This is a genomic window from Streptomyces sp. NPDC030838, from assembly GCF_055572035.1.
In genome coordinates this window covers 1413841-1470747 of the sequence record NZ_JBVIED010000001.1, presented here as the reverse complement: position 1 = coordinate 1470747, position 56907 = coordinate 1413841, and the positions used below count along the sequence as shown (strand labels likewise).

The 56907-nt window shown below is 72.4% G+C and carries 50 protein-coding genes (1 of these 50 only partly in view); 28 read left to right on the top strand and 22 right to left on the bottom strand.

The window, feature by feature from the left end; translation table 11 throughout:
• Positions 1 to 69 precede the first annotated feature (69 nt).
• The 3 genes from ACZ42A_RS06595 to ACZ42A_RS06585 are packed head-to-tail and all read left to right on the top strand — an operon-like array spanning position 70 to position 3414.
• Positions 70 to 1482 (top strand): phytoene desaturase family protein, encoded by a 1413-nt coding sequence (locus tag ACZ42A_RS06595; RefSeq protein ID WP_468526014.1) that lies wholly within the window; start codon positions 70 to 72, stop codon positions 1480 to 1482.
• A complete protein-coding gene (locus ACZ42A_RS06590) occupies positions 1479 to 1988 on the top strand; it encodes an O-acetyl-ADP-ribose deacetylase (protein WP_468526013.1) in 510 nt (169 codons plus the stop codon). Before ACZ42A_RS06595 ends, ACZ42A_RS06590 begins: the two co-directional genes overlap by 4 nt.
• 49 nt (positions 1989 to 2037) lie before the next feature.
• A complete protein-coding gene (locus ACZ42A_RS06585) occupies positions 2038 to 3414 on the top strand; it encodes an SMI1/KNR4 family protein (protein ID WP_468526012.1) in 1377 nt (458 codons plus the stop codon).
• Positions 3415 to 3433: 19 nt separating this feature from the next.
• Here the strand turns inward: ACZ42A_RS06585 and ACZ42A_RS06580 are convergent, their stop codons facing one another.
• From ACZ42A_RS06580 to ACZ42A_RS06565, 4 genes are all read right to left on the bottom strand, one after another.
• Complete coding sequence (locus ACZ42A_RS06580) at positions 3434 to 4393, bottom strand: LysR family transcriptional regulator (RefSeq protein ID WP_468526011.1); 960 nt, start codon at positions 4391 to 4393, stop codon at positions 3434 to 3436.
• Complete coding sequence (locus ACZ42A_RS06575; protein ID WP_468526010.1) at positions 4383 to 4517, bottom strand: hypothetical protein; 135 nt, start codon at positions 4515 to 4517, stop codon at positions 4383 to 4385. The genes ACZ42A_RS06580 and ACZ42A_RS06575 overlap by 11 nt, the downstream gene beginning before the upstream one ends.
• A gap of 259 nt (positions 4518 to 4776) precedes the next feature.
• Positions 4777 to 5472: a type 1 glutamine amidotransferase domain-containing protein gene (locus tag ACZ42A_RS06570; protein WP_468526009.1), complete on the bottom strand. Its 696-nt coding sequence runs from the start codon at positions 5470 to 5472 to the stop codon at positions 4777 to 4779.
• Positions 5473 to 5599: 127 nt separating this feature from the next.
• The gene (locus ACZ42A_RS06565) at positions 5600 to 6346 is read right to left on the bottom strand and encodes a DUF4142 domain-containing protein (RefSeq protein ID WP_468526008.1); all 747 of its coding nucleotides are present in this window, start codon (positions 6344 to 6346) and stop codon (positions 5600 to 5602) included.
• 273 nt (positions 6347 to 6619) lie between these two features.
• Here ACZ42A_RS06565 and ACZ42A_RS06560 point away from each other — a divergent pair, with 273 nt between their 5' ends.
• Positions 6620 to 10543 (top strand): glycoside hydrolase family 2 TIM barrel-domain containing protein, encoded by a 3924-nt coding sequence (locus ACZ42A_RS06560; protein ID WP_468526007.1) that lies wholly within the window; start codon positions 6620 to 6622, stop codon positions 10541 to 10543.
• A gap of 4 nt (positions 10544 to 10547) precedes the next feature.
• On the opposite strand, the gene ACZ42A_RS06555 is transcribed toward ACZ42A_RS06560, so the two are convergent.
• Positions 10548 to 11651, bottom strand: coding sequence for a CapA family protein (locus tag ACZ42A_RS06555; RefSeq protein ID WP_468526006.1), 1104 nt, complete (start codon positions 11649 to 11651; stop codon positions 10548 to 10550).
• 85 nt (positions 11652 to 11736) lie between these two features.
• Between ACZ42A_RS06555 and ACZ42A_RS06550 the strand changes: the two genes are divergently transcribed.
• From ACZ42A_RS06550 to ACZ42A_RS06525, 6 genes are all read left to right on the top strand, one after another.
• Entirely contained in the window at positions 11737 to 12258 is a 522-nt protein-coding gene (locus tag ACZ42A_RS06550; protein ID WP_468526005.1) for an Hsp20/alpha crystallin family protein, read from the top strand.
• Positions 12255 to 12902 (top strand): phosphoribosyltransferase, encoded by a 648-nt coding sequence (locus ACZ42A_RS06545; protein WP_468526004.1) that lies wholly within the window; start codon positions 12255 to 12257, stop codon positions 12900 to 12902. The genes ACZ42A_RS06550 and ACZ42A_RS06545 overlap by 4 nt, the downstream gene beginning before the upstream one ends.
• Positions 12903 to 12913: 11 nt before the next feature.
• Entirely contained in the window at positions 12914 to 13339 is a 426-nt protein-coding gene (locus ACZ42A_RS06540; protein ID WP_468526003.1) for a CBS domain-containing protein, read from the top strand.
• Positions 13340 to 13352: 13 nt separating this feature from the next.
• Entirely contained in the window at positions 13353 to 13646 is a 294-nt protein-coding gene (locus ACZ42A_RS06535; RefSeq protein WP_468526002.1) for a DUF6343 family protein, read from the top strand.
• A gap of 96 nt (positions 13647 to 13742) precedes the next feature.
• On the top strand, positions 13743 to 15155 hold the full coding sequence (gene lpdA, locus ACZ42A_RS06530; protein ID WP_468526001.1) for a dihydrolipoyl dehydrogenase: 1413 nt from the start codon (positions 13743 to 13745) through the stop codon (positions 15153 to 15155).
• 76 nt (positions 15156 to 15231) lie between these two features.
• Complete coding sequence (locus ACZ42A_RS06525) at positions 15232 to 15747, top strand: DUF7144 family membrane protein (RefSeq protein ID WP_468526000.1); 516 nt, start codon at positions 15232 to 15234, stop codon at positions 15745 to 15747.
• Here the strand turns inward: ACZ42A_RS06525 and ACZ42A_RS06520 are convergent.
• A complete protein-coding gene (locus ACZ42A_RS06520; RefSeq protein ID WP_468525999.1) occupies positions 15728 to 16090 on the bottom strand; it encodes an ArsR/SmtB family transcription factor in 363 nt (120 codons plus the stop codon). The genes ACZ42A_RS06525 and ACZ42A_RS06520 overlap by 20 nt on opposite strands.
• A gap of 57 nt (positions 16091 to 16147) precedes the next feature.
• Between ACZ42A_RS06520 and ACZ42A_RS06515 the strand changes: the two genes are divergently transcribed.
• The 3 genes from ACZ42A_RS06515 to ACZ42A_RS06505 are packed head-to-tail and all read left to right on the top strand — an operon-like array spanning position 16148 to position 20204.
• Positions 16148 to 18139 (top strand): heavy metal translocating P-type ATPase, encoded by a 1992-nt coding sequence (locus ACZ42A_RS06515; protein ID WP_468526153.1) that lies wholly within the window; start codon positions 16148 to 16150, stop codon positions 18137 to 18139.
• 49 nt (positions 18140 to 18188) lie between these two features.
• Complete coding sequence (locus ACZ42A_RS06510; protein WP_468525998.1) at positions 18189 to 19712, top strand: AlkA N-terminal domain-containing protein; 1524 nt, start codon at positions 18189 to 18191, stop codon at positions 19710 to 19712.
• 9 nt (positions 19713 to 19721) lie between these two features.
• Complete coding sequence (locus ACZ42A_RS06505; protein ID WP_468525997.1) at positions 19722 to 20204, top strand: methylated-DNA--[protein]-cysteine S-methyltransferase; 483 nt, start codon at positions 19722 to 19724, stop codon at positions 20202 to 20204.
• A 13-nt stretch (positions 20205 to 20217) separates the two neighbouring features.
• Here the strand turns inward: ACZ42A_RS06505 and ACZ42A_RS06500 are convergent, their stop codons facing one another.
• Both ACZ42A_RS06500 and ACZ42A_RS06495 read right to left on the bottom strand, forming a co-directional pair.
• Positions 20218 to 20532 carry a hypothetical protein gene (locus ACZ42A_RS06500; protein ID WP_468525996.1) on the bottom strand — a complete coding sequence of 105 codons (315 nt, stop codon included), beginning with the start codon at positions 20530 to 20532 and terminating at the stop codon, positions 20218 to 20220.
• Positions 20529 to 21275, bottom strand: a complete 747-nt coding sequence (locus ACZ42A_RS06495) for an SIR2 family NAD-dependent protein deacylase (RefSeq protein WP_468525995.1) — start codon at positions 21273 to 21275, stop codon at positions 20529 to 20531. Before ACZ42A_RS06495 ends, ACZ42A_RS06500 begins: the two co-directional genes overlap by 4 nt.
• A gap of 77 nt (positions 21276 to 21352) precedes the next feature.
• Here ACZ42A_RS06495 and ACZ42A_RS06490 point away from each other — a divergent pair, with 77 nt between their 5' ends.
• Positions 21353 to 21550, top strand: coding sequence for a type II toxin-antitoxin system VapB family antitoxin (locus tag ACZ42A_RS06490; RefSeq protein ID WP_468525994.1), 198 nt, complete (start codon positions 21353 to 21355; stop codon positions 21548 to 21550).
• 92 nt (positions 21551 to 21642) lie between these two features.
• Here ACZ42A_RS06490 and ACZ42A_RS06485 read toward each other — a convergent pair whose 3' ends face one another.
• Together ACZ42A_RS06485 and ACZ42A_RS06480 are read right to left on the bottom strand one after the other, a co-directional pair.
• Positions 21643 to 22143 carry an NUDIX domain-containing protein gene (locus tag ACZ42A_RS06485; RefSeq protein WP_468525993.1) on the bottom strand — a complete coding sequence of 167 codons (501 nt, stop codon included), beginning with the start codon at positions 22141 to 22143 and terminating at the stop codon, positions 21643 to 21645.
• A gap of 65 nt (positions 22144 to 22208) precedes the next feature.
• On the bottom strand, positions 22209 to 23306 hold the full coding sequence (locus tag ACZ42A_RS06480) for an ADP-ribosylglycohydrolase family protein (protein ID WP_468525992.1): 1098 nt from the start codon (positions 23304 to 23306) through the stop codon (positions 22209 to 22211).
• A gap of 176 nt (positions 23307 to 23482) precedes the next feature.
• Here ACZ42A_RS06480 and ACZ42A_RS06475 point away from each other — a divergent pair, with 176 nt between their 5' ends.
• Entirely contained in the window at positions 23483 to 24625 is a 1143-nt protein-coding gene (locus ACZ42A_RS06475; protein WP_468526152.1) for a glycerate kinase, read from the top strand.
• Positions 24626 to 24818: 193 nt separating this feature from the next.
• Here the strand turns inward: ACZ42A_RS06475 and pssA are convergent, their stop codons facing one another.
• From pssA to ACZ42A_RS06430, 9 genes are all read right to left on the bottom strand, one after another.
• Positions 24819 to 25670, bottom strand: coding sequence for a CDP-diacylglycerol--serine O-phosphatidyltransferase (gene pssA / locus ACZ42A_RS06470; RefSeq protein ID WP_468525991.1), 852 nt, complete (start codon positions 25668 to 25670; stop codon positions 24819 to 24821).
• Entirely contained in the window at positions 25657 to 26313 is a 657-nt protein-coding gene (locus ACZ42A_RS06465; RefSeq protein ID WP_468525990.1) for a phosphatidylserine decarboxylase, read from the bottom strand. The genes pssA and ACZ42A_RS06465 overlap by 14 nt, the downstream gene beginning before the upstream one ends.
• A gap of 170 nt (positions 26314 to 26483) precedes the next feature.
• Positions 26484 to 27689, bottom strand: coding sequence for an acyl-CoA dehydrogenase family protein (locus ACZ42A_RS06460; RefSeq protein ID WP_468525989.1), 1206 nt, complete (start codon positions 27687 to 27689; stop codon positions 26484 to 26486).
• 2 nt (positions 27690 to 27691) lie between these two features.
• Positions 27692 to 28204, bottom strand: a complete 513-nt coding sequence (locus tag ACZ42A_RS06455; RefSeq protein ID WP_468525988.1) for a MaoC family dehydratase — start codon at positions 28202 to 28204, stop codon at positions 27692 to 27694.
• Positions 28205 to 28209: 5 nt separating this feature from the next.
• On the bottom strand, positions 28210 to 29169 hold the full coding sequence (locus tag ACZ42A_RS06450; RefSeq protein WP_468525987.1) for an HpcH/HpaI aldolase/citrate lyase family protein: 960 nt from the start codon (positions 29167 to 29169) through the stop codon (positions 28210 to 28212).
• Positions 29166 to 31193, bottom strand: coding sequence for a protein meaA (locus tag ACZ42A_RS06445; protein ID WP_468525986.1), 2028 nt, complete (start codon positions 31191 to 31193; stop codon positions 29166 to 29168). The genes ACZ42A_RS06450 and ACZ42A_RS06445 overlap by 4 nt, the downstream gene beginning before the upstream one ends.
• Before the next feature lie 9 nt (positions 31194 to 31202).
• Positions 31203 to 32540 carry a crotonyl-CoA carboxylase/reductase gene (ccrA, locus tag ACZ42A_RS06440; RefSeq protein ID WP_468526151.1) on the bottom strand — a complete coding sequence of 446 codons (1338 nt, stop codon included), beginning with the start codon at positions 32538 to 32540 and terminating at the stop codon, positions 31203 to 31205.
• 444 nt (positions 32541 to 32984) lie between these two features.
• Entirely contained in the window at positions 32985 to 33794 is an 810-nt protein-coding gene (locus tag ACZ42A_RS06435) for a TetR family transcriptional regulator (RefSeq protein ID WP_468525985.1), read from the bottom strand.
• Positions 33795 to 33954: 160 nt separating this feature from the next.
• Positions 33955 to 35760 (bottom strand): 3-hydroxyacyl-CoA dehydrogenase family protein, encoded by a 1806-nt coding sequence (locus tag ACZ42A_RS06430; protein WP_468525984.1) that lies wholly within the window; start codon positions 35758 to 35760, stop codon positions 33955 to 33957.
• A 387-nt stretch (positions 35761 to 36147) separates the two neighbouring features.
• On the opposite strand from ACZ42A_RS06430, the gene ACZ42A_RS06425 reads away from it, so the two are divergent.
• Positions 36148 to 36732 carry an adenylosuccinate lyase gene (locus ACZ42A_RS06425; protein WP_468525983.1) on the top strand — a complete coding sequence of 195 codons (585 nt, stop codon included), beginning with the start codon at positions 36148 to 36150 and terminating at the stop codon, positions 36730 to 36732.
• A gap of 30 nt (positions 36733 to 36762) precedes the next feature.
• Here ACZ42A_RS06425 and ACZ42A_RS06420 read toward each other — a convergent pair whose 3' ends face one another.
• The 3 genes from ACZ42A_RS06420 to ACZ42A_RS06410 form a co-directional block, all read right to left on the bottom strand.
• Positions 36763 to 37161, bottom strand: coding sequence for a RidA family protein (locus tag ACZ42A_RS06420; RefSeq protein ID WP_468525982.1), 399 nt, complete (start codon positions 37159 to 37161; stop codon positions 36763 to 36765).
• Positions 37162 to 37220: 59 nt separating this feature from the next.
• On the bottom strand, positions 37221 to 38804 hold the full coding sequence (locus ACZ42A_RS06415) for an alpha/beta hydrolase (protein ID WP_468525981.1): 1584 nt from the start codon (positions 38802 to 38804) through the stop codon (positions 37221 to 37223).
• Between the two features lie 135 nt (positions 38805 to 38939).
• Entirely contained in the window at positions 38940 to 39980 is a 1041-nt protein-coding gene (locus ACZ42A_RS06410) for an Rv2578c family radical SAM protein (RefSeq protein WP_468525980.1), read from the bottom strand.
• 146 nt (positions 39981 to 40126) lie between these two features.
• Between ACZ42A_RS06410 and ACZ42A_RS06405 the strand changes: the two genes are divergently transcribed.
• The 12 genes from ACZ42A_RS06405 to ACZ42A_RS06350 all read left to right on the top strand — a co-directional run.
• Positions 40127 to 40570: an SRPBCC family protein gene (locus tag ACZ42A_RS06405; protein WP_468525979.1), complete on the top strand. Its 444-nt coding sequence runs from the start codon at positions 40127 to 40129 to the stop codon at positions 40568 to 40570.
• 161 nt (positions 40571 to 40731) lie between these two features.
• Positions 40732 to 43137 carry an MFS transporter gene (locus ACZ42A_RS06400; protein ID WP_468525978.1) on the top strand — a complete coding sequence of 802 codons (2406 nt, stop codon included), beginning with the start codon at positions 40732 to 40734 and terminating at the stop codon, positions 43135 to 43137.
• 156 nt (positions 43138 to 43293) lie between these two features.
• Positions 43294 to 45768 carry an ATP-binding SpoIIE family protein phosphatase gene (locus ACZ42A_RS06395; protein ID WP_468525977.1) on the top strand — a complete coding sequence of 825 codons (2475 nt, stop codon included), beginning with the start codon at positions 43294 to 43296 and terminating at the stop codon, positions 45766 to 45768.
• A 141-nt stretch (positions 45769 to 45909) separates the two neighbouring features.
• Entirely contained in the window at positions 45910 to 46635 is a 726-nt protein-coding gene (locus tag ACZ42A_RS06390) for a class I SAM-dependent methyltransferase (protein ID WP_468525976.1), read from the top strand.
• Positions 46636 to 46752: 117 nt separating this feature from the next.
• Entirely contained in the window at positions 46753 to 47658 is a 906-nt protein-coding gene (locus tag ACZ42A_RS06385; protein WP_468526150.1) for a M55 family metallopeptidase, read from the top strand.
• Entirely contained in the window at positions 47651 to 48955 is a 1305-nt protein-coding gene (locus tag ACZ42A_RS06380) for a M20/M25/M40 family metallo-hydrolase (protein ID WP_468525975.1), read from the top strand. Before ACZ42A_RS06385 ends, ACZ42A_RS06380 begins: the two co-directional genes overlap by 8 nt.
• 18 nt (positions 48956 to 48973) lie before the next feature.
• Positions 48974 to 50929, top strand: a complete 1956-nt coding sequence (locus ACZ42A_RS06375; protein ID WP_468525974.1) for a dipeptidyl-peptidase 5 — start codon at positions 48974 to 48976, stop codon at positions 50927 to 50929.
• A complete protein-coding gene (locus ACZ42A_RS06370) occupies positions 50926 to 51849 on the top strand; it encodes a S66 peptidase family protein (RefSeq protein WP_468525973.1) in 924 nt (307 codons plus the stop codon). Before ACZ42A_RS06375 ends, ACZ42A_RS06370 begins: the two co-directional genes overlap by 4 nt.
• Positions 51850 to 51980: 131 nt before the next feature.
• A complete protein-coding gene (locus tag ACZ42A_RS06365; protein WP_468525972.1) occupies positions 51981 to 53759 on the top strand; it encodes a CocE/NonD family hydrolase in 1779 nt (592 codons plus the stop codon).
• Between the two features lie 101 nt (positions 53760 to 53860).
• On the top strand, positions 53861 to 54424 hold the full coding sequence (locus ACZ42A_RS06360; RefSeq protein ID WP_468525971.1) for a GNAT family N-acetyltransferase: 564 nt from the start codon (positions 53861 to 53863) through the stop codon (positions 54422 to 54424).
• A gap of 51 nt (positions 54425 to 54475) precedes the next feature.
• Positions 54476 to 55381, top strand: a complete 906-nt coding sequence (locus ACZ42A_RS06355) for an arginase family protein (RefSeq protein WP_468525970.1) — start codon at positions 54476 to 54478, stop codon at positions 55379 to 55381.
• Positions 55382 to 55421: 40 nt separating this feature from the next.
• Positions 55422 to 56907: the 5' portion of a DUF5107 domain-containing protein gene (locus tag ACZ42A_RS06350; protein WP_468525969.1), read on the top strand. Its footprint extends 461 nt past the window's final position; 1486 of the gene's 1947 nt are visible here — the first part of the coding sequence; the start codon lies at positions 55422 to 55424; the stop codon falls past the right edge of the window.

The window sequence follows — 56907 nt, the reverse complement described above, 5'->3', positions numbered from 1 at the left end:
TGTCAGTCCCCCGGCATATCCTGAAGTCCAGTGGCCATCGGCTGACGAAGGAGTCCGAAGGTGCCGTCGATGTTCGATGCGGTCGTGGTGGGGGCGGGGCCGAACGGACTGACGGCTGCCGTGGAGCTGGCCCGCCGCGGCTTCTCCGTGGCCCTCTTCGAGGCACGGGACACCGTCGGCGGGGGCGCCCGCACCGAAGAGCTGACCCTCCCCGGCTTCCGCCACGACCCCTGCTCCGCCGCCCACCCGCTCGGCATCAACTCGCCCGCCTTCCGCGCCCTGCCCCTGGAGCGGTACGGCCTGCGCTGGCTCCAGCCCGAGCTGCCCATGGCCCACCCCTTCCCGGACGGCACCGCGGCCGTGCTCTCCCGCTCGGTGGCGGAGACGGCCGCGTCCTTCGGCCCGCGCGACGCGGGCACGTATCGCAGACTGATCGCGCCCTTCCTGCCCCGATGGGACACCCTCGCCCGGGACTTCATGTCCCTGCCGCTCACCGCGCTCCCGCGCGACCCGGTGACCCTCGCCCGCTTCGGCCTGGTCGGCCTGCCCCCGTCGACCTGGCTGACCCGCCGCTTCCACGACGAGCCCGCCAAGACCCTCTTCGCCGGACTCGTCGCCCACGTCATGGCCCCCCTCACCGGCCTGGCCACCGGCGCCATCGGCCTGGTCTTCGCCCTCGCCGCGCACGCCCGCGGCTGGCCGGTGGCGCAAGGCGGGTCCCAGTCCATCTCCGACGCGCTCGCCGCGTATCTCGAGGACCTCGGCGGCACCATCCACACCGACTACGAGGTCAAGCGCCTCGACGACCTGCCGCCCGCCCGCGCCTATGTCTTCGACACCTCGCCCACCGCCCTGGCCAGGATCGCGGGCTTCGGCCGCCTCTACGACAACTACCGGTACGGCCCCGGAGTCTTCAAGATCGACTACGCGCTGGACGGCCCGGTCCCGTGGACCGCCCCCGAGGCGCGCACCGCCGGCACGGTCCAGATCGGCGCGGACAGCGCGGAGATCGGCGCGGCCCTCCGCGCGGCCTCCCGCGAGGGCCGCGCACCCGACCGCCCCTTCATGATCACCGTGCAGCCGAGCGTCGTGGACCCCACCCGCGCCCCCGAGGGCCGGCACGTCTTCTGGGCGTACGGCCACGTCCCGCACGGCTGGACCGGCGACCTCACCGACGCCATCGAACGCCAACTGGAGCGCTACGCACCCGGCTTCCGCGACCGCGTCCTCGCCCGCGCCACGGCCGGACCGCCCGAACTGGCCGCCCGCAACGCGAACTACATCGGCGGCGACATCGCCTCCGGCGCGGTCTCCGGACTCCAGGTCCTGCTGCGCCCCCGCCTCTCGCTGTTCCCGTACAGCACCCCGCACCCGGCGGTCTTCATCTGCTCGTCGGCCACCCCGCCGGGCCCCGGCGTCCACGGCATGTCGGGCCACAACGCGGCGAAGGCCGTCTGGAGAAAGCTGAGACAGACGCCATGACCACCCTCACGCTCGTCCAGGGCGACATCACCCGCGAGACCGCCGACGCCATCGTCAACGCGGCCAACTCCTCACTGCTCGGCGGCGGAGGCGTCGACGGCGCCATCCACCGCCGCGGCGGCCCCGCGATCCTCGAGGACTGCCGCAGACTCCGCGCCTCCCGGTACGGCAAGGGCCTCCCCACCGGCCAGGCGGTCGCCACCACCGCCGGCGAGCTGGACGCCCGCTGGGTCATCCACACCGTCGGACCGGTGCACAGCACGACCGAGGACCGCTCGGACCTGCTCGCCTCCTGCTACCGCGAGTCGCTCCGCGTGGCCGACGAGCTGGGCGCCCGCACGGTCGCCTTCCCGGCCATCTCGACGGGCGTCTACCGGTGGCCCATGGAGGACGCGGCACGTATCGCCGTGGAGACGGTACGGAACACACCCACAGCGGTCGAAGAGGTCCGGTTCGTCCTCTTCGACGACCGGGCGTACGCGGCGTTCGCCGCGCAGGTCGGCTGACGCGGCTCCCCGCATCCACACCAACCAACACATCTACAGGAGGCCTCAGTTGACCTCGATCCATGACGTCGCGACGTGGGAGCCGCTGCTGCGGCTGCTGCGGTCCCAGGCCGCGGACGAGTTCGCCGCTCCGGGTGGGCGGGTGGCGGGCCGGATCGGCCGGTACGGGTGGAGTCTGCCGCTGCGGCGGCCGATGCCGCTGCCCGGGCGCGCCATGCAGGTCGAGGACATGCAGGACGAGTTCGACGCGGTGGAACGGGTGCAGAGCGCGCTCGAGGGCGACGACGACATCGCCTTCTCGGTGGAGTTCGCGCCGGACGGGAGGTTCGTCCTGCATCTGCTCGGCTCCAGCCCCGCCGTGGAGCCGGGCATAGGCACCGCGCGCCCGGGCTCGCTCATCCTCGTCGAGGACGCCGTCCCGGCGCCCTGGCGGCGGCTGCCGGATCCGGTGCCCGGCGCGCGGCCCGCCCCGTCGGCGGACCCGGAGCTGCTGGAGCGGACGCTGCGGGAGCGGATGCCCGACGCGATCGGCGCCACCGAGGAGGAGATCGCCGCCGCGGAGGCGCGTCTCGGCCTCGCCCTGCCCGAGGAGCTGAAGGCGCTCTACCGGGTGACGCGGGCGCGCTGGCAGGACCTGGGCGACGACTACGAGGACGCGATACGCCACGCCAAGGCCGTCCGCTGTGAGCTGTTCGACCTCGACGGGCTGTACATCTCGGACGCCTCCGCCCGCCCGTCCCTCTGGCAGTTCGCGGCCACGGAGGCGGCCGTCACCGGGCCCGACGCCGCGGTGCAGTACGTGGTCGGTTCCCCCGGCTGGATCGTCTTCGGCGACAACGGCGGCGGCGACCGGATCGCGGTCGACCTGACGCCCGGCCCGCGCGGGCACCTCGGACAGGTCGTCATCCTCAGCCACGAGGAGCGGGTCGGCGCCGCGCTGCTCGCCGACTCCGTCACCGACTTCCTCCTGGACCGGCCTCCGTCCGCCTCCGGCGACGCGCGCCCGGACGCCCCCCACGCCGTCGCCCACGTCAACACCGGCAGCCTGCCCAGCGTCGAGGCCGCCGCCCACCCCGCGCTGGAGGTGCTGTGCATCGGCGTGTGGGAGGACGAGCCGGTGAGCCTCGCCCCGGTCGTCGGGCTGCCCCGGCTGCGGACCCTCACCGCCTACCCCGGTACGCTCGCCGACCCGCTGGAGATCACCAAGCTGACCGGCCTGGAGTACCTGGAGCTGGGGCCGAAGGAGTGGCGGGTCCTCCTCGACGCCGACGCCGTGCCGCGCGGGCTGTCCGCCGCCGGCATCGAGGTGCACGGCAACCAGGACACGCTGCCGATCGTGGAGCTCGCCAACGAGATCCTCGCCCTCTGGGACCGTCCCCAGATCCCGCGGACGGTCCTGGAAGGGCGCCTCGACCCCGTGCGGTGAGCCGATCCGGCCGTGCGGGTCACCAGGTGCGGCCCGCCTCCAGGAGGAGATCGCGGACCCGGATCACGTCCGGGTTGTCGGGGCGGCCGGGGCGCTGGACGAGGTAGCCGGTGTTGATGGGCGGGTCCTCCGGTTCGAGCAGCGGCACCAGCGCCCCGGAGGCCAGCTCGTCCAGGCACAGATAGCGCGGCAGCACGGTGAACCCGGCTCCCGCGACGACCGCGGCGAGCACCCCGCGCAGGTCCGGGACGGTGACGGCGGCGGGCCTGGAGAGCCGGGTGCCGAAGACATGGCGCCAGTAGCGGCGGGCGATCGGCACGTCCTCCGCGTAGCTCACGAGCGGGACGGCGCGCAGCGCGTCGGGGTCGTCGGCGGCGAGCCGGTCCGCCAGGCGGTCGGCCCAGACGGGCGCGGCGACCAGCACGAACTCCTCGTCCATCAGCGGCATCGCGGTCAGGGCCCGCCCGCGCGGCCGGTAGGTGGCGATCGCCAGGTCGTGGCGCCCGGCGCGCAGCTCCTCCAGCAGCGGTTCGGTCAGGCCGAGGGTCACCCGCAGCCGTAGCCCCTCGGCGGTCAGCGGGGCGAGGGCCGGCAGCACCCGGACGCACATCAGCTCGGCGGGCCCGGCCAGATGCACCGGCGCGGCCAGTTCGGCCGCACCCGTCTCCAGCCCGGTGGCGGCGGCGAGCGCGTCGAGCGGTGCCGCCACCCGGGCGGCGAGATCGTGCGCGACGGTGGTGGGGGCGACACCGCGCGGCAGACGCTCGAACAGCTCGCGCCCGGACTGCCGCTCCAGCGCACGGATCTGCGTGGTCACGGTCGGCTGCGACACGCCGAGCAGCCCCGCCGCGGCGGTGAACGAGCCCGAGCGGTACACCGCCAGGAAGGTGCGCAGCAGGTTCAGATCCGCCACCTGATGCGCGACGGGCGACGGCTCCCCGGCCGGACCGACGGAGCCATCGGGGTCCTTATACCTCACGGAACGAGCCTAGCCGCCGCCTATGGCACCGGCGCGCCACGAGGACGCGCAGCGCCGTCTCGCCCCAGCGGACGTAGTCCTCCTCGAAGGAGATGCCGCGCAGCAGCGTCAGATACGGCCCCACACGGTCCGCCGTGGCGAGGCCGCCTCGTATGGCGGTCGTCGGCCGGCCGGGCCGTGGCGGGGTGCCGTCGTGGCCCGGTGGCTGCCTGCCGGCCCGCGGCGGGCCGCTGCCATACGGCGATCGCCCCCCGCCGTGGCGCGGCGAGGCCCGGCAGGGGTCGGCCGTGCGTTGGCCTGGCGGCGACCGGCGACCAGCGATCGGCGACCGGCGATCAGCTGCTCAGGCCTGACCGGCGGCCCGCGCCCGGTGGCTCGGAAGGTCAGGCCAGCTTCTTCAGCAGTTCCGCGGCCAGCGGCGCGGAGGACGCCGGGTTCTGGCCGGTGACCAGGTTGCGGTCGACGACCACGTTGGGGCCCCACGGCTCACCGGCCCGGACGTTCAGCCCAGCCTCGACGAGGCGGCTCTGGAGCAGCCAATTCGCCCTGTCCGCGAGGCCGCCCTGGATCTCCTCGGCGTCGGTGAACGCGGCCACCTCGTACCCGGCGAACGCGTTGGAGCCGTCCTCGCGGGTCGCGGCCAGCAGCGCGGCCGGGCCGTGGCAGACCACGCCCAGCGGCGTGCCGGAGTCGAGGGCGTCGACCAGCAGCCGGCCGGAGGCGGCGTCCACGGCCAGGTCCTCCATCGGGCCGTGACCGCCGGGGTAGAACACGGCCGCGTACTCGTCGAGGACGACGTCCTCCAGCCGGACCGGCCGCTCCAGCTCGGTCATCGCGGCCAGCGCCGCCGCGATCCGGTCGGCGCCCTCCTGGCCCCCGTTGACCTCGGCGGCCAGGCTCGCCTTGTCGACGGTGGGCACGACGCCGCCCGGCGTGGCGACGACGATCTCGTGCCCGGCGGCCTTGAACGCCTCGTACGGGGCGACGGCCTCCTCGGCCCAGAAGCCGGTGGGGTGCCGGGTGCCGTCGGCGAGCGTCCAGTAGTCGACGCCGGTCATCACGAAAAGGATCTTCGACATGCTGCTCTCCCAAGGGGTGCTTCGACGTCATCGACGTTAGGCCTGCCCGGGAGGGCGTTTCCAATGACGAATCCAATGTCCGGCATAGGGATGCCGATGGATCGGCGGGAATAACCCGAACGGCCGCTCACCGGGAGGTCGGCGCGGGGGTCGGCGACGGCGACGCCGTGTTGATGTTCAGATCCGGCCGCGGCTCCAGCGCGAGCACCGGCGCACCCGGCTGCGGCGGGGGAGGGGTGAGCTGGTCCTTGGGGAGCTTCGGCGGGGTGGTCTGCTGGAAGTTCACCTGCTCGTGATTGACCAGTCCGGTCTTCTCCAGCACGGTGATGTGGTCCAGGACCGTGTCGTTGGCCTGGTCGGCGAGTTCCCGCACCAGGCTGTTGCGCGTGTTGGCGCGGACCTTGGCGACGACCGGGAAGATCTGCCCGTGCGTCACCCGCATGATCGTGACCGCCGTGGAGTCGAACTGCCGGCCGTTCTCCGCCGCCGCGGTCGCCACGAACTGCTGCTGCTGGGGACTGGCCTGGTTGGGCAGGGTGATGCCCAGCTCCGGCGCGATCCGGCGGCAGGTGGCGTCCAGCCGCGCGTGGCCGACGATCAGATGCGCGCCGGCCTCCTTCATCTCCGGTGTGGTCCCCCGCTCCATCGCCAGCTCACCCAGCGGGTACTCCCACAGCCCGGCGGCCCGCACCTTGACCACGAAGTCACGGTCGGCCTCGGTCAGCGGACCGTAGCGGGTGTTGGCGATGATGCGGTCCGCCGTCGTGGCCGTGTTCTCCACACCGAGCATGGCGGGATACGCGAGGGCCGCCAGGGTCAGACCCAGCGCGCCGAACACGAAGACGCTTCCTGCCGTGTTGCGGGACATCCGCATGCTGCCTCCAGACGCGAGCGCGTTGTACGCCAGGAGGTACGCAAACGCCGGGCGGTTCGATCAGCGCGCCGGGGAATTCTTTCGCCGGGTGGTGTGTGGGGTGCGCCACAACCAGGGTGCGCGGGGCGGCTGTCGGCCGTCTGGCCCAACAGAACCGCACAGACTGCGACGGCGTCATTGCTTCGAATGTGTTGGAGTTTTAGTGTGACCGAGGCTCAGAAGTCCCCTGGGGCCCGCGAGTTGAGTGGTTCACCGCCGAGGAAGGTCACGGTCATGCCGCACCCGCACGCACCGCACGCCCACCGCCCCGAACCGCCCGCCGACCGCCCGATCGTCAGCCGCCGCCGGCTGCTCGAAGGCGGCGCCGCCGTCCTCGGCGCGCTCGCCCTGTCCGCGCCGCCCGGCACGGCGTACGCCGCCGCCGCGCCTTCCGCCGCGCCGGACGGCACCCCCGAGTGGAACGGCCACATCGGCCTCTTCCGGATCGGGACCCAGCCGCCCCACACCACGCTGATGCCGTACGCGGAGGTCGGACAGGCACTGGACGGCGACCGGACGCGCTCGCCGTACCGGCTGAGCCTGGACGGCACCTGGAAGTTCGCCTACGCCGACCGCCCCGACGACCGGAACGCCGACTTCTACCGAACCGACGTCGACGACCGCGACTGGGACACCCTGCCCGTCCCCTCCGTCTGGCAGCTGCACGGCTACGACCGGCCGATCTACACCAACATCACCTACCCCTGGTGGGGCCCCAACGGCCTCGGCGAGGAACCGCGCCCGCCCGCCGCACCGACCCGCTACAACCCGGTCGGCCAGTACCGCCGTACCTTCACCGTGCCGCGCTCCTGGGCCGGCCGCCGCACCTTCCTGCACTTCGAGGGCGTGAAGTCGGCGCACTACGTATGGATCAACGGCGAGCTCGTCGGCTACCACGAGGACTCGTACACCCCCGCCGAGTACGACATCACCCCCTACCTGAAGTCCGGCACCAACCAGATCGCGGTGGAGGTCTACCGCTACTCCGATGGCGACTGGCTGGAGGACCAGGACATGATCCGGCTGAGCGGCATCTTCCGCTCGGTCTACCTCTACTCCACGCCGTCCGTACATCTGCGCGACTTCAAGCTGGACACCCCGCTGGGCGACGACTACACGGCCGCCGAGCTGAAGGTCACCGCGCACGTTCGTGACTACGGTGAGCGATCTGGTGGATCCGGTGGGCGGTATACCGTCGACACCATGCTGTACGACGCCGACGGCCGACCCGTCTGGCGCCGGCCGCTCCAGCGGTCCGTCGACGTCCCGGCCGGTGAGGAGGCCACCGTCGAGGCAGCCCAGGCGGTCCCCGAGCCCCGCCTCTGGTCGGCCGAGGACCCCTACCTCTACACCGCCGTCCTCCAGCTCCGCGACCCCGCCGGGAAGGTGATCGAGACCCTTTCGCACCGGGTCGGCCTGCGCGAGTTCGCGCTCAAGGACGGGCTGATGCGGATCAACGGCAAGCCGGTCTCCTTCCGCGGCGCCAACCGGCACGAGATGCACCCCGACCGCGGCACCGCCCTGACCCGCGCGGACATGGTGGACGACATCCGGCTGATCAAGCGGCTCAACATGAACAGCGTCCGCACCTCGCACTACCCCAACAACCCGCTGTGGTACGAACTCGCCGACGAGTACGGCCTGTACCTCGTCGACGAGGCCAACGTGGAGACCCACGGCATCCGCGGCGAGTACCCGGGCAACCACCCCGAGTGGACCGAGGCGTGCGTCGCCCGCGCGCAGAACATGGTGCACCGCGACAAGAACCACGCCTCGGTCGTCATCTGGTCCCTCGGGAACGAGGCGGGCGGCGGCACCACCTTCAACGCCATGTACGACTGGATCCGCTCCTACGACCCCACCCGGGTCATCCAGTACGAGGGCGACGACCGCCCGGGCATCAGCGACATCCGCTCCGAGATGTACGACAGCCCGCAGCGCGTCGAGGCCCGCGCGAAGGACACCGCCGACACCCGGTCGTACGTCATGATCGAGTACTCCCACGCGATGGGGAACTCCAACGGCAACTTCAAGAAGTACTGGGACCTCGTCCGCCGCCACGACGTCCTCCAGGGCGGCTGGATCTGGGACTTCGCCGACCAGTCGCTCAGCTGGCCGACGCCGCCGCGCATCCTGCTCACCGAGACCGGCCCCGCCGCCCTGAAGGGCGAGATCCTCGCCCCCGGCGGCACATTCGACCGCGCCAAGGGCCTGTCCGGCGGCACCGTCTTCGCCCGCGACGAGCGCCTGGATATCACGGGCTCGCTGACTCTGGAGGCCTGGATCACCCCGCATGTGACGGGGTATCACCAGCCGATCATCGCCAAGGGCGACACCCAGTACGCCCTGAAACAGACCAACAGCAACCTGGAGTTCTTCATCCACGGCGGCGGCCAGTGGATCAGCGCGAGCTGGGCGCTGCCCGCCGACTGGACCGGCACCGAACACCACATCGCGGGTGTCTTCGACGCGGACGCCGGCACCCTCACCCTCCATGTCGACGGCCAGGTCAGAGCCACCCGCACCACCACCCGGCGGCCGAGCAGCACCACCGCGCCCCTCGCCCTCGCCACCGACGTCGACAACTGGACCCGCGAGTTCAGCGGCACCATCCGCCGCGCCCGCGTCTACGCCCGCGCCCTCACCGCCGCCGAACTCGCCTCCGACGGCCGCGGCCCCGGCGACGAGGGCGTACGGTTCTGGTTCGACGCGGCCACCGTCGGCCACACCGAGAAACGGCCCCGCGAGAAGACCTTCTTCGCCTACGGCGGCGACTGGCGTGACAACCCCAACGACGGCAACTTCGTCGCCGACGGCATCGTCACCGCCGACCGCGGACACACCGGCAAGGCCGCCGAGATCAAGCGGATCCACCAGGCGATCAACGCCGCTCCCGCGGACGGCGGCGCCGGCGCGGTCACCCTCACCAACGAGTACCTGTTCACCAACCTCCGCGCCTACGACGGCCATTGGGCCCTGGTCGCCGACGGCAAGACCGTCCAGCGCGGCCGGCTCACCCGCGCCCAGCTCGACGTACCGCCCCTGTCCACGAAGCGGATCACCGTCCCCGTACGGCTGCCGCAGGACCCGCCGCCCGGCACCGAGTACTTCCTGGAGCTGTCCTTCACCACCAAGGAGCCCACCCCGTGGGCCGAGCGCGGCTTCGAGATCGCCCGGCAGCAACTCCCCCTCGACGCCGGCAGCCCCGAGGTGACGCCGGTGCCGTTGGCCCGCGTGCCCGCGCTGAGCCACACCGACGGCGACCGGGAGGTCACCGTCACCGGCGAGGACTTCTCCGTCACCGTCGACAAGCGGGCCGGCGTCATCACCTCCTACGAGGCCCGGGGCAAGGCCCTGATCGTCTCCGGACCCACGCCCAACTTCTGGCGGGCCCCCACCGACAACGACAAGGGCAACGGCCAGCACACCCGCAACCAGACCTGGCGCGACGCCGGAGCCCGCCGCACCGTGGCCGAGGTACGGGTGCGCACCCTGAGCGACAAGGCCGTCGAGGTCACGGTGACCGGCACCCTGCCGACCACCGTCGCCTCCGCCTACTCCACCACCTACACCGTCTTCGGCAACGGCGAGATCAAGGTCGACAACACCCTGCGTCCCGGCGCGGCCTCCCTGCCGTACATCCCCGAGGTCGGCACCATGCTGTTCCTGCCGGGGCGCTTCGAGCACCTGCGCTACTACGGCCGCGGCCCCGAGGAGAACCACTGGGACCGCAACAACGGCACCGACGTCGGCGTGTACTCCGGGACCGTCTCCGGGCAGTGGACGCCGTACATCCGCCCGCAGGAGAACGGCAACAAGACCGACGTCCGCTGGATCGCGCTCACCGACGACAGCGGCGCCGGGCTGCTGGTCAGCGGGGAGCCGCTGCTGGAGGTCAACGCCTCCCACTTCACCCCCGAGGACCTGTCCGTCGGGGTGCGCCACGACTACCAGCTCACGCCCCGCGAGGAGGTCGTGCTGCGGGTCAGCCACCGGCAGATGGGCGTCGGCGGCGACAACAGCTGGGGCGCGCACACGCACGACGAGTACAAGCTGTTCGCCGGCCGCGACTACTCCTACACCTACCGGCTGCGTCCGCTGGCCGACGTAGAGGAGGCGATGACGGCGTCCCGGCGGCCCACGGCCACCGAGGCGTAACCCGCTACCAGCGGACCTCGAAGCCGCCCTCCGGACCGGAGACGACATCGGCGCCGACGGCGATCCCGTCGAGCGTCATGCGCAGCCAGGCGCGGTCGTCTCCGGCCGGGTGCTCCAGCCGCATCCGCCGGGCCTGGAACGGGACCATGCGCAGCCCGGCCAGCCGTCCCGTCCCCGCCTCCACCGACACCAGGTAGGCCAGCCGCAGGTCGTCGCGGTACTCCTCGTAGCCGACGATGCCCTCGTAGTCGTCGATGAAGTCCCCGCAGCCGTACAGCACCAGCCGCTCCCGGTACACCTCGATCCGGCGCGGATGGTGCGAGGAGTGGCCGTGGACGACGTCCACCCCGCCGTCGACGAGCGTGTGCGCGAAACGCACCTGGTCCTGGGGGATGCGATACCCCCAGTTCGAGCCCCAGTGCACGGAGACGACCACCAGGTCGCCGGGGCGCCGCGCCCGCCCCACCCGGCGCAGCACCTCTTCGGCGGCCGGGGGCGACGGCGCCGGCGCGTACGCGACGCCCGACTGCTCCGGCGTCGCCGCCCAGCTCGGCGGGACCCCGCTCGAGGTCATCCCGAGCGCGAAGACCAGCACCCGCGTGCCGGAAACGGTGTCGATCACGGCGGGCGCGTACGCCTCGTCCGCGTCCCGGCCCGCGCCCGCCACCCGCAGCCCCGCACCGGCCAGCACCTCCAGCGTCTCCGCCAGACCCCGCCGCCCGAAGTCCAGGACGTGGTTGTTGGCCAGCACGCACACATCGGGCCGGGCCACCGTCAGGGCGGGCAGGTTCGCCGGGTGCATCCGGTAGTGCACCGCCTTGCCGGGCGCGAACTCGCCGTCCGCCGTCACGGCCGTCTCCAGGTTCACGATCCGCCCGTCCGGCGCGGCCCCGGCCAGCACCGGCAGCGCCTCGCCCCACGGCCACTCGGGGTCCACCGGCGCGGGCACCGGCCCGTTCACCGCCTCCGCCAGCGCCACATAGCCCCGGGCATCGCGCACGTAGTCCTCCCGCAGCCCCGGATCACCGGGGTGCGCGAGGATCTGGTCGACGCCGCGCCCGAGCATCACGTCCCCGCACAGGAACAGCGTCACGACACCGCCCTCCATGCCTCCACCGTAGGCCGCCACGTGTGGTTCGCGTCGCCGGGGAAACCCGGGCCACGTGAGGGACGGACGAGAAGGGAGGCGTGCCATGAACACGCCCGCGCGGCGTGGCGGCGGCCCCCTGGAGCCGCGTCGGGGGCCCGGCTGGGCCGGCGCACCGTGGGACTGGGACCCGCTCGCGGAGCTCCAGCGGCTGTGGCGTGACATGGGCCGCACCTTCGACCGGGGCACGCCCGCGTGGGGCGGCGTCGCCTGGGTGCCCGCGGTCGAGGAGGACGAGACCGACGACGCCTACGAGATCCGCGCCGAGCTGCCCGGCATCCCGCGCGAGCAGATCACCGTCGACGTCGACGAGCACGAGCTGCGGATCTCCGGCGAACTGAGCGAGGAACAGCAGGGCCGCACGCTCGCCCGGCGCAGCGGCCGCTTCTTCTACCGCACCAGCCTGCCCACGGGCGCGGACCCGGAGCGGGCCGAGGCGGACCTGACCGACGGCATCCTGCGGGTCCGGCTCCCCAAGTCCGAGGCACCGAGACGGCGCCGCCTGGAGATCGGCGGAACGGACCGGGAAACGGACCGGGAGACGGACCGGACGGGGGCGGACACATGACGACACGGTTCCACGACCGCGCGCACGCCGGCCGCGAGCTGGCCGAGCATCTGCGCATCCTCCAGGAGAAGGGACTCCTGCCGCATCCCGTCGTCCTCGCCCTGCCCCGCGGCGGCGTCACGGTCGCCCGGGAGGTCGCCCGGGCCCTCGGCGCATCGCTCGACGTGCTTGTCGTACGGAAGATCGGGGCGCCGTTCCACGAGGAGTTCGGCGTGGGCGCCCTCGCCGGCGACGAACCCCCGCTGTTCGACCAGCGGTCCCTGGACCAGACCGGGCTCACCGAGGACGACCTCGCCCCGGTGGTGGAGCGGGAGCGGGCCGAGCTGCGCCGCCGCGAGGAGCGCTACCGGGAGGGCCGCCCCGCGCCGGAACTGGAGGGGTGTACCGCCATCCTCGTCGACGATGGACTGGCCACCGGCGCCACCGCCCGCGCCGCCGTGCGCTCCGTGCGCGGCCGGCAGCCCGAGCGGATCGTCGTCGCCGTGCCGGTGGCGTCCCACGAGGCGGTCGAGCTGCTGCGCCACGAGGCCGACGACGTGGTCTGCCTCATGCGGCCGAGCCCCTTCCACGCGGTCGGCCTCTGGTACGAGAACTTCGACCAGCTGACCGACGACGACGTCCTCAAGGTCCTGCACGGCGGCTAGGAGGTGCCCCGATGACCAGGTACGTACGCGACGTGATGTCGCCCGGCGCGGCCGCCGTCGAACCCATGACGACCATCGCCAAGGCCGCCCAGGTGATGCGCGAGCAGAACATCGGCGACGTCCTGGTGGCGTACGACTGCGATCTGTTCGGCGTCCTCACCGACCGGGACATCACCGTCCGGGCGGTCGCCGAGGGCCGCGACCCCAGGGTCACCACCGTGGGCTCGCTGTGCACCAGGCCGCCCGTGATCACCCTCGAACCCGACGACACCACCGACCACGCCGTCGAGCTGATGCGCAAGTACGCCGTGCGGCGGCTGCCCGTCGTCGAGCACGGCGGCTGCCCCGTCGGCATGGTCAGCCTCGGCGACCTCGCCACCACGGAGGACCCGCACAGCGCACTCGCCGACATCAGCCGGGCGGATCCCAACCGCTGAGGAGGCACCCTCCGTGCACCGGAACCAGGCCGCGCGACGGTCCCGCAGCGGCACCGAACCCGTCACCGCGCGGAGCCCCCTGCGGCTGCGGCTGCTGCTCAGCTCGATGTTCCTGCCGCTGTTCGCCGCGGCGGCCGTCCTCTTCGGCTTCGGAGCGGCGAACTCCGGGCCGGGCGACAGCCCGGACACCGGCGTCCTCACCGGCCTCGCCGTCGCCTGCGCGGCGCTCGCCGTGATCGCCGCCGTGGACGGGGCGGTCGTACGCCGCCGGATGCGCCGCGAGCGGGGCACGCATCGCCGGACGTAGCGGCGGCCGGTGGCGAGGAGCGGTGCGGGACGGAACAATCCGAACGAAACGTCCGACCGCAGGAAACGTCCGACCGCACCGAAAGGGACCTCGCGCATGGTTGAGCAGGACGAGCGCTTCGACGTCGTCGTACTCGGCGCCGGCCCCGGCGGGTACGTCGCCGCCATCCGCGCCGCCCAGCTGGGCAGGAGCGTCGCCGTCGTCGAGGAGAAGTACTGGGGCGGCGTCTGTCTCAACGTCGGCTGCATCCCCACCAAGGCCCTGCTGCGCAACGCCGAGCTCGCGCACATCGTCACCCGCGAGGCGAAGACCTTCGGCATCAGGTCGGACGCGCCGATCACCCTCGACTACGGGGAGGCGTTCCGGCGCAGCCGCCGGGTCGCCGACGGCCGGGTCAAGGGCGTCCACTACCTGATGAAGAAGAACAAGATCACGGAGTTCGACGGCCGCGGCACCTTCCTCGACCCGCACACCCTCCAGGTCACCGACTACGAGGGCACCACCCGCACCATCGGCTTCGAGAACTGCATCATCGCCACGGGCGCCACACCGAAGCTGCTGCCCGGCACCAAGCGCAGCGCGCGCGTGGTCACCTACGAGGAGCAGATCCTCGCCGAGGACCTGCCGAGGTCCATCATCATCGCGGGCGCCGGCGCCATCGGCATCGAGTTCGCCTACGTCCTGCACAACTACGGCGTGAAGGTCACCGTCGTCGAGTTCCTGGACCGCGTCGCCCCCACCGAGGACGCCGACGTCTCCGCCGAACTCGCCAAGCAGTACCGCCGCCTCGGCATCGACGTGCTCACCTCCACCCGTGTCGACGCCATCGACGAGTCCGGCCCGCAGGTCCGGGTCACCGTCACCGCCAAGGACGGCTCCCAGCGGATCCTGGAGGCCGACAAGGTGCTCCAGGCCCTCGGCTTCGGCCCGAACGTCGAGGGGTACGGCCTGGAGAACACCGGCGTCCGGCTCACCGAGCGGGGCGCGATCGACGTCGACGCCCGCTGCCGCACCTCCGTCCCGCACCTCTACGCCATCGGCGACGTCACCGCGAAGCTGATGCTCGCGCACGCCGCCGAGGCGATGGGCGTGGTCGCCGCGGAGACCATCGCGGACGCCGAGACCATGGAACTCGACTACGTGATGATCCCCCGCGCCACCTACTGCCAGCCCCAGATCGCCAGCTTCGGCTACACCGAGGCCCAGGCCCGCGACCTCGGCCACGACGTCAAGGTCGCCAAGTTCCCCTTCACCGCCAACGGCAAGGCGCACGGCCTCGGCGACACCACCGGCTTCGTGAAGCTCATCAGCGACGCGCAGTACGGCGAGCTGATCGGCGGCCACCTGATCGGCCCCGACGTCACCGAGCTGCTGCCGGAGCTGACCCTGGCCCAGCAGTGGGACCTCACGGTCCACGAGGTCGCCCGCAACGTGCACGCCCACCCGACGCTGGGCGAGGCCCTCAAGGAGGCCGTGCACGGACTCGCCGGACACATGATCAACTTCTAGCGGCCGGAAGCCCGAGCTCACCCGAACGGGCCCGCACCGCTCGCCGCCGCCCCGCCGCCGCGATCTGCTGTTCCCCATGAGTGAAGAGACAGGACGGACAGGCCAGGAGGGGCAGCCGGATCGGCCCCCGGAGGGCGAGATCGGCACCGCGTGGACGGCCGACCGGCGCTCCGAGCGCGGCCCCGGGCGCTCCGGGCCCGCACGGCAGAGCGACTGGGTGTCCGGCGGCGTCACCTTCGCCGGGGTGCTGATGCTGTGCGGCGGTGTGCTGGCCGTGCTCCAGGGCATCGCGGCCATCGCCGAGGACGACGTCTACGGCCGTATCGGCAGCTACGTCTACGAACTCGACCTCACCGGCTGGGGCTGGATCCACGTCGTCCTGGGCGCCCTCGTGGCCGCCACGGGCTGGGGCGTGCTCAGCGGCGCCGCCTGGGCGCGGTTCACCGGGATCTTCCTGACCTCGCTCAGCCTGGTCGCGCAGTTCCTGTTCCTGCCGTACGCGCCCCTGTGGTCCCTCGTCATGATGGTGATCGACATGTTCGTCCTCTGGGCGCTGGCCGCGTGGACCCCCGCTACTCGGCCGAGTCGCTGATCCCCAGGCGCAGATGCTCCACGTGGTACACGGCCTGGTCGAGGAGTTCGGCGACATGGTGGTCGTGCAGCGCGTACACCACCGACCGGCCGCGGCGCTCGCCCACGACCAGGCCCAGATTGCGCAGCAGCCGCAGCTGGTGCGAGCAGGCCGACTGCTCCATGCCCACCTCGGCGGCCAACTCGGTGGCCGGCAGCGGACCTTCGCGCAGCCGGGCGAGGATCAGCAGCCGGGAGGGGGTGGAGAGCGCCTGGAGCGTGGTGGCCACCTTCGCGACGTTGTCCGCGTCGAGACGGACGCGCTCGGGGGCGCTCTGCGCGGTGGTGACGGCTCCATGACCCATGGCGGGTATCTTACTCACCGTACATGAACGAATGAATGAGTCTTCATGTGTTCCTGTATGGTGTGGCGCGTGTCCGCGACTCTTGCTCCCCAACCGACCCCTGCCCGCACCCTGACGGCGCCCCGCCGCCGCACCCGCGTCCTCGCCCTCCCCGAGGCCCGCTGGGCGCTCGCCGCGCTGGTCGCCTTCCTGCTGGGACTCGCGCTCGATCTCGGCGGCGCGCCCGTCTGGACCTACGGGATCCTGTATGCGGTCGCCTATGTCGCCGGCGGCTGGGAGCCGGCCCTCGAAGGGCTGCGCGCCCTGCGCGAGAAGACGCTCGACGTCGACCTGCTGATGATCGTCGCCGCCCTGGGCGCCGCCGCGATCGGCCAGGTCCTCGACGGCGCCCTGCTGATCGTCATCTTCGCCACCTCCGGCGCCCTGGAGGCCCTGGCCACCGCCCGCACCGCCGACTCGGTGCGCGGCCTGCTCGACCTCGCCCCCACCACCGCGACCCGCGTCCGCGACGACGGCACCGAGGAGACCGTGCCGGCCGGCGACCTGGCCGTCGGCGACATCCTGCTCATCCGCCCGGGGGAGCGGATCGGCGCCGACGGCACCGTCCTGGACGGTGTCAGCGAGGCCGACCAGGCCACCATCACCGGCGAACCCCTCCCGGTCGTCAAGCGCCCCGGCGACGAGGTCTTCGCCGGCACCCTCAACGGCACCGGCTCGCTGCGCGTCCGCGTCGACCGCGATCCGGCCGACTCGGTCATCGCCCGGATCGTCACCCTGGTCGAGGAGGCCTCCCGCACCAAGGCGCCCACGCAGCTGTTCATCGAGAAGATCGAACAGCGCTACGCCGTCGGCGTGGTCGCCGCCACCCTCGCCGTCTTCGCCGTCCCCCTCGCGTTCGGCGAGAACCTCACCGACGCCCTGCTCCGCGCGATGACCTTCATGATCGTCGCGTCGCCGTGCGCGGTCGTGCTCGCCACCATGCCCCCGCTGCTGTCCGCCATCGCCAACGCCGGCCGCCACGGTGTGCTGGTCAAGTCGGCCGTCGCGATGGAACGCCTCGGCGAGGTCGACACCGCCGCCCTCGACAAGACCGGCACCCTCACCGAAGGCGCCCCCGAGGTCACGGCCGTACGGCCGCTGCCCGGCTCCGGGCTCGACGAGGAGCAGCTGCTGGCCCTGGCCGCGGCGGCGGAGCACCCCAGCGAGCACCCGCTGGCCCGGGCGATCGTGGCGGCGGCGCGGGCCCGGGAGCTGCCGGTCGCGACGGCGGAGGACTTCGTGGCGACGCCGGGGCAGGGGGTCACGGCGACGGTGGACGGTCGGCGGGTGACGGTCGGCCGTACGCAGGATGCTGTATACGCCGACCGCCAGCTCTCCGTATCCGGCAGCGAGGATGTCGTATCCGGCGAACACCGAGGCGCCACCGTCGTCACCGTCACCCGCGACGGCACCCCCGTCGGCACCCTCGCCCTCACCGACCGCCTGCGCCCCGACGCAGCGTCGACCACCGCCGCCCTCACCGCCCTCACCGGCACCGCCCCGGTCCTGCTCACCGGCGACAACGCGCACACCGCCGCCCGCGTCGCCGAGGCCACCGGACTCACCGACGTCCGTGCGGAGCTGCTGCCGGAGGACAAGGTGAAGGCCGTACGCGAGATCCAGGAGGCCGGCCGCAAGGTGCTGTTCGTCGGCGACGGCGTCAACGACGCCCCCGCCCTCGCCGCCGCCCACTCCGGTATCGCGATGGGCCGCGCCGGCTCCGACCTGGCGCTCGAGACCGCCGACGCGGTGATCGTCCGCGACGAACTCGCCACCGTCCCGGCGGTCGTCCGCCTGTCCCGCGCCGCCCGCCGCCTGGTGGTGCAGAACCTGGTCATCGCCGGTACGTTCATCACCGTCCTGGTCGTCTGGGACCTGGTCGGCCACCTCCCGCTGCCGCTCGGCGTCGCCGGTCACGAGGGTTCGACCGTGCTGGTCGGCCTGAACGGGCTGCGGCTGCTGCGCGAGTCCGCGTGGCGATCCGGGACGGTCCAGGACAGCCGAGGTTGATGTCGGAATCTCGCCAGCCCGCATGCGTCCGGTACCGGATGCTGGACGCATGCAGATGGGGATGCACACCGACACCGAGCGCTGCGTGCGCGCCGTCCAGTCCAAGGATGCCCGGTTCGACGGCTGGTTCTTCACCGCCGTCCTGACCACCCGGATCTACTGCCGGCCCAGCTGCCCGGTCGTGCCGCCCAAGCCGGAGAACATGGTGTTCCACCCGAGCGCGGCCGCCTGCCAGCAGGCCGGCTTCCGGGCCTGCAAGCGCTGCCGCCCGGACACCAGCCCCGGCTCCCCGGAGTGGAACCAGCGCGCCGACCTCGTCGCCCGCGCCATGCGGCTGATCGGCGACGGCGTCGTGGACCGCGAGGGCGTCCCCGGCCTCGCCGCCCGGCTCGGCTACAGCACCCGGCAGATCGAACGCCAGCTGCTCGCCGAGCTGGGCGCCGGCCCGCTCGCCCTGGCCCGCGCCCAACGGGCGCAGACGGCCCGCCTGCTGATCGAGACGACGGCCCTGCCCATGGCGGAGATCGCCTTCGCCGCCGGCTTCGCCTCCATCCGCACCTTCAACGACACCGTCCGCGAGGTCTTCGCCCTCACCCCGAGCGAACTACGTGCCCGGGCACCCAGGAAGAGCGGGGCCCTTGCGGAGGGCACCCCGGGCGCGATCTCCCTCCGCCTCCCCTTCCGCGCCCCGCTCCACCCCGACAACCTCTTCGGCCACCTCGCGGCCACCGCCGTCCCCGGCGTCGAAGAGTGGCTCCCCCACAGCCCTAAAGGCGTGGGCGGTACCCCCACCGGCGCCTACCGCCGCACCCTGCGCCTGCCGTACGGCCACGGCATCGTCGCCCTGACCCCGAAGCCGGACCACATCGCCTGCCGCCTCACCCTCACCGACCTGCGCGACCTGCCCGTCGCCATCAGCCGCTGCCGCCGCATGCTCGACCTGGACGCCGACCCGGTCGCCGTCGACGACCAGCTGCGCGCCGACCCGGTCCTTGCCCCGCTGGTCGACAAGGCGCCCGGCCGACGCGTCCCGCGCACCGTCGACGAGGCCGAGTTCGCCGTACGCGCGGTGCTCGGCCAGCAGGTCTCCACGGCCGCCGCCCGCACCCACGCGGCCCGCCTGGTCAGCGCGCACGGCGAGCGGATCGACGACCCGGAAGGCGGCCTCACGCACCTCTTCCCGGCGCCGGACGCACTCGCCGCCGTCGACCCGGAGCACCTGGCGATGCCCCGCACCCGCCGCACCACGTTCACCACCCTCGTCCGCCAACTCGCCGACGGATCCCTCCACTTGGGCGTGGAAAGCGACTGGCCCGAAGCCCGCGCCAAACTCCTCGCCCTGCCCGGCTTCGGCCCCTGGACGGCCGACGTCATCGCCATGCGCGCCCTCGGCGACCCCGACGCCTTCCTCCCCACCGACCTCGGCATCCGCCGCGCCGCCCGCGACCTGGGCCTGCCCTCCACACCGGCGGCGCTCACCGCCCGTGCGACGGCCTGGCGGCCGTGGCGGGCGTACGCCGTCCAGTACCTGTGGGCGACGGACAGCCACCCGATCAACTTCCTTCCGGTCTGAGGACGTTCCATGAGACAGCACACCGTGATCGACAGCCCGTACGGCCCGCTGACCCTGGTCGCCGACGACGGCGCCCTGTGCGGCGTCTACATGGAGAACCAGCGCCACCGCCCGCCCGAGGAGACCTTCGGCGCCCTCGACGAGCGCCCCTTCGCCGAGGCGGAGGAACAGCTCGAGGCCTATTTCGCGGGCGAGCTGACCGAGTTCACCCTCCCGCTCAGCCTGCACGGCACCCCGTTCCAGCGCACCGTCTGGGAGCACCTGCGCACCATCCCGTACGGCGAGACCCGCACGTACGGCCAACTCGCCGCCGCCCTCGGCAACCCCAAGGCCTCCCGCGCGGTCGGCCTCGCCAACGGCAGGAACCCGATCGGCATCATCGTCCCCTGCCACCGCGTCGTCGGCACCGACGGCAGCCTCACCGGCTACGGCGGCGGCCTGGACCGCAAACGCCGCCTGCTGGACTTCGAGCGCGGCACCGCGCTGTTCTGAAACCCGCGGACCGCTAGCCGTCCAGCAGCGCCCACCGCACGGCCGCCACCCCGCCCAGCACCAGGGCCGGCACCACCCACGCCCCTCCCATGACGCGTCGCACCGACGGAAACAGCCACAGCGCCGTGGCCGCGGCGGATGCCCCGACGGCGAGCAGGCAGGAGAGGACGACAGCGGCGTACGCGCCGTCGTCCCATGGGCCGTTCGGCCGGGTGATCAGCGCAGCCCAGCAGAAGAACGCGGAGACGAGGGTGAGCAGGGTCAGCGGAACGGCGAACACCCCGCGCAGCCGGCCACGGTCGTCGTCCTCGTGGTAGGGGGCCGTCACGCGCGCGCTTCCCTCCCCTCGCCGCCGAGTTCGCGGAGCAGTGCGGGCAGGGCCGTGCCGATCGGCTCCCGGATCACCTCGTCGGCCAGGTCGTCGTACGGTGTCGGCTCGGCGTTGACGATGATCAGGCGGGCGCCGTGGTCGGCGGCGACGCCCGCGAGGCCGGCGGCGGGCTGCACCTGGAGGCTGGTGCCGACGGCGATGAAGACCTGGCACGCCTTGGTGACGGCGACGGCCTCGCCGAGGACCATGGGGTCGAGGCGTTCGCCGAACATCACCGTCGCCGGCTTCAGGATCCCGCCGCACTCCGGGCACGGCGGATCCGCCTCCCCGGCGTCGATCCGGGCGAGCGCGTCCTCCATCGGGCCGCGGGCGTGGCACGTCGTGCACACGTAACGGCGGGCGGTGCCGTGGAGTTCGAGGACCTTGCGGTCGGGCATTCCGGCGAGCTGGTGCAGGCCGTCCACGTTCTGGGTGATCACGCGTACGGGGACCCCGGACCGCTCCAGCTCGGCCACCGCCCGGTGCGCGGCGTTCGGCCGGGCGTCCAGTGTCCTGTTCTGCCGCCGCATCTGCCAGGAGCGGCGGCGGATCTCCGGATCGCCCATGTAGTACTCGTAGGTCACCAGCTTCTCGGCCTCCGGGTCCCGTCGCCACAGCCCGTTGGGGCCGCGGTAGTCGGGGATACCGGAGTCGGTGGAGATGCCGGCGCCGGTCAGCAGGGCGACGAGGGGTCCGCTCATGCCGCCGAGCGTAGGGCGGGCGGGGCACCGAGGCGAACGGATATCCGAGCGGCCGGGTGCGGTGCTAGGGTCCGCGCATGGCCAAGGTCACCGTGTCGCTCGATGCCGAACTCGTCGTGGAAGCCATGGTGCTCGCCGGCGTCGGCAGCCCCCAGGACGCCGTGGAACTCGTGCTGCGCGACTACGTCGAGCGCGGCCACCGCACCGAGGCCAGGGTCGCCGCCCGGGACGAGGCCCTGCGCGAGATCGAGATCAAGCCGCGCGAAGAGGGCTGACCGCCGGGCGCGGCAGTCCGTGACCGCGGGGCCGCGTGCCCGCGTCGGTCCGTGACCGCCGGGCCGCGTCAGGCCGCGTCCGACGGGCCGCGTCAGTCCGCGACCACCGGGCGCCCGTTCTCCAGCTCCACCGGACCCGAGCCGTCCGCCAGCACGTCCAGGGCGGCCAGCACCCGGTGGCCCAGCTCGCCCGGCAGGTAGTCGGTCAGTTCCTCGCGGGGCACCAGCCGCCAGGACAACAGTTCCTCCTCCTGCAGCCGGATCGCCTTGAAGTCGTCCTCGTCGAGCACCCCGCCGTCGTAGAGGTACGCCACCAGCGGGGGCCGGAGCGGGCCCTGCACCCAGTCCACCGCGAGCAGCCGGCCCAGCGTGCGGTCCAGGCCGATCTCCTCGGCGGTCTCGCGGCGCGCGCCCTGGCGCGGGGTCTCGCCGTCGTCGGACTCGACGGTGCCGCCGGGCAGCGCCCAGCCGTCCCGGTAGTTGGGCTCGACGAGCAGCACCCGCCCCTCGGCGTCCCGGAAGAGCGCGGCGGCTCCGGCGAGTACCCGGGGCAGACCGGCGATGTACGCGGCGAAGTCAGGAGTGTGGGTCATCCTGGAAGGGTAACCAGCGCGCGGTCCCGCCTTCTCCGGCGCGCGTGGCCCCGGATCGCGCCGCCCTACGCCCTCGCGCGCGCCAGCCGCACCGTGCGCTCCGCCAGCTCGCTGATCCGCACCCCGTCGAAGCCGAAGACCGCGCTGCGCACCGTGTCCTCCAGCGGGTCCTTCCACTGGCCGGGGATGGCCGCGGCGCCGGTGAGGACGCCCGCCACCGAGCCCGCCGTGGCCCCGTTGGAGTCGGTGTCGAGACCGCCGCGGACGGTGAGCGCGATGGTGCGGGTGAAGTCGCCGCCGCCGTAGAGCAGCCCGGCGGTGAGCACGGCCGCGTTCGGCACGACGTGGATCCAGTGCGCCCCGGCGGTCTCCTCGGACACCGTCGCCAGGGTGTCCTCCCAGCTCATCCGGGTGTCGTGCAGCGACATCACCCGGCGCACGGTGCGCGCCAGCCGGCTGCTCGCCGGGACGACGGTCAGCGCCGTGTCGAGGGCGTCGCGGACGGTGGGCGCGGTGAACGCGGCGGAGATCAGCGCCGCCGCCCACATCGCGCCGTAGACGCCGTTGCCGGTGTGCGAGAGCACCGCGTCCCGGCGGGCCAGCGAGGCGGCCTGGCGGGGGACGCCGGGGCAGGTCCAGCCGTGGATGTCGGCACGGATCAGGGCGCCGATCCACTCCTGGTACGGATTGTCGTACGTCGCGGTCAGCGGCGGCCTCAGCCCGTTCGCGAGGTTGCGGTAGGCCGCGCGCTCCGCCGTGAAGGTCTGGAGGTACGGCAGCCGCAGCAGCCACAGGTCGCCGACCTGCTCGGTGCTGAAGCCGAAGCCGTGCGTCTCCAGCAGGTGCAGGCCGAGGATCGCGTAGTCGACGTCGTCGTCGCGGCAGCTGCCGTGGACGCGGCCGCGCACGCAGTCGCGCCACTCCGGGCGCAGCGGCGGCAGGTCGTCGCCGGCGGGCGGCTCGGGGAGGTAGTCGGTCAGCGGCAGGGCGTCCGTGCGGCGCAGATAGCGGTCGATGCGCTCGCGCGTCCACACCTCGCCCTGCTCGACCGGTTTGCCCAGCATGTTGCCCGCGATCCGGCCGAGCCAGCCGCCGAGGACCCGGTCGGCGAGGTCCGGGCCGGTGAGGACGGGGGTCGGGGCTTCGCTGCCCACAGAGGTCATAATTTCCGGTTTACCCGTTTCCCGCTCCCTTCCACCGGGGCGGCCCGGGGCGTTCCACGCTCCGGGCAGGGGCATGACGGCGAGGGCGCCTGGAGGTTAAGGTCGCAGCGGCGCGACTGCCTTGACGTGCGCAAGGCTCGGAGAGCAAGGGGAAAAGCAAGGTGGCTGACGCTGCACTGGACGGCGCCCGCAGGGTGCTCATCGCCGCGGACAAGTTCAAGGGCTCGCTGACGGCCGTGGAGGTCGCCGAGCGGGTCACCGCCGGGCTGCGCCGGATCGTACCGGACCTCGCGGTCGAGGCGATGCCCGTGGCCGACGGCGGCGACGGCACCGTGGCCGCGGCGGTCGCCGCCGGGTTCGAACGCCGCGAGGTGCGGGTCGCGGGGCCGCTCGGCGACGAGGTGACCGCCGCGTACGCGCTGCGCGGGGACACCGCGGTCGTGGAGATGGCCGAGGCCAGCGGGCTGCAGCGGCTGCCCGCCGGGGTCTTCGCCCCGCTGACCGCCTCCACTTACGGCTCCGGCGAGCTGCTGCGCGCCGCGCTGGACGCCGGGGCGCGCACGATCGTGTTCGGCGTCGGCGGGAGCGCGACCACGGACGGCGGCGCGGGCATGCTGGCCGCGCTCGGGGCGCGCTTCCTGGACGCCGACGGGGAGCCGGTGCCGCCCGGCGGCGGGGGCCTGAGCGCGCTCGCCTCCGCGGACCTGTCCGGTCTCGACCCGCGCCTCGCGGACATCGAGCTGGTGCTCGCCAGCGACGTCGACAACCCGCTGACCGGCCCGAAGGGCGCCCCGGCGGTCTACGGCCCGCAGAAGGGCGCCTCCCCGGACGACGTGGCCGCCCTGGACGCGGCGCTCGCGCACTACGCGAAGGTGCTCGCCGAGACGCCCGGCGTCGGTGCGAAGGCCGCGGAGTACGCCGAGTCGCCGGGCGCGGGCGCGGCCGGCGGTATCGGCTACGGCGCGCTGCTGGTCGGGGCCCGCTTCCGGCCCGGTATCGAGGTCATGCTGGACGTGCTCGGGTTCGCACCGGCGCTGGAGCGGGCCGATCTGGTGATCACCGGTGAGGGGTCGCTGGACGAGCAGACCCTGCACGGCAAGGCGCCGGCGGGCGTCGCCGCGGCGGCGCGGGCGACGGGCAAGGAGGTCGTCGCGGTGTGCGGGCGGCTGGCGCTGGCGCCCGAGGTGCTGGGGCGTGCCGGGATCCGCCGGGCGTACCCGCTCACGGAGGTGGAGCCGGACGTGGCGAAGTGCATCGCCGAGGCGGGGCCGATTCTGGAGCGGGTGGCGGAGTCCATCGCCCGTGACTTCCTGAGCTGAGGCCGTGGCGGGGCGGGGCCGGGAGGTTTTCGCCCCCGCCGCCCCTACCCTTCCCGTCCCCGGGGGCTGCCGCCCCCGGACCCCCGCTTCGGCCCTGAACGGGCCTCGTCCTCAAAACTTTCTCCCTGGACATGCGAAGGGCCCCGAACCACCCGGTTCGGGGCCCTTCGGCGTCGTATGACCGCTACGACCGCTACGGAAGCTGTGCCGCCCGCGCCTCGCGGCGGTTGTCGCGGAAGTTGTTCACCCGGCGGGCCGTGGCGAACAGCGGGATCACCGCGCCGAGGACCAGCTGGAGCGCGCAGCCGGCCTGGAGGAGGAGCTGGCCGCCGGGGGCGTCGAAGGCCCAGGCAGCGAGAAGACCCATCGCGGAGACGATCCAGGCCAGCATCGCCACCGCCAGCGGGCCGCGCGGCTTCGGGTACTCGACCCGGCTGACCATCAGCCACGCCGTGCCGAGGACCGCCAGCAGCGTCGCCTCGAAGGGCAGCTCCAGCAGGACGATCGAGACCACCGTCAGCGCGCCGAACGGCGATGGCATGCCCTGGAACATGCCGTCCTTCATCGTCACGCAGGAGAATCTCGCCAGCCTGAGTACGACCGCCAGGAGTACGACGATCGCGCCGACCGCCGCCACCCGCTGGTGCGCGTCGTTCGCGACCATGCCGTAGACCAGGACGAAGTACGCCGGGGCCAGGCCGAAGCTGATCAGGTCCGACAGGTTGTCCAGCTCGGCGCCCATGGGGGAGGAGCGCAGCTTGCGCGCCACCAGGCCGTCGAACAGGTCGAAGACCGCCGCGCACAGCATGAGGATCACCGCGGTGGCCGCGCTGTGGCGGGCCATGCCGGTCTCCTGGCTGCCCGTGAGGTGCGGGATCAGGATGCCGGTGGTGGTGAAGTACACCGCCATGAAGCCGCACGTGGCGTTGCCGAGGGTGAGGGTGTCCGCTATCGACAGGCGGAGCGAGAGCGGCATCTCCTCCTCGTCGTCCTCGATGGCCTCGGGGACCCAGCCCGGCTGCGCCTCCGGATCAGTCACGGTCAATGCGAGTCACCCCAGCCACTGTCTTCTGGCCGACCTCCACCGCGACCTCGACGCCCTCGGGCAGGTACAGGTCGACGCGGGAGCCGAAGCGGATCAGACCGATCCGGTCGCCCTGCTCGACCTTGGTGCCCTGCGGGATGTAGGGGACGATACGGCGGGCCACCGCGCCGGCGATCTGGATCATCTCGATGTCGCCCAGCTCGGTGTCGAAGTGCCACACGACCCGCTCGTTGTTCTCGCTCTCCTTGTTGAAAGCGGGAACGAAGCCGCCCGGGACGTGCTCCACCGACGTCACCGTGCCGGCCAGCGGCGCGCGGTTGACGTGGACGTTGAGCGGGCTCATGAAGATCGCGACGCGGGTGCGCCCGTCCTTCCACGGCATGATGCTCTGCACCACACCGTCGGCGGGCGAGATGACCCGGCCCTGGGCGATCTCGCGCTCGGGGTCGCGGAAGAACCACAGCATCCCCGCCGCGAGCGCGGTGGCGGGAACGGCGACGGCCTTGGCGGCGCCGGAGCGGCGGGCCCGGGCCAGGCTGAGGGCTGCGGTGGCGACGGTCGGGAGAAGCCACGGCGATGCTCCGCGCGCGAGGCGTACGCCGACTCGGCTGTCGCGAGGTGCAGAGGTTTGGCTGTGGGGCATGGATGACCTTCGTAGCGGATGATGCCGCGCTTCTGACGGGGGACGGCGGCTTTCCGGCGATCGTAGCGGCTAACCGCCACAACTGGGTAAGGCAGGAAGCCGAGTCGGCGGCCGAAGAGTGCCTACGGGGTGTGATCTTCTTCTCGAAGAAAACACCCCGTTCCGGGCAATCAGCCCTGGAATCGATACTCTTCGAGCAACCTGCGCCCGATGATCATTTTCTGGATCTCGGCGGTACCTTCACCGATGAGCAGCATCGGGGCCTCGCGGTAGAGGCGCTCGATCTCGTACTCCTTGGAGAAGCCGTAGCCGCCGTGGATCCGGAAGGCATCTTCCACGACCTCCTTGCAGTACTCGGAGGCGAGGTACTTCGCCATCCCTGCTTCGAGGTCGTTTCGCTCCCCGGAGTCCTTTTTGCGCGCTGCGTTCACCATCATGGCATGGGCGGCCTCGACCTTGGTAGCCATCTCCGCCAGCTTGAACTGGATGGCCTGGTGCTGGGCGATCGGCTTGCCGAAAGTGTGACGCTGCTGGGCGTACTGGACACCCAGTTCGAACGCACGCTGAGCGACGCCGCAACCACGCGCCGCGACGTTGACGCGGCCGACCTCGACGCCGTCCATCATCTGGTAAAAACCGCGTCCGGTGACCCCGCCGAGCACCCGGTCGGCGGGAAGCCGCAGGCCATCCATGATCAGCTCGGTGGTGTCGACGCCCTTGTAGCCCATCTTGTCGATCTTGCCGGGGATCGTCAGACCCGGGCGGACCTCGCCGAAGCCCGGCTCCTTCTCGATCAGGAAGGTCGTCATCGACTTGTGCGGGGCCGTGCCCTCGGGGTGTCCTTCGTCACTTCGGACGAGGACGGCCACCAGGGACGACGTACCGCCGTTCGTCAGCCACATCTTCTGACCGGTGAGGACGTACTCGTCGCCGTCCTTGACCGCCTTCGACGTGATGGCCGACACATCGGAGCCCAGGCCCGGCTCCGACATCGAGAAGGCGCCGCGGATGTCGCCGGCCGCCATCCTCGGCAGGAAGTGGTCCTTCTGCTCCTGCGTGCCGTGCTGCTTGAGCATGTACGCCACAATGAAGTGCGTGTTGATGATGCCGGAGACCGACATCCAGCCGCGGGCGATCTCCTCCACGCACAGCGCGTACGTCAGCAGCGACTCGCCCAGACCCCCGTACTCCTCGGGGATCATCAGACCGAACAGGCCCAGCTCCTTCAGGCCGTCCACGATCTGCTGCGGGTACTCGTCGCGGTGCTCCAGCTCCGTCGCGACCGGGATGATCTCCTTGTCCACGAAGTCGCGGACCGTGGAGAGGATCTCCTGCTGGACGTCCGTGAGGCCGTGGGTCTGGGCGAGGCGGGCCATGGTTACTTCTCCTGCTCCTTGAGCTGGGGGCGGCCCGGCTGCTCGCCGCCGCGCTCCTTGATGTACGTCTCGGTGGGCACCATCACCTTGCGGCGGAACACGCAGACCAGCGTGCCGTCCTGCTTGTAGCCCTTGGTCTCGACGTAGACGATGCCGCGGTCGTTCTTCGACTTCGACGGCCACTTGTCGAGCACGGTCGTCTCGCCGTAGATCGTGTCGCCGTGGAAGGTCGGCGCCACGTGCTTGAGCGACTCGATCTCCAGGTTGGCGATCGCCTTGCCGGAGATGTCCGGCACGCTCATGCCGAGCAGCAGGGAGTAGATGTAGTTCCCGACGACGACGTTCTTGCCGAAGTCCGTCGTCTTCTCCGCATAGTTCACGTCCATGTGGAGCGGGTGGTGGTTCATGGTGAGGAGACAGAACAGGTGGTCGTCGTACTCGGTGACCGTCTTGCCCGGCCAGTGCTTGTACGTCGCCCCGACCTCGAACTCCTCGTAGGTCCGTCCGAACTGCATGGCCGTCACGCCTCCGGGATCTCGAACGTGCTGGTGCGCCGCATGCCGGCGGCGCGGCCCTTGCCCGCGATGACCAGGGCCATCTTCCGGCTGGCCTCGTCGATCATCTCGTCGCCGAGCATCGCCGAGCCCTTCTTGCCGCCCGCCTCGGACGTGTAGTACTCGTACGCGTCCAGGATCAGCTCGGCGTGGTCGTAGTCCTCCTGCGAGGGGGAGAAGACCTCGTTCGCCGCGTCGACCTGGCCGGGGTGCAGCACCCACTTGCCGTCGAAGCCGAGCGCGGCGGCGCGGCCGGCGACCTCGCGGAAGCCGTCGACGTTGCGGATCTGGAGGTAGGGGCCGTCGATCGCCTGGAGGTTGTTGGCGCGGGCCGCCATGAGGATCTTCATCAGGATGTAGTGGTAGGCGTCCGCCGGGTAGCCGGGCGGCTGCTCGCCCACGACCAGCGACTTCATGTTGATCGACGCCATGAAGTCGGCCGGGCCGAAGATGATCGTCTCGATGCGCGGGGAGGCCTGCGCGATCGCGTTGACGTTGTTCAGGCCCTGCGCGTTCTCGATCTGCGCCTCGATGCCGATCCGGCCGACCTCGAAGCCCATGGTCTTCTCGATCTGGGTCAGGAGGAGGTCGAGCGCGACGATCTGCTCGGCGTTCTGCACCTTCGGCAGCATGATGCAGTCGAGGTTCGGGCCGGCGCCCTCGACGACCGTGACGACGTCGCGGTACGTCCACTCGGTCGTCCAGTCGTTGACGCGCACCACACGCGTCTTGCCGGTCCAGTCGCCCTCGTTGAGGAACTTCACGATGGTGTGCCGCGCCTCGGGCTTGGCGAGCGGCGCGCACGCGTCCTCCAGGTCGAGGAAGACCTGGTCCGCCGGGAGGCCCTGCGCCTTCTCCAGGAAGCGCGGGTTGCTTCCCGGCACCGCGAGACAGGAGCGGCGGGGACGCAGACGGTTGACGGTCATGCGGGGACCTCCAGGGGGTCGAGCTTGTTCGCTGTCCGGATCTCGTCGACGATGCGGCCGATGATTCCGGTGATGTCGAAGTCCTTCGGGGTGAAGACCGCGGCCACTCCGGCGGCGCGCAGCTGTTCGGCGTCACCGTTGGGGATGATGCCACCTGCGATCACCGGGATATCTGTGGCACCGGCCACACGGAGCCGTTCGAGCACGTCCGGCACCAGCTGCGCGTGGGAGCCGGAGAGGATGGACAGGCCGACCGCGTGCACGTCCTCGGCGAGGGCGGCGTCCACGATCTGCTCCGGCGTCAGCCGGATGCCCTGGTAGACCACCTCGAAGCCCGCGTCGCGGGCCCGCACGGCGATCTGCTCGGCGCCGTTGGAGTGCCCGTCCAGGCCCGGCTTGCCGACCAGGAAGCGCAGCTTGCCGACGCCCATCTCCCGGGCGGTCAGCTCCACCTTGCGGCGCACCTCGGCCAGCTTGGAGCCCTCCTCGGCGGGGATCGCCACCGGCGCCGACGAGACGCCCGTGGGCGCCCGGAACTCGCCGAACACCTCGCGCAGGGCCCCGGCCCACTCGCCGGTCGTGACACCGGCGCGGGCGCACTCCAGGGTGGCCTCCATGAGGTTGTCGGTGCCCCGCGCGGCCTCCTTCAGCCGCTCCAGCGCCTTGCAGGGGCGCGGGTGGTTGAAGGGCGGCTGGTAGCGGGTGTCGCGCCAGTGCTGGAGGGACTCGATGACGCGGGCCTCGACGGCCGGGTCGACCGTCTGGATCGCCGTGTCCAGGTCGGCGGTCAGGGGGTTCGGCTCGGTCGACTCGAAGATGTTGACGCCGACGATCTTCTCCTGGCCGGACTCGATCCGCGCGCGGCGCTCGGCGTGCGAGGCGACCAGCTGCGACTTGAGGTAGCCGGACTCGACGGCGGCCATCGCGCCGCCCATCTCCTGGATCCGCTCGATCTCGGCCAGCGACGCCTCGACCAGCTCGGAGACCTTCGCCTCGATCACCTTCGAGCCCTCGAAGATGTCGTCGTACTCCAGCAGGTCGCTCTCGTAGGCGAGCACCTGCTGGATGCGCAGCGACCACTGCTGGTCCCAGGGGCGGGGGAGGCCCAGCGCCTCGTTCCAGGCCGGGAGTTGGACGGCGCGGGCGCGGGCGTCCTTGGACAGGGTCACCGCCAGCATCTCCAGCACGATCCGCTGGACGTTGTTCTCCGGCTGTGCCTCGGTCAGACCGAGGGAGTTGACCTGGACGCCATAGCGGAAGCGGCGCTGCTTGGGGTTCTCGATGCCGTACCGCTCGCGCGTGATCCTGTCCCAGATGCGGCCGAACGCCCGCATCTTGCACATCTCCTCGACGAAGCGGACACCCGCGTTGACGAAGAAGGAGATGCGGGCGACGACGTCGCCCATGCGCTCCTGCGGCACCTGGCCGGAGTCGCGCACGGCGTCCAGGACCGCGATCGCGGTGGACATCGCGTACGCGATCTCCTGCACCGGCGTGGCGCCCGCCTCCTGCAGGTGGTAGCTGCAGATGTTGATCGGGTTCCACTTCGGGATGTGGGAGACCGTGTACGCGATCATGTCCGTCGTCAGGCGGAGCGACGGCCCCGGCGGGAACACGTGGGTGCCCCGGGACAGGTACTCCTTGACGATGTCGTTCTGGGTCGTCCCCTGGAGCTTGGTGATGTCCGCGCCCTGCTCCTCGGCGACGACCTGGTAGAGCGCCAGCAGCCACATGGCCGTGGCGTTGATCGTCATCGAGGTGTTCATCTGCTCCAAGGGGATGTCCTGGAACAGCCGGCGCATGTCACCGAGGTGCGCGACGGGCACCCCGACCCGGCCGACCTCGCCGCGGGCGAGGATGTGGTCGGAGTCGTAGCCGGTCTGGGTCGGCAGGTCGAAGGCGACCGACAGACCCGTCTGGCCCTTGGCGAGGTTGCGCCGGTACAGCTCGTTGGACGCCTCGGCGGTCGAGTGCCCCGCGTACGTCCGCATGAGCCACGGCCGGTCCTTCTGACGCTCTGTCATCTGCGGCTCTCAGATGTTCCGGAAGCGGTTGATGGCGTCGATGTGCTGGGCGCGCAGCTCCTCGTCGCGGACGCCCAGGCCCTCCTCGGGCGCCAGGCACAGCACGCCGACCTTGCCCTGGTGCAGGTTGCGGTGGACGTCGTAGGCGGCCTGGCCGGTGTCCTCCAGGCTGTACGTCTTCGACAGCGTGGGGTGGATCTTGCCCTTGGCGATGAGGCGGTTGGCCTCGTAGGCCTCGCGGTAGTTGGCGAAGTGCGAGCCGATGATCCGCTTCAGCGACATCCACAGGTAGCGGTTGTCGTACTCGTGCATGTAGCCCGAGGTGGAGGCGCAGGTGGTGATGGTCCCGCCCTTGCGGGTGACGTAGACCGAGGCGCCGAAGGTCTCACGGCCGGGGTGCTCGAAGACGATGTCGATGTCCTCGCCGCCGGTGAGTTCGCGGATGCGCTTGCCGAAGCGCTTCCACTCCTTGGGGTCCTGGGTGTGCTCGTCCTTCCAGAACCTGTAGCCCTCGGCGTTGCGGTCGATGACGTGCTCGGCGCCCATCTTCCGGCAGATCTCGGCCTTCTCCGGCGAGGAGACGACGCAGATCGGGGTGGCGCCGCCGGCGAGGGCGAACTGGGTGGCGTAACTGCCGAGACCGCCGCTCGCGCCCCAGATCAGGACGTTGTCGCCCTGCTTCATCGCCGCGCCGTTGCGGGAGACCAGCTGGCGGTAGGCGGTGGAGTTGACCAGGCCCGGGGCGGCGGCCTCCTCCCAGGTGAGGTGCTGGGGCTTCGGCATGAGCTGGTTGGTCTTGACCAGCGCGATCTCCGCCAGGCCGCCGAAGTTGGTCTCGAAGCCCCAGATGCGCTGCTCGGGGTCGAGCATGGTGTCGTCGTGGCCGTCGGGGGACTCCAGCTCGACGCTGAGGCAGTGGGCGACGACCTCGTCGCCGGGCTTCCAGGCGTTGACGCCGGGGCCGGTGCGCAGGACGACGCCGGCCAGGTCGGAGCCGATGATGTGGTACGGCAGGTCGTGGCGCTTGGTGAGCGGCGAAAGCCTGCCGTAGCGCTCCAGGAAGGCGAACGTGGACACCGGCTCGAAGATCGAGGTCCACACCGAGTTGTAGTTGACCGAGGAGGCCATGACGGCCACCAGGGCCTCGCCCGGACCGAGCTCGGGAACCGGGACCTCGTCCAGGTGGATCGACTTGCGCGGGTCCTTGTCGCGGGTCTCCAGGCCCGCGAACATCTCGACCTCGTCCTTGTGGACGGTGATCGCGCGGTACGACTCGGGGAGCGCCAGGTTGGCGAAGTCGGCCGAAGTGGCCTCGGGGGACTGGATCGCGTCCAGAATGTCCTTCACGGTCACGGTATTGCCTCCGGCGATGAGCGCCCTTGAGGGAGGGGCGCTGAGGGTTACGTCGGTGCTGCTGAGGGATGAGGGTGTGGGTGCCGTCGGTTCGGCGGGTGGTGCTGTTCGGCAGCGCTTTGTGGCGCGGGAGGATGCCTGTGACGCAGGCGTCCGGGCGCGCGGGCCATGGGCCCGCGGGGACAGTCGGCGCACGGTGGATCGGTGTGCTCCGGCCGCCCGGACAACATCAACGTATGGCACGCCGTGTCAGGTGACAAGGCACTGCGTGCCAGAAGTTGCTCTCAAATGAATTCTTTACTTGACAGATGAGCGATGATCGATCGAACGGCTTCGGGAAGAGCCCCGAAAACCGCCTCTGACATGGCAAAACGGCCACCCCGTGGGGTGGCCGTTCTCACATCGGTGCCAGGAGGTCAGCGCTGCTTCACCGGGTGGTCAGCGCTCCTTCAGCGCCTCCTCGATGGTCCGCATGACCTCCTCCAGCGGGGCGTCGGTGCGGGCCACGGTCACCAGCACCTCGCCGTGCGCGGAGGCCGTCGCCGCGGCCGGCGTCGGGGCGGTCGTGCGGCCCGCCATGATCCCGGTGCCGAAGGTCTTGCGGACGATCGCGAAGGCGTGGTCGAGCTGGGCCTCCACATCGCCCTGGCCACCCGCCCGCAGCCAGCGCCGCAGCACGTGGTTGTGGGCCGTGACCACGGCGGACGCGGCGACCTCCGCCAGCAGCGGGTCGTCGTTGGCGTCGTCGTCGTGCGCGTGCTCGTCGAAGTGGCCGAGGAGATAGCGGGTGAAGAGACGTTCGTAGCGGGCCACCGACGCGATCTCCGCCTCGCGCAGGGTGGGCACCTCGCGCGTCAGCTTGTAGCGGGCGACCGAGATCTCCGGCCGGGCCGCGTACATCTTCATGACTTCCTTGATCCCGCGGCACACCGTGTCGAGCGGGTGCTCGTGCGCGGGGGCCGCGTTGAGCACGGCCTCGGCGCGGATCAGGGTGTCGTCGTGGTCCGGGAAGATCGCCTCTTCCTTGGAACGGAAGTGGCGGAAGAAGGTGCGGCGCGCGACCCCGGCCGCGGCCGCGATCTCGTCGACGGTGGTCGCCTCGTACCCCTTGGTCGCGAACAGCTCCATCGCCGCGGCCGCCAGTTCTCGGCGCATTTTCAGCCGCTGGGCGGCGGCGCGACTGCCTGCGGCACTTTCCGGCGCGTCGGGCGTGGCTGGTGTACGGGAGGACTTGGCGGGCTGGGACATGACCCGAACGTACTGCATGTGCGCGGCCTTTTGCGCAGGTCCGGGGTTTCCCCCGCCCTCGGAGGGCGGGGGAGTCCGGGCGGGCGCGGGCTGGGTGAGCCTCCCCGGGTCGAGGAGTCCGCCCCACTCCGCACCCGCCCGGAACCAGTCGCCGGGCCGCTCAGCGCCGGGCATATTCGCGGAAGCCGCGGCCCGTCTTGCGGCCGAGGCAGCCCGCGGCCACCAGGTGCTCGAGGAGCGGCGCGGGGGCCAGGCCCGGGTCGCGGAACTCGCGGTGCAGGACCCGCTCGATGGCCAGCGAGACATCCAGTCCGACCACGTCCAGCAGCTCGAACGGGCCCATCGGGTAGCCGCCGCCGAGCTTCATGGCGGCGTCGATGTCGTCGAGCGAGGCGTAGTGGTCCTGGACCATCTTGATCGCGTTGTTCAGGTACGGGAAGAGCAGCGCGTTCACGATGAAGCCGGCGCGGTCGCCGCAGTCCACGGCGTGCTTGCGGATCTTGGTGCAGACCTCGCGGACCGTGGCGTGGACGTCGTCCGCGGTCAGCACCGTGCGGACCACCTCGACCAGCTTCATCGCCGGGGCCGGGTTGAAGAAGTGCATGCCGATCACGTCCTGCGGGCGCGAGGTGGCGCGGGCGCAGGCGACGACGGGCAGCGAGGAGGTGGTGGTGGCCAGGACCGCGCCCGGCTTGCAGACCTTGTCCAGCGCGGCGAACAGCTGCCGCTTGACCTCCAGGTCCTCGGCGACCGCCTCGACGGCCAGGTCGACGTCGGCGAAGGCGTCGTAGGAGCCCGCCGGGGTGATCCGCCCCAGGGTCTCGGCGGCCGCCTCCGCGGTCATCCGGCCCTTGTCGACCGAGCGGGCCAGGGACTTGCCGATCCGGGCCTTGGCGGCCTCGGCCTTCTCCTCGCTGCGGGCGGCGAGGACGACGTCGTAGCCCGCCTTGGCGAACACCTCGGCGATGCCGGACGCCATCGTGCCGGAGCCCGCCACGCCGACCGAGCGGACCGGGCGGCCGGGGACCCCCAGACCACCGGAGAGCGGGGTCAGCGCGTCCCGCACGACGGTGGCGCTGCCCGGGGCCTCGTAGGTGTAGAAGCCGCGGCCCGCCTTGCGGCCGGTCAGGCCCGCCTCGCTGAGCTGCTTCAGGATCGGCGCGGGGGCGTGCAGCCGGTCCTGGGACTCGGCGTACATCGCCTCCAGGACCGTGCGGGCGGTGTCGATGCCGATGAGGTCGAGCAGGGCGAGCGGGCCCATGGGCAGTCCGCAGCCCAGCCGCATCGCGGCGTCGATGTCCTCGCGGGAGGCGTACTTCGCCTCGTACATCGCGGCGGCCTGGTTGAGGTAGCCGAACAGCAGGCCGTCGGCGACGAAACCGGGGCGGTCGCCCACCGCGACGGGCTCCTTGCCCAGGTAGTACGCGAGCTGGGTGATCGCGGTGACGGCCGCGGGCGCGGTCAGCACCGAGGAGACCACCTCGACCAGCTTCATCGCCGGCGCCGGGTTGAAGAAGTGCAGGCCCAGAACGCGTTCGGGGCGGGCGGACTCGGCGGCCAGGCGGGTCACGGAGAGGGCGTTGGTGCCGGTGGCGAGGATCGTCTCGGGCCGGACGATGCCGTCGAGCTCCCGGAAGATCTGCTGCTTGATCTCGTACGACTCCGGAGCCACCTCGATGACCAGGTCGGCGTCGGCCGCGGCCCGCAGGTCGGTGGAGGTGCGGACGCGGGCGAGCGCCTCCGTGCGCTCCTGCTCGGTGAGCCTGCCGCGCTCGACGGCGCGGGCGGTGGAGGCCTCCAGGGCGGCGACGCAGCGCGCGGCCTGGGCCTCGCTGATGTCGATGCCGACCACCTTCCGGCCGGCCTTGGCCAGGACCTCGGCGATGCCGGTGCCCATGGTGCCGAGGCCGACGACGGCGACGGTCTGGAGCGGGGACAGGGAACTGTCGGACAGGGGAGCGGCCATCGCGGGACTCCAGGAATGAGGGTGACGACGGGAAGCGCGCCCGGGTGCGCCGAAGGGCGCACCGGGTGCGTGAGAGATGTGCGGGTGTTGGCCGGGCTGCGAGCGCACACGCCCGGTGCCGACCGCCGCGGACGTGCACACGTCCGCCGAGCGGCGGTGAACCGACCGGCCCTGTCCCGTGGCCGAGTCGTATCGAGGTACGGAAGAAGTACCGAACCGACTGCTCCTCGCGGCGGCCGCGTCACCAGACCGTCGCGAGGGGGTGCGAGCGGGTAACTCGCTCGTCTGAGCTTAACTCGCGGGTAACGAGCGCGCCAGTCCCCCGTCTTTGTGATGTGGGTCCCGCATCGGGTCCCTCGCCCGACCGATCGCCCCTACCCTCGCCTCATGGATGTCAGGGACGAAGCGTCACGAGCGCTCACCGAACGCTTACGGCAGGAGTCGGGAGCCTCGGCGGCGTACGAGCATCTGCTGGCGACCGAGGACCACGACGAACTCGCGGAGGTGCTGACGGCCCCCGGACAGCCCCTGTGGGCCCGCGAACTGGCCGCCTTCCGCCTGGGCGTGGCGGGTGACCGCCGCGCCTTCGAGGCCCTGGTCCTGCTCCTCAACCACCGCGACCCGCCGCGCTGCGCCGCCGCGGCCCACGCCCTGGCCCGGCTCGCCGACCCGCGCACCGCCCGCGCGGCGGCCGCCCTCGCCACCAACGAACTCCGCGTGGCCTACGCCCTGCACCCGGTCCGCCTGCTGGTGGAACTCCGGGCCCCCGAGTCCGTCCCCGCGCTCATCACCACCCTGCAACGCCGCCTGCGCCCGCACGACCCCTACCGCCGCGTGGCCCTCGCCTGCGTCGAGGGCCTCGGCACCCTGGCCGACTCCCGGGCCCGCCCCGTCCTCAACGAGGCCCTGGCCCACCCACCCCTGGCCGAGGCCGCGGTACGGGCCCTGGCCCGGATCCCTGAGCGGAGGTGATCCCAGGGAGCGGTGATCCGTGCACGGCCATCAGTCGGGCACCACCGCGAACGCCTCGACCTCCATCAGGAACTCGGGGCGCACCAGGGCGGCGACCTGGACGGCGGAGGAGGCGGGGAGGCGGTCGTCGGGGATGTGGGCGGCGCGGGCTGCGCGGAGGGCGGGCAGGTGGGCGATGTCGGTGACGTAGTAGGTGAGCTTGACGACGTCGTGCCAGGTGGCGCCGGCCGCGGTCAGGCAGTGCTGGAGGTTGGTGAAGACCTGGTGGGCCTGGGCGGCCGGGTCGCCGTCGCCGACCAGCGCGCCGGACTCGTCCAGCGGGAGCTGGCCCGATATCGCCACGAAGCGGCCGGTGCCCATGACGACGTGGGAGTACTGCGCGGCGGGTGCGACACCCTCGGGGGCGGGGATCCTGGTCAGCTCGGTCATGGGTCCATCGTGGACCATGGGTCTGACAACGCCCCCGACGGGCCGTCACCTCCCGTTGCTCAGCGGCGGAAACCGAGCAGGCGGTGCAGGGCCGCCCCCTCCGTCGCGGCGGACGTCTTGGCCTTCAGCGGCTTCGGGTCCGGCAGCGCCGGGCACACCGCGTCCGCCTCGCCGTCGCCGCGCGGCACCGTGCCGTCGGACAGATACGCCGCGAGGTGCTTGTCCAGGCAGGCGTTGCCGCTCAGCGTGATGCCGTGGTTCCCGCCGCCCTCCTCGACCACCAGGCTGGAGCCGCGCAGCAGCCGGTGGAGCGTGGTACCGCCCTCGTACGGGGTGGCCGCGTCCCCGGTCGCCTGGAACAGCAGCACCGGCGGCAGCGCGTCGTTGGCCACGTCCACCGGGTCGTTCTTCTCGTCCGTCGGCCAGAATGCGCACGGCGCGTTGTACCAGGCGTTGTTCCAGGCCATGAACGGCGCCTTCTCGTGCACCGCCCAGTTGTCCTCGCGCCACTCCTTCCAGTCGCGCGGCCAGCCGGCGTCCCGGCACTGCACCGAGGTGTAGACGCTGTAGCCGTTGTCGCCGGAGGCGTCCACCGCGCCGAAGTCCTCGTACGCCTCGACGAGCGGCTCCGCGTCCTTGTCCTTGACGTACGCCGCGAACGCCTCGGCGAGATACGGCCAGTAGCCGTTGTAGTAGCCGCCGGGCATGAAGGTGTCCTCCAGCTCCGCCGCGCCCACCGTGCCGCCCGCCGGCTTCTTCGCCAGCGCCGCCCGCATCGCGTACCAGGCGGTCTCGACCTTCTCCGGGTCCGTGCCGAGCCCGTACGTCCTGTCGTGCCGGGCCACCCACGTCATGAAGGCGCGGTGGCGGTCGTCGAAGGCCAGGTCCTGGGCGAGGTTGTTGTCGTACCAGACCCCGGTCGGGTCGACGACCGAGTCCAGGACCGCGCGGCGCACCTGCTTCGGGTACAGCCGGGCGTAGACCGCGCCGAGGTAGGTGCCGTACGAGTAGCCGAAGTAGGAGATCCGCTCGGCGCCCAGCGCCTGGCGGATCCGGTCCATGTCCCGCGCCGCGCTGACCGTGTCCATGTACGGCAGCACGTCCGCGTGCTTCGTGCGGCAGGCGTCCGCGAACGACTTCGCGCGCGCGAGGTTGGCGGCCTCGACCGCGGGTGTGGCCGGCACCGAATCCGGCCGCACCGGGGCGAAATGGCGGGGCGCGCAGTCCAGGGCGGGGGCGCTCTGGCCCACCCCGCGCGGGTCGAAGCCGATCACGTCGTACTGGGCGGCGACCGCCTTGGGCAGAGTGGAGGCGACGAATCCGGCGAGGGTGCGGCCGCTGCCGCCCGGGCCGCCGGGATTGACCAGCAGGGGGCCCTGGTACGTCTTCGCGGTGTGCGGGACGCGGGACAGCGCCAGTGTGATCTGCCGCCCGCGCGGATCGGTGTGGTCGAGCGGCACCTTCAGGGACGCGCACTGGAGCGTCGGGTGGTCGGAGGTGCCGCACTTCTTCCAGGCGAGCCCCGCGGCGGGAGCGGTGTCCGCGCCGGGGGCGCCGGCCTGGGCGGGGGCGGCCGTGAGTGTTCCGGCCGCGACGACGGCGGCGCCGCAGAGTACGGCCGCGCGCTGGGTCAAGTAGTGCATGGAGTCCTCCCGGGACGGAGGTTTCCGGACCGCGCGGGTCACGGTCCTCGCCGCATCGTCCCGGCGAGAGGCCCCGGAAGAACATGTTCTGGCAAGAGTTGACCCCATTGGGTCGCTCTATGCGCCCTAATGCTCTCAAATGAGGGTGAGTTGGGTCGGCTCCGACGGAGCCGCCGGGGCCGGCGCGGGCTCCCGGATCCGGCGCGGCGTCCCCCCGCGCGCGGGGCCGATGCCGTACTCCTGGGCGAGTTCGTGCACCTGGCGGGTGATCCGGCGCTGGTACCACTTCGGGGCGTAGGCGCCGTCCGCGTACAGCCGCTCGTAGCGGCGCACCAGATACGGGTGCTCGCGCGCCAGCCAGGCCATGAACCACTCCCGGGCGCCGGGCCGCAGATGCAGCACCAGCGGCGTCACGGAGGTGGCCCCGGAGGCCGCGATCGCCCGCACGGTGGCCCGCAGCCGGTCCGGATGGTCGCTCAGGAACGGGATCACCGGCGCCATCAGCACCCCGCACCCGATCCCGTGCTCCCCGAGGGTCCGTACGACGTCCAGGCGCCGCTCCGGCGCCGGGGTGCCCGGCTCCACCGTGCGCCACAGCTCGGTGTCGGTGAAGCCGACCGAGACGGAGATGCCGACGTCCGTGACCTCGGCCGCCTGGGTCAGCAGCTCCAGGTCGCGCAGGATCAGCGTGCCCTTGGTCAGGATCGAGAAGGGGTTCGCGTGGTCGCGCAGGGCCTCGATGATGCCCGGCATCAGCCGGTAGCGGCCCTCCGCGCGCTGGTAGCAGTCGACGTTGGTGCCCATGGCGATGTGCTCGCCCTGCCAGCGCCGGGACCCGAGCTGGCGGCGCAGCAGCTCCGGCGCGTTCACCTTCACCACGATCTGGGAGTCGAAGCCGAGGCCCGTGTCGAGGTCCAGATAGCTGTGCGTCTTGCGGGCGAAACAGTAGACGCACGCGTGCGAGCAGCCGCGGTAGGGGTTCACCGTCCACTCGAAGGGCATGCGCGAGGCCCCGGGCACCCGGTTGAGGATCGAGCGGGCCCGCACCTCGTGGAAGGTGATCCCGCGGAACTCCGGCGTATCGAAGGTCCGGGTGGTCACCGCGTCCGCGCCGAACAGCGCGGCGTCGGCCCGGGCGTGGTCGTCGGACTCGACGGAGAGGTTCTCCCAGCGCATGACGCCTCCTCGGTAGTGCTCGGGCCACAGAATAGAACATGTGTTCCCATGATCGTGCGAACGACACAGGACCCCGATTTGGGCGGCCGGGCGCCGGGGTGGTTGGCTTGCCCCAACCCCGAGAACCCAGGTGCTGGAGGTACGCAATGGCGCAGGTCGAGGCCACTACGGAACGGGTCGTCGCGGCGGACCCGGAGACGGTGTTCGACGCGCTCGCCGACTACAGCGGCACGCGCGCGAAGCTGCTGCCCGAGCACTTCAGCGAGTACGAGGTGCGCGAGGGCGGCGACGGCGAGGGCACCCTCGTCCACTGGAAGCTGCAGGCCACCAGCAAGCGCATCCGCGACTGCCTCCTGGAGGTCAGCGAGCCCACCGACGGCGAGCTGGTCGAGAAGGACCGCAACTCCTCCATGGTCACCACCTGGCGGGTCACCCCGGCCGGCGAGGGCAAGTCCCGGGTCGTCGTGACCACCACCTGGCAGGGAGCCGGCGGTATCGGCGGCTTCTTCGAGAAGACCTTCGCGCCCAAGGGCCTCGGCCGGATCTACGACGCGGTGCTCGCCAAGCTCGCCGCCGAAGTCGAGAAGTAGTCAAGAGTCAATCACTTACTGGGCGTTGGCGCTCTCACCGGATCGAGTGGTTCTCCGTATCGACCGGCTTTACGCCGTAACTCGTCGCGCTCGCGTGTAGTTGCCGATGCGCACAGGGCTTCTGTGCGCATCGTGCAGCGGCGCGACGAGGGGAGCGGTACGTGGGCGGGATCACTCTGGTACAGGACGAGCCGGTCGCGGCGACGCCCCCGCAGCTCCCCGCCCCGCACCCCGCCCAGGCCGTCGAACTCGGCCCCCGCCGGGTGCGGTTGATCTTCTTCGCGCTCATGCTGGCGCTGCTCCTCGCCGCCCTGGAGCAGATGATCGTCGCCACCGCGCTGCCGCGGATCGTCGGCGAACTGCACGGCCTGGACAAGATGTCCTGGGCGATCACCGCCTATCTGCTCACCGCCACCGTCGGACTGCCGGTCTACGGCAAGCTCGGCGACCTGCTCGGCCGCAAGGGCGTCTTCCAGTTCGCCATCGTCGTCTTCGTCATCGGCTCCGCACTCGCGGGACGCGCGCAGACCATGGACCAGCTGATCGCCTTCCGCGCGGTGCAGGGCGTCGGCGCGGGCGGGCTGATGATCGGCGTCCAGGCGATCATCGCGGACATCGTGCCGCCGAGGCGGCGCGGCCGGTTCATGGGTCTGATCGGCGCCGCCTTCGGACTCGCCTCGGTGGCCGGGCCGCTGCTCGGCGGCTACTTCACCGACCACCTCTCCTGGCGCTGGTGCTTCTACATCAACGTGCCCTTCGGCCTGGTCACCATGGCCGTCGTCGCCGTCGTCCTCAAACTCCCCAAACCCAGCGCGAAACCGCGCTTCGACGTGCTCGGCGCGCTGCTGCTCGCCGCCGCCTCCACCTGCCTGGTCCTGCTGACCAGCTGGGGCGGCACCGAACACGCCTGGGACTCGCGGGTCATCCTCGGCCTCGGCGCGGGCGCCCTCGCCGCCACCGTGCTCTTCCTCGTCGCCGAGCGCTTCGCCGCCGAACCCCTCATCCCGCCGCGGCTGTTCCGCGACTCCGTCTTCAACGTCACCGGTCTAGTCGGTCTCGTGGTCGGTGTCGCCCTGTTCGGCGCGGCGAGCTATCTGCCGACCTTCCTGCAGATGGTGGACGGCGCCAGCGCCACCGAGTCCGGGCTGCTGATGCTGCCCATGATGGGCGGCATCGTCGGCGCCTCCATCGTCTCCGGCCAGCTCATCAGCCACACCGGCCGCTACAAGGTCTATCCCGTCCTCGGCAGCGCCCTGTCCGCCGTCGGCATGTGGCTGCTCTCCCGGCTGGAGACCGACACGCCCCGGCTGCACTACAGCGTCTGGATGGCCGTCCTCGGCGCCGGCATCGGCCTGGTGATGCCGGTGCTGATCCTCGCCGTGCAGAACTCGGTCCGCCCCGCCGACCTCGGCACCGCCACCAGCGCCAACAACTACTTCCGGCAGATCGGCGGCAGCGTCGGCGCCGCGGTCTTCGGCACCCTCTTCGCCGACCGGCTCACCGACGCCCTCGGCGACCACCTCCCGGCGCGGGCGGGCGCCGGGCTGCCGGACCCGGAGTCGCTGACCCCGGAGCTGGTGCACGCGATGCCCCCGGCGCTGCGCGACGCGTACATCCAGGCCTACGCCGACGCCATGCCGAGGATCTTCCTCTACCTCGTGCCGGTGCTCGTCCTCGGCCTGCTCTTCGCCTTCTTCCTCAAGGAGAGACCACTGGTGTCCCACAACGCCTCCGCCACCGCCCCGGAGACCCCGCCGGTATACGCACCGGCGCCCGCCCCGATCCCGCACGCCCGCGCGGCGTACGCGGGCGGCATCCCGGTCTGCGGCACGGTGCAGCACCCCGACGGGACGGTCGTACCCCGCGCGGCGCTCACCCTCATCGACGTCGCCGGACAGCAGATCGGACGGGGCGCCAGCGGCGAGGACGGCCGGTACGCGCTGGCCACGCCGGGCTCAGGGGCGTACGTCCTCATCGCTGCCGCGGGCGGCCACCAGCCGCAGGCGGTCTCCGTGACCGTCGGCGAGCGCCCCGTCGAGCTGGACGTCGTCCTCGGCGGCGCCGGGCGCCTCGCGGGCACGGTGGTCACCGCCGACGGCACCCCCGTACGCGACGCCACCGTCACCCTCACCAACGTGCACGGCGAGGTCGTCGCCAGCACCCGCAGCGGCCGCGAGGGCGGCTACGTCATCACCGAACTGGTCGCCGGCGAGTACACCCTCGCCGCCAGCGCGCCCGCCTTCCGCCCCGCCGCGCTCCCCGTCACCGTCCAGGCCGCCCGCGAGACCCGCCAGGACATCGAACTCGCGGGCGGCGCCGTACTGCGCGGCACCGTCCGGGCCGGCGGCGGACGGCCCGTCGAGGACGCGCGCGTGACCCTGCTCGACGCGGCGGGCAACGTCGTCGACACCCTGACCACCGGCCCGGACGGCATCTTCCGGTTCGTCGACCTGTCGTCCGGCGAGTACACCGTCATCGCGGCCGGCTATCCGCCCGTGGCCACGGTGCTCCAGATGGCGGGCGGCGGCCGTACGGAACGCGATCTCCAACTGGGGCACGAGGACTAGGGCCTGCCTCATAGGGGCGCACGGCGCCCCGGCGTGCGCGCCGGAGCGGACCGGTGGCGTCAATTCCCGTATTGCCGCCCCTCACCCGCGGCCGTCGCCGTACGGTGGTGGCCGGGGCACAGATCATCCGCAGCCAGGGGAGAGAGGGCCTGCGCCATGGACCGTGGCACCGACCGGGAGGCGCCTGACGGCCACGAGACCGGGACGGTCGCGGCGACCGGCCACCCCGCGCCCGGACGCGTCCCGCTCGCCGTGGTCGTCGTCGACCGCGAAGGCCTCGTCTCCCACTGGAGCAGCGGCGCCCGACGGCTGTTCGGCACGGCCAAGGAGACCGCGATCGGCCGCCCGGTGACCGACCTGCTGCCCGTCACGGGCGCGCTCCCGGAGGACGACCCTCCGGGCACCGGGTACGACGGTCTCGGCCCCGGCCTGGAGGCCTCCCTCGACGGTGGGCTGTCCTACCCGGCCGCGGGCCGCGCCCGGCTCACCGTGCCCGCCGGGGACCGCGTCGACGTTCTCTGGTGGGCCTATCCGCTGGTCGGTCCCGGCCCGGAGCGGCTGCTCGTGCTCGCCGCCGACGCGGCCCGGCTGCGTCCGCGGGACACCGGGGAGCCCGGCGGCGCCGCGCCCGTCGAGCGGATCGCGCCCGGCTTCGCCCTGCACACCGACTTCCCCGGCGCCCCGGAACTGGCCCGACGGCTCCCCGAGATCCTGCCCAGCATGAGCGTCGACGAGAGCGCCCGGATCGTCTCCCAGATCCTCGAACTGGGCTATCCGATCCTGGAGTTCAGTCAGAACGACCGGGTGCCCGTCACCCCCGACTGGGGCGTGCCGCGCCGGGCCGAGCGGCGGGCGCGCCGGGAGCGGCTGGCCCGCGCCGTGGCGGCCGGGGAGCCCGTGCCCGAGGAGCTCCGGGACGAGGGCGAGGACCTGGAGTACGCCGCCGTACGCGAGCGGCTGGAGTTCCTGAACGAGGTCAGCGGGAAGATCGGCACCTCGCTCGACCTGGCGCGGACCATCGTCGAGGTGAGCAAGGCCGTCGTCCCCCGCTTCACCGACGTCGCCGGAACCTATCTGCGCGAACAGGTCGTCGCCGGCGAGGGGTTCCCGGAGGGCGCGCCGGACACCACCACGATGTGGCACCGGGTGGCCGTCGAGCACACCGACGAACCCGGCCGCTGGGATGACGTCGTCCCCGTCGGCGAGGCCATGCCCTTCCCGGCGCACACGCCGTTCTTCCAGTGCATGACCACCGGCGAACCCGTCCTGGTGCCGCGGATCAGCGAGGAGATGGGCCACGCCATCGCCGCGCAGTTCGAGAAGCGGGACATCCGGCCGCTCATCACCGGACGTTCGATGCTCGTCGTGCCGCTCAAGGCACGCAACGTGGTGCTCGGCTTCATGATCCTGCTGCGCCACCCCGAGCGCACCGAGTTCAACGACATGGACCGGGTCACCGGCGCCGAACTCGCCGCCCGCGCGGGCCTCGTGCTCGACAACGCGCGCATGTACACCCACCAGGAGAACGTCGCCGAGACGCTCCAGGACAGCATGTTGCCGCACATCCCGCCGCGGATGGCGGGCTGCGACATCGCCACCCGCTATCTGCCGGGCACCCTGCTGGGGCGCGTCGGCGGCGACTGGTTCGACTCGGTGAAACTGCCCGGCGCCCGCACCGCCTTCGTCGTCGGCGACGTCATGGGGCACGGCCTGAACTCGGCCGCGATGATGGGGCAGTTGCGCACGGCCGTCCAGACCATGGCCGCGCTCGACCTGCCGCCCGCGCAGCTGCTGCGCAACCTCGACGACCTCGCCCAGCGGCTCGGCGACGGCTACCTCGCCACCTGCCTGTACGCCGTCTACGACCCCATCGCGGGCGAGCTGCACCTCGCCAACGCCGGGCACATCCCGCCGGTGGTCGTCCGCGCCGAGGACGGGCGCAGCGAACTGCTCGACCTGCCCACCGGCGCGCCCATCGGCGTCGGCGGGGTGCCCTTCGAGGCCGTACGCGTGCGCGTGGAGCCCGGCGACCGGCTGGTGATGTGCACCGACGGGCTGGTGGAGACGCGCGGCGAGGACATCGGCGTGGGCCTGGCCGCGCTGTGCGCGTCGGCCGCCCATCCGGCCGCCTCCATGGACGACGCCTGCGACACCATCATCCGCGCCCTCGCCGCGACCTTCTCCGCGGCGGGCCGCGGCGGGCGCAAGGACGACGTGGCGCTGCTGATGGCGCGGCTCAACGGCATCGCGCCGGACGACGTCGCCGAGTGGCGGCTGGCCCTCGACCCCGCCGAGGTGCGCCGGGCCCGCGCGGTGGTGCGCGAGCAACTGCACGAGTGGGGCCTCGCCCGGCTCGTGGACGCCGCCGAGCTGATGGTGAGCGAGCTGGTCACCAACGCCGTACGGCACTCCCACCGCCGTCCCCTCGAACTGCGGCTGGTCCGCGGCGACACGCTGCTGTGCGAGGTGGACGACGACGATCACGAGCTGCCCACCCTGCTCAGCGCCGGACCGCGCGACGAGGCCGGACGCGGACTGCGCGTGGTGAGCACGCTCGCCCGGGAGTGGGGCGCGAGCCGCACCGGCGCGGGCAAGAGCGTCTGGTTCGAACTGACGCTGCCGCGCCGCTGACGTGGCGTCGGGTGCCGGGGCGGCCACGGGTCGAACGTGCCGTGAAGGTCCGTGTGGCCCGCTTGTGGCCGTGACCGGGGAGCGATAGACCGTACTCGCCCGTCACTCGGTCGGGCCGCCGTCGCACCTGGGGAGTCGGTCATGAGCGTGACGAGTCGGTATCGGGAGGCCTGGGAGGGCTTCTGGCACGAGGCGCCGAGCGAACCGGGGGCCGTGTTCTGGGACGCGGAACCGGCGCTCACCGCCGGTCTCCACGTCGGCCTGTTCGAACCGCACCTGACCGAGCCCGGCCTGCCGATGGTCGACCTGGGCTGCGGCAACGGCACCCAGACACGCTTTCTCGCCGCGCGCTACGGGCGGGTCCTCGGCGTCGACCTGTCCGCCGCGGCGCTGGCGCACGCCCGGCGCGCGGACCCGGCCGGACAGGCGGCGTACCGGGTGCTGGACGCCGCCGAGAAGGGCGAGATCGAGTCGCTGCACGCCGAATTCGGCGACACCAACGTGTACCTGCGCGGCGTACTGCACCAGTGCGAGCCGGACGACCGGCAGCCGCTGGTCGACGGCATCGCCGCGCTGGTCGGCACCCGCGGGCGGGCCTTCCTCGTCGAGCCCGCGGAGGCCGCCGGGGCGGTCCTGCGCTCCCTGGCGCAGCGCCCCACCGGTCCGCCGGCCAAGCTGGCCCCGGTGTTCCGGCACGGCATCGCGCCGGCCGAGCTGCCCGACGCCGCCGTCCCCGCGTTGCTGAGCGCGGCCGGGCTCACCGTCCTGGCGAGCGGCGAACTGCCGCTGACCACCACGGAGTCGGGGCCCGACGGGGCACCGGTGCAGCTGCCGTCGCTCTGGCTGGTGGCGGGGCGCGTGGGTTAGCGCCGGTGCCCGCCACGACAGCGGTGGCTGTGCGTACGTTCTGGTCTGCCGTCCGGGCCGCGCGTAACGTGAGGCCGACAAGATCCGCGGTCCGGACGCAGCGGAGTGGGGAGCATGGTGAAGATCCTCATCAGTGCCGACATGGAGGGCGCCACCGGTGTCACCTGGCCGGCCGACGTCCTGCCGGGGACACCGCAGTGGGAGCGGTGCCGCGCGATGTTCACCTCGGACGTCCAGGCCGCCGCGCTCGGCTTCTTCGACGGTGGCGCGGACCAGGTGCTGGTGAACGAGGCGCACTGGACGATGCGCAATCTGCTCCTGGAACAGCTGGACGACCGGGTCGAGATGCTGACCGGGCGGCACAAGGCGCTGTCCATGGTGGAGGGCGTGCAGCACGGCGACGTCGACGGCATCGCGTTCGTCGGCTACCACGCGGGCGCCGGCATGGAGGGCGTCCTCGCCCACACCTACCTCGCCAACTCCATCACCGGCGTCTGGCTGAACGACGTCCGGGCCAGCGAGGGGCTGCTCAACGCGCATGTCGTCGCCGAGTTCGGCGTCCCGGTCGTGCTGGTCACCGGGGACGACGTGGCCTGCGAGGACGCGCTGGGGTACGCGCCGGAGGCGCTGAAGGTCGCGGTGAAGGACCATGTGTCGCGGTACGCGGCGGTGTGCCGTACGCCGGCCAGGACCGCGGCGGACATCCGGGCTGCGGCGAAGGAGGCGGTGGCGCTGGCCGGTCGGCGGGATCCGGTCGCCGGTGGATCGTATGCAGTCGGCGGTGCGGGTGCAGGCGGTGGGTCGCATACGGCTGGCGCGCCTTCCGTAGCCGGTGGACCGTATACAGTCGCCGTCGAGTTCGACGCCGAGCATCTGGCGATGGCCGCCACCGTCGTGCCGGGTGTCGACCGGATCGGTGAGCGCAAGGTGGCGTACACCAGTCCGACCATGTACGAGGGGATCCGCACCTTCAAGGCGGTCACCACCGTCGTCTCGGCCGCAGTGGAGGAGCAGTATGGCTGACCAGCGCGCGATGGACGAGGTCGTCGAGTTCACCTCCGGGCTCATCCGGATCGACACCACCAACCGGGGCGGCGGCGACTGCCGGGAGCGGCCCGCCGCCGAGTACGCGGCCGGGCGGCTGGCCGAGGCGGGCCTGGAGCCGACGCTGCTGGAGCGCACCCCCGGCCGCACCAACGTCGTCGCCCGGATCGAGGGCACCGACCCGTCCGCCGACGCGCTGCTGCTCCACGGTCACCTGGACGTCGTGCCCGCCGAGGCCGCCGACTGGAGTGTGCACCCGTTCTCCGGGGAGGTGCGCGACGGGGTCGTCTGGGGCCGGGGCGCGGTCGACATGAAGAACATGGACGCGATGATCCTCGCCGTCGTCCGGGCCTGGGCCCGCGAGGGCTTCCGGCCGCGCCGGGACATCGTGATCGCGTTCACCGCCGACGAGGAGGCCAGCGCCGAGGACGGCTCCGGGTTCCTCGCCGACGAGCACCCGCACCTGTTCGAGGGCTGCACCGAGGGCATCAGCGAGTCCGGCGCGTTCACCTTCCACGACGGCGCCGGCCGGCAGATCTACCCGATCGCCGCCGGGGAACGCGGCACCGCCTGGCTGAAGCTCACCGCGCGCGGCCGCGCCGGGCACGGTTCCAAGGTGAACCGGGAGAACGCGGTCACCCGGCTCGCCGCCGCGATCACCCGGATCGGCGCCCACGAGTGGCCGCTGCGGCTGACCCCCACCGTGCGGGCCGCCCTCACCGAACTCGCCGCGCTCTACGGCATCGACACCGACCTGCGCGACGTCGACCGGCTGCTGGAGAAGCTGGGCCCGGCCGCCAAGCTGGTCGAGGCGACCGTGCGCAACAGCGCCAACCCGACCATGATGGACGCCGGTTACAAGATCAACGTCATTCCGGGCGAGGCCGTGGCGTATATCGACGGGCGGTATCTGCCCGGCGGCGAGGAGGAGTTCCGTACCACCCTCGACCTGCTCACCGGGCCGGACGTGGACTGGGAGTTCCACCACCACGAGGTCGCCCTCCAGGCGCCGGTGGACTCGCCGACGTACGCCAAACTGCGCGCCGCCGTCGAGGAGTTCGCGCCGGAGGGGCATGTCGTGCCGTACTGCATGTCCGGCGGCACCGACGCCAAGCAGTTCTCGCGGCTCGGCATCACCGGCTACGGGTTCACCCCCCTGAGGCTCCCCGAGGGCTACGACTACCAGGCCATGTTCCACGGCGTCGACGAGCGGGTGCCGGTCGAGGCGCTGCACTTCGGCGTCCGCGTCCTCGACCGCTTCCTGCGGACGGCCTAGGCGGACGGGGGACGAGAGGTGCGCACCCTGGCCTACGGTTCCTGGCCCTCCCCGATCGACGCGGCGCTCGCCGCCGCGCACGACGGCCATCCCGAGTACGTCGGCTTCGTCGGAGACGAGGTGTGGTGGACCGAGCCGCGGCCCGCCGAGGGCGGCAGGCGTGCCCTGGTGCGGCGGCGGGCGGACGGCGTCGAGGAACAGGTGCTGCCCGCGCCGTGGAACGTGCGCAGCCGGGTCTGGGAGTACGGCGGGCGGCCCTGGGCGGGCGCGGTCGTGGACGGCCGGCCGCTGGTGGTGTTCGCGCACTGCGCCGACCAGCGGCTGTACCGGTACGAGCCCGGCGGCGGCCCGCCCCGTCCGCTGACTCCGGTGTCGGCGGTGGGCGGCGGGCTGCGCTGGGCCGATCCGCTGCTGCGGGCGGAACGCGGGGAAGTGTGGTGCGTGCTGGAGGAGTTCACCGGCGACGGGCCCGGTGACGTCCGCCGGGTCCTGGCCGCCGTACCGCTGGACGGCTCGGCCGCCGAGGACCGGGGAGCCGTCCGCGAACTGAGCGACGGCGGGCACCGCTTCGTCACCGGGCCGCGGCTCGCGCCGGACGGACGGCGGGCGGCCTGGCTCGCCTGGGACCATCCGCGGATGCCGTGGGAGGGGACCGAACTGGTCGTCGCCGAGATCGGGGACGACGGCGGGCTGCGGGACGCGCGGACGGTGGCCGGGGGGCCGGAGGAGTCCATCGCCCAGGTCGAATGGTCGGCGGACAACCGTCTTCTGTATACAAGCGACCGTACGGGCTGGTGGAACCTGTATCGCGACGGCGAACCGCTGTGCCCGCGCGAGGAGGAGTTCGGCGGCCCGCTGTGGAAGGTCGGGAGCCGCTGGTTCGCGCCGCTGGACAACGGGCTGATCGCTGTCGTCCACGGTCGGGGGTCGACCGTACTCGGCATACTGGATCCCGAATCCGGTGAACTCGTCGACAGCGCCGGCCCGTGGACCGAGTTCACCCCCACCCTCGCCGTACACGGCGAGCGCGTCGTCGGCGTCGGCGCCAGCCCGCGCAGCGCCCACGAGGTCGTAGAACTGGACACCCGCACTGGCCGCGCCCGGGTGATCGGCGCCCCGCACGACCACGCCGTCGACCCCGCGTACTACCCCGAGCCGCAGATCCGCACCTTCACCGGCCCCGCCGGACGCGAGATCCACGCCCGGGTGTACCCGCCGCACCACCCCGCGTGCACCGCCCCCGCCCACGAGTTGCCCCCGTACGTCGTCTGGGCGCACGGCGGGCCCACCGACCGCGCTCCCCTCGTCCTCGACCTCGCCATCGCCTACTTCACCTCGCGCGGCATCGGCGTCGCCGAGGTCGACTACGGCGGGTCCAGCGGCTACGGGCGCGCCTACCGGGAGCGGCTGCGCGAGCAGTGGGGCGTGGTCGACGTCGAGGACTGCGCGGCCGTCGCCCTCGCCCTCGCCGACGAGGGCACCGCCGACCGGGCGCGGCTCGCCATCCGGGGCGGCAGCGCGGGCGGCTGGACCGCCGCCGTCTCCCTCACCGCCACCGACGTCTACGCCTGCGGCACGATCGTCTACCCCGTCCTCGACCTCACCGGCTGGGCGTCGGGGGAGACCCACGACTTCGAGTCCCGCTACCTGGAGAGCCTGGTCGGGCCGTTCGCCGAGGTGCCCGCACGGTACGCCGAGCGCTCGCCCGTGACCCGGGCCGACCGGATCGCCGTACCGTTCCTGCTGCTCCAGGGGCTGGACGACACGGTCTGCCCGCCCGTGCAGAGCGAGCGGTTCCTGGCCCGGATGAACGGACGGCGGGTGCCGCACGCGTACCTCGCCTTCGAGGGCGAGGGCCACGGATTCCGCCGGGCGGAGACCATGCGGCGCGCCCTGGAGGCGGAACTGTCCCTGTACGCCCAGGTGTTCGGGCTCCGGGTGCCCGGCGTCCCCCAGCTGGAGCTGACCAAGTGAAGGAACTCGTCCGGCCGGCCCGCCTCGCTCCCGGCGCCCGGGTCGCCGTCGTCGCGCCCAGCGGGCCGGTGCCCGAGGAACGGCTGCAGGCGGGGCTCGACGTGCTGCGCGGCTGGGACCTCGACCCGGTCGTGGCCCCGCATGTCCTCGGCCGGCACCCCGAGTTCGGCTATCTGTCGGGCACCGACGCCGACCGGGCCGCCGACTTCCAGGCCGCCTGGTGCGACCCGGCCGTGGACGCGGTGCTGTGCGCCCGCGGCGGCTACGGCGTGCAGCGGATGGTCGACCTGCTCGACTGGGACGCGCTGCGCGCCGCCGGGCCCAAGGTGCTGGTCGGCTTCAGCGACATCACCGCGCTGCACGAGGCGTTCGCCGTCCGGCTGGGCCTGGTCACCCTGCACGGGCCGATGGCCGCCGGGATCGACTTCATCAAGAGCGCGCGCGCCCAGGAGCATCTGAGGGCCACCCTGTTCGCGCCGGAGACGGTCCGCGTGATCGCCTCGGGTGGACGTGCCCTGGTGCCGGGGCGGGCGCGTGGCGTGCTGCTCGGCGGCTGTCTGTGCCTGCTGGCCGCCGAACTCGGCGCCCCGCACGCCCGGCCCTCCGCCGAGGGCGGGCTGCTCTGTCTGGAGGACGTGGGCGAGGAGACGTACCGCCTGGACCGTTATCTCACCCAACTCCTGCGCTCCGGGCGGCTCGACGGGGTGCGCGGGGTGCTGCTCGGCTCCTGGGAGGAGTGCGGTCCCTACGACCAGGTGCGCGCCCTGCTGGCCGAACGGCTCGGAGGACTCGGCGTGCCGGTGGCGGAGGAGTTCGGATTCGGGCACTGCGCCGGCGCGTTGACGATCCCCTTCGGGGTGCGGGCGGAACTCGACGCGTCGGCCGGGACCTTGACGCTGGAGGAACCGGCGCTGCGCTGACCGTGCCCCGGCTGAGTTCCCGTCAAGAAACCTCCGTGCCGGTGATTGACCCGCTCTGACACGTGTCACAGCATGACTACCGACCAGTACCTACTGGTCGGTATCGGGTTGTCCTCAGTGTGGAGGTCCATGTGCCCCGACGTGCGCCCAGATCGCGTGCCGCCCTCGCCGCCGTGCTCGGCGCGGCCCTCACCGCCCCGCTCGCCCTCACCGCTCCCGCCACCGCCACCACGCCCTACACGGTGACCGCCCTGACGTTCACCGTCCGGGCGGGCGACCGCACCTGCGCCGTCGACGCCGACCTCTACCGGCCCGCCGGCGTCGACCGCGACCACCCCGCACCCGCCGTCCTCGCCACCAACGGCTTCGGCGGCAGCAAGGACGACGGCTCCACGGACGCCATCGGCAAGGCCTTCGCCCAGCGCGGTTACGTCTCACTCGTCTACTCCGGACTCGGCTTCGGCAAGTCGGGCTGTCTGATCTCCCTCGACGACCCCGAGACCGACGGCCGGGCCGCCGCCCAACTGGTCGACTTCCTCGGCGGGAAGCGGACCGCCGACGACGGCACCCGCGCCGACTTCGTCACCCTCGACCGGGCCGGCGACCCGCGCGTCGGCATGATCGGCGGCTCCTACGGCGGCGCCGTCCAGCTCGCCACCGCCGCCGTCGACCGGCGCGTCGACGCGCTCGTGCCGATGATCACCTGGCACGACCTCGCCTACTCCCTCGACCCGAACAACGCGGTCGGCGCGCGGGACGTCCCCGGCGCCTTCAAGTGGCAGTGGACCAACGGCTTCTACCTCATCGGCGAGGGCCAGCCGCTGCTCCAACCCAGCCTCGACCCGTCGCGCATCAACTCCCTCGCCTGTCTGCACTTCGTCACCCGGGCCTGCGAGACCGTCCGCACCCTCAACTCCGGCCGCTACCCGGCCGACCGGACCGCCGAGCTGCTCGCCTACGCCCGCAGCGTCTCCCCGGTCTCCTACCTGCACCGGGTGCAGGCGCCGACCCTGCTGGTCCAGGGGCAGGCCGACACCCTGTTCAACCTCAACGAGGCCACGGCGACGTACCGGACGCTCAAGGCGCAGGGCACGCCGGTGAAGATGATCTGGCAGTCCTGGGGCCACAGCGGCGGCCTCACCAGCCCGGCGTCCGGCGAACTGAACCTCGCCCAGGGCAACCTGGAGACCAGCTACGTCGGCCGCCGCATCCTCGCCTGGTTCGACCGCCATCTCCACCGCAGGCCCGCCGACACCGGACCCGCCTTCGCCTACCACCGCGCCTGGATCACCGACCCGGACGACACCTATGCCACGGCCGACCGGCTGCCCGCGCTGACGAACACGCTGTACCTCTCCGGCGACGGCAAGCTCGTCGACAACCGCACCGAGGTGACGCGCGGCAGCCGCTCGTACACCAACGGGCTGCTGCCCAGCAGCCACTCCGAGAGCTCGCTGGCCGGACTGATCGGACTGCCCGACCCGGCGCCGTACGACACTCCGGGCACCCACCTCGGCTGGACCAGCGAGCCGCTGACCCGGCCCCTGACCGTCGTCGGCGCGCCCCGCGCCACCCTGAAGGTCGTCTCCCCGGCGGCCGAGCGCACCCAGCACTCCGGGGACGCCGCCGACAAACTGGTGCTGTTCGCCAAGCTGTACGACATCGCGCCCGACGGCACGAGGACGCTGGTGCACCGGCTGGTCGCCCCCGTGCGGGTGCCGGACGTCACCGAGCCGTTCACCGTGACCCTGCCCGGGATCGTGCACCGCTATGAGGCGGGGCACCGGCTGCGGTTCGTGATCGCGGCGAGCGACGACGCGTACTTCGGCAACCGGGGTGTCAAACCGGTGACCGTGGTGAGCGCGCCGGACGACACCGGCGTACTGCGGCTGCCGGCGGTCGGCGGCTGAGTGGACCCAGTGGCCGCCCGCTGAGTGGCCGGTGACCGGTGGCTGAGTGGCTCGGGTGGCCGGCCCGCGTGGTCCGGCCGGATGCGTCGTACGCTGGATCGATGCCGCACACCACGTCCCGCTACCTCGCCGAAGGCCCCCGGGTGGGCATACGCCACTTCACCCACCGGGACGGCGCCGAGTTCACCCAGCGCGTCCGGGAGAGCAAGGACCTGCACCACCCGTGGCTCTTCCCGCCGGACACCCTCGCGGCGTACACCGCGTACGCGGGCCGGCTGATCGACGATCCGACGAAGGCGGGGTTCCTGGTCTGCGAGAAGGACGGCCCGGCCGGGCCGGGGGCCATCGCCGGGTTCATCAACATCAACAACATCGTCGGCGGCGGCTTCCAGTGCGGCGCCCTCGGCTACGGCGCCTTCGCGCACGCCGCCGGGCGCGGGCTGATGCGCGAAGGCCTGGAGCTGGTGGTGCGGTACGCGTTCGGGACGATGCGGCTGCACCGGCTGGAGATCAACGTCCAGCCCGGCAACACCGCCTCCATCGGCCTGGCGAAGGCCCTCGGCTTCCGGCTGGAGGGCTTCTCGCCGAACATGCTGTTCATCGACGGGGCCTGGCGCGACCACGAACGCTGGGCGCTCACCGTCGAGATGCGGGCTTCGGGCTGACCTGGGCGATTCCGGTTGAGCGCGGCCTCCGCGTCGCCGACGATGGACCGCATGCGGAATATCGTGGTGCTCGACGCCCCCTCCAACCTGGGCCTGCGCCCGCCCGCCCCCGGCACCGTCCCGGGCTGCTACAAGCTGGCCGGTGCCCTGCGCGAGCAGCGGATCGTGCGCAGGCTGGGCGCCCTGGAGGGCGGGGTGGTGGTGCCGCCGCGCTACGACCGGGGCGACTGGCGGGAAGGGGACGGCGTGTTCAACGCCGCCGCGATCGCCTCCTACACCCGCAAGCTCGCCGACCGCATCGAGCACCACGTCCGCGCCGGGGACTTCCCCGTCGTACTCGGCGGTGACTGCTCCATCCAGCTCGGGGCCTCGCTCGCGCTGCGCCGCCTCGGCCGGTACGGGCTCGCCGCCGTCGACGCCTCACCGGACTTCCGCCACCCCGGCAACTCCGACCGGATCGGCGCGGCCGGCGGGGAGGAGGTCGCGCTGGCCACCGGACGCGGGCAGGAGGACCTGACGAACCTGGAGGAGCTCCGGCCCTATCTGCGCGACGAGGACGTGCGGTTCTTCGGCATCCGCGACGCCTTCCGGGACGACGAGGACTGCGTCGAACTCGCCGCCTTGAAGATCCCCGTCGTCACAGTCGGCGACCTGCGGGAATGGGGCGCGGACGCGCTCGCCCGGGCCACCGCCGAGTCCTTCGCCATTCCGGAACTCGACGGGTTCTGGGTGCACCTGGACGCCGACGTCCTCGACCCGAGCGTCATGCCCGCGGTCGACAGCCCCGACCCCGACGGACTGCTGCCCGACGAACTCGTCGCCCTGCTGCGCCCGTTGCTCGGCTCACCGCGCTGCGTCGGATTCAACGTCACCATCTACGACCCCGATCTCGACCCGGAGGGCACGGCCGGGGCGCTGCTCGCCGATGTCGTCGTGGGCGCCTTTGCCCAATCCTGACCGGTAGGTCCCCTGTTCAGGGGGCGGGACGCCGGGTTCCATGGAGATCGTGACCACGATCCGACGCGCCGTAGTGACGCTGCCCGCCGCCGAGTTGGGTCCCGACAACCCGCTGCCCCCGCTGCGGCCCCTCGACGAGGTGCACCGCGTCGACGAGCGGGACCGCCGCGAGCTGCCGCGGGACATGGCCCGCCAGATCGGCTACGAACCGCTGCGCAGCCTGCTGCCCGTACCGGTCCGGGACGGCTACGACCGCCTCCGCGCACCGCGTGACCTCGACGCGCTCGTGATCGAGAACGACCGGCTGCGCGCCACCGTGCTGCCCGGCCTCGGCGGACGGCTGGTCTCGCTGGAACACCGGGGGCGTGAACTGCTCTACCGCAACCCGGTCCTCCAGCCCGCCGACTTCGCCCTCAACGGCGCCTGGTTCTCCGGCGGCGTCGAATGGAACATCGGCGCCACCGGCCACACCACCCTCTCCTGCTCACCCCTGCACGCCGCCCGCGTCCCCGCCCCGGACGGCGGCGAGATGCTGCGGCTGTGGGAGTGGGAGCGCCTGCGCGACCTGCCGTTCCAGGTCGACCTGTGGCTGCCGGACGGCTCCGACTTCCTCTACGCCGGCGTCCGGATCCGCAACCCGCACGAGCGGCCGGTGCCCGCCTACTGGTGGTCCAACATCGCCGTCCCGGAAGAGTGCAGGGTCCTCGCCCCCGCTGAGGAAGCCTGGCACTTCGGGTACGAGCGGCGGCTGCGCCGGGTGCCCGTCCCGGCGTTCGAGGGCATCGACCGCACGTATCCCCTCAACAGCACCTACGCCGCCGACTACTTCTACGAACTGCCCGACGGCCGGCGCCGCTGGATCGCCGCCGTGGGCGCGGACGGCCACGGGCTGGTGCAGACGTCCACCGACGTGCTGCGCGGACGGAAGCTGTTCGTGTGGGGGACCGGCAGCGGCGGGCGGCGCTGGCAGGACTGGCTCACCGAGCCCGGCACCGGCGGCTACTGCGAGATCCAGGCCGGGCTCGCCCGCACCCAGCTGGAACACGTCCGGCTGGAGGCCGGGAGCGAGGTGTCCTGGCTGGAGGCGTACGGGCCGCTGGACACCCCGCCCGACGGGGAGTGGCCGGACGTGCTGCGCGCCGCCGAGGACCGGCTGGAGGCCGTACTGCCGCGCCGGGCCGTCGACGAGGCGTACGCCGCCTGGCGGCCGTACGCCGACACCGAACCCGGCGAGACCCTCGCCCGCGGCTCCGGCTGGGGTGCGCTCGAAGTGCTGCGTGGTGGCTGGAAACTGTCCGGTACGCCCTTCGGAGAGCACACCCTCGGCGACGACCAGGCGCCCTGGCTGCACCTGCTGCGCGCCGGTGCCCTGCCCGAGCCGCGCCGCTCCGGGCCGCCCGGTCCCACCCTGGTCGCCCCGCACTGGCGGGACATGCTGGAGACCGCGCCCGCCACCCCGCTCACCGAGTATCACCTGGGGGTCGCCCAGTGGCACGCCGGCGACCGGGCACAGGCGGTGCGCAGCT

Coding starts and splice junctions, on each gene's coding strand:
- ACZ42A_RS06545 (WP_468526004.1), top strand. CDS start 12,255: ATGACGACACGGTTCCACGACCGCGCGCACGCCGGCCGCGAGCTGGCC.
- ACZ42A_RS06565 (WP_468526008.1), bottom strand. CDS start 6,346: ATGCGGATGTCCCGCAACACGGCAGGAAGCGTCTTCGTGTTCGGCGCG.
- ACZ42A_RS06455 (WP_468525988.1), bottom strand. CDS start 28,204: ATGCAGTTCGGACGGACCTACGAGGAGTTCGAGGTCGGGGCGACGTAC.
- ACZ42A_RS06420 (WP_468525982.1), bottom strand. CDS start 37,161: ATGACCGAGCTGACCAGGATCCCCGCCCCCGAGGGTGTCGCACCCGCC.
- ACZ42A_RS06415 (WP_468525981.1), bottom strand. CDS start 38,804: ATGCACTACTTGACCCAGCGCGCGGCCGTACTCTGCGGCGCCGCCGTC.
- ACZ42A_RS06465 (WP_468525990.1), bottom strand. CDS start 26,313: ATGCCCCACAGCCAAACCTCTGCACCTCGCGACAGCCGAGTCGGCGTA.
- ACZ42A_RS06360 (WP_468525971.1), top strand. CDS start 53,861: ATGCCGCACACCACGTCCCGCTACCTCGCCGAAGGCCCCCGGGTGGGC.
- ACZ42A_RS06590 (WP_468526013.1), top strand. CDS start 1,479: ATGACCACCCTCACGCTCGTCCAGGGCGACATCACCCGCGAGACCGCC.
- ACZ42A_RS06595 (WP_468526014.1), top strand. CDS start 70: ATGTTCGATGCGGTCGTGGTGGGGGCGGGGCCGAACGGACTGACGGCT.
- ACZ42A_RS06570 (WP_468526009.1), bottom strand. CDS start 5,472: ATGTCGAAGATCCTTTTCGTGATGACCGGCGTCGACTACTGGACGCTC.
- ACZ42A_RS06405 (WP_468525979.1), top strand. CDS start 40,127: ATGGCGCAGGTCGAGGCCACTACGGAACGGGTCGTCGCGGCGGACCCG.
- ACZ42A_RS06560 (WP_468526007.1), top strand. CDS start 6,620: ATGCCGCACCCGCACGCACCGCACGCCCACCGCCCCGAACCGCCCGCC.
- ACZ42A_RS06510 (WP_468525998.1), top strand. CDS start 18,189: ATGCAGATGGGGATGCACACCGACACCGAGCGCTGCGTGCGCGCCGTC.
- ACZ42A_RS06445 (WP_468525986.1), bottom strand. CDS start 31,193: ATGACAGAGCGTCAGAAGGACCGGCCGTGGCTCATGCGGACGTACGCG.
- ACZ42A_RS06480 (WP_468525992.1), bottom strand. CDS start 23,306: ATGACCTCTGTGGGCAGCGAAGCCCCGACCCCCGTCCTCACCGGCCCG.
- ACZ42A_RS06425 (WP_468525983.1), top strand. CDS start 36,148: ATGGATGTCAGGGACGAAGCGTCACGAGCGCTCACCGAACGCTTACGG.
- ACZ42A_RS06380 (WP_468525975.1), top strand. CDS start 47,651: ATGGCTGACCAGCGCGCGATGGACGAGGTCGTCGAGTTCACCTCCGGG.
- ACZ42A_RS06435 (WP_468525985.1), bottom strand. CDS start 33,794: ATGTCCCAGCCCGCCAAGTCCTCCCGTACACCAGCCACGCCCGACGCG.
- ACZ42A_RS06495 (WP_468525995.1), bottom strand. CDS start 21,275: ATGAGCGGACCCCTCGTCGCCCTGCTGACCGGCGCCGGCATCTCCACC.
- ACZ42A_RS06460 (WP_468525989.1), bottom strand. CDS start 27,689: ATGGCCCGCCTCGCCCAGACCCACGGCCTCACGGACGTCCAGCAGGAG.
- ACZ42A_RS06355 (WP_468525970.1), top strand. CDS start 54,476: ATGCGGAATATCGTGGTGCTCGACGCCCCCTCCAACCTGGGCCTGCGC.
- ACZ42A_RS06555 (WP_468526006.1), bottom strand. CDS start 11,651: ATGGAGGGCGGTGTCGTGACGCTGTTCCTGTGCGGGGACGTGATGCTC.
- ACZ42A_RS06490 (WP_468525994.1), top strand. CDS start 21,353: ATGGCCAAGGTCACCGTGTCGCTCGATGCCGAACTCGTCGTGGAAGCC.
- ACZ42A_RS06525 (WP_468526000.1), top strand. CDS start 15,232: ATGAGTGAAGAGACAGGACGGACAGGCCAGGAGGGGCAGCCGGATCGG.
- lpdA (WP_468526001.1), top strand. CDS start 13,743: ATGGTTGAGCAGGACGAGCGCTTCGACGTCGTCGTACTCGGCGCCGGC.
- ACZ42A_RS06515 (WP_468526153.1), top strand. CDS start 16,148: ATGGTGTGGCGCGTGTCCGCGACTCTTGCTCCCCAACCGACCCCTGCC.
- ACZ42A_RS06505 (WP_468525997.1), top strand. CDS start 19,722: ATGAGACAGCACACCGTGATCGACAGCCCGTACGGCCCGCTGACCCTG.
- ACZ42A_RS06390 (WP_468525976.1), top strand. CDS start 45,910: ATGAGCGTGACGAGTCGGTATCGGGAGGCCTGGGAGGGCTTCTGGCAC.
- ACZ42A_RS06430 (WP_468525984.1), bottom strand. CDS start 35,760: ATGGCCGCTCCCCTGTCCGACAGTTCCCTGTCCCCGCTCCAGACCGTC.
- ACZ42A_RS06410 (WP_468525980.1), bottom strand. CDS start 39,980: ATGCGCTGGGAGAACCTCTCCGTCGAGTCCGACGACCACGCCCGGGCC.
- ACZ42A_RS06520 (WP_468525999.1), bottom strand. CDS start 16,090: ATGGGTCATGGAGCCGTCACCACCGCGCAGAGCGCCCCCGAGCGCGTC.
- ACZ42A_RS06550 (WP_468526005.1), top strand. CDS start 11,737: ATGAACACGCCCGCGCGGCGTGGCGGCGGCCCCCTGGAGCCGCGTCGG.
- ACZ42A_RS06395 (WP_468525977.1), top strand. CDS start 43,294: ATGGACCGTGGCACCGACCGGGAGGCGCCTGACGGCCACGAGACCGGG.
- ACZ42A_RS06485 (WP_468525993.1), bottom strand. CDS start 22,143: ATGACCCACACTCCTGACTTCGCCGCGTACATCGCCGGTCTGCCCCGG.
- ACZ42A_RS06540 (WP_468526003.1), top strand. CDS start 12,914: ATGACCAGGTACGTACGCGACGTGATGTCGCCCGGCGCGGCCGCCGTC.
- ACZ42A_RS06450 (WP_468525987.1), bottom strand. CDS start 29,169: ATGACCGTCAACCGTCTGCGTCCCCGCCGCTCCTGTCTCGCGGTGCCG.